General features: G+C 68.1%; 51 protein-coding genes (1 of these 51 running past the window's edge). 38 read left to right on the top strand and 13 right to left on the bottom strand.

What is annotated here, in order from left to right:
• The 3 genes in view from ACL9RL_RS19615 to ACL9RL_RS19605 are tightly spaced (at most 32 nt apart) and all read left to right on the top strand, a layout consistent with a single transcriptional unit that may run on beyond the window.
• Positions 1-823, top strand: the 3' portion of a protein-coding gene (locus ACL9RL_RS19615; protein ID WP_422781973.1) for an ABC transporter permease. 59 nt of this gene lie to the left of the window's left edge; only the last 823 of its 882 coding nucleotides appear in the window; the start codon falls outside the window, past its left edge; its stop codon occupies positions 821-823.
• A 32-nt stretch (positions 824-855) separates the two neighbouring features.
• Positions 856-1,755, top strand: coding sequence for an ABC transporter ATP-binding protein (locus ACL9RL_RS19610; RefSeq protein WP_422781972.1), 900 nt, complete (start codon positions 856-858; stop codon positions 1,753-1,755).
• Complete coding sequence (locus ACL9RL_RS19605) at positions 1,752-2,528, top strand: ABC transporter ATP-binding protein (RefSeq protein WP_422781971.1); 777 nt, start codon at positions 1,752-1,754, stop codon at positions 2,526-2,528. Before ACL9RL_RS19610 ends, ACL9RL_RS19605 begins: the two co-directional genes overlap by 4 nt.
• A gap of 169 nt (positions 2,529-2,697) precedes the next feature.
• Here the strand turns inward: ACL9RL_RS19605 and ACL9RL_RS19600 are convergent, their stop codons facing one another.
• Positions 2,698-3,474 carry a DUF1353 domain-containing protein gene (locus ACL9RL_RS19600; protein ID WP_422781970.1) on the bottom strand — a complete coding sequence of 259 codons (777 nt, stop codon included), beginning with the start codon at positions 3,472-3,474 and terminating at the stop codon, positions 2,698-2,700.
• A gap of 229 nt (positions 3,475-3,703) precedes the next feature.
• A complete protein-coding gene (locus ACL9RL_RS19595) occupies positions 3,704-4,192 on the bottom strand; it encodes a glutathione peroxidase (protein WP_422781969.1) in 489 nt (162 codons plus the stop codon).
• 231 nt (positions 4,193-4,423) lie between these two features.
• Here ACL9RL_RS19595 and ACL9RL_RS19590 point away from each other — a divergent pair, with 231 nt between their 5' ends.
• Entirely contained in the window at positions 4,424-5,350 is a 927-nt protein-coding gene (locus ACL9RL_RS19590; RefSeq protein ID WP_422781979.1) for a phosphodiesterase, read from the top strand.
• A 256-nt stretch (positions 5,351-5,606) separates the two neighbouring features.
• Here the strand turns inward: ACL9RL_RS19590 and ACL9RL_RS19585 are convergent, their stop codons facing one another.
• A complete protein-coding gene (locus tag ACL9RL_RS19585) occupies positions 5,607-7,427 on the bottom strand; it encodes a stealth family protein (protein WP_422781968.1) in 1,821 nt (606 codons plus the stop codon).
• A 183-nt stretch (positions 7,428-7,610) separates the two neighbouring features.
• On the opposite strand from ACL9RL_RS19585, the gene ACL9RL_RS19580 reads away from it, so the two are divergent.
• Complete coding sequence (locus ACL9RL_RS19580) at positions 7,611-9,053, top strand: CCA tRNA nucleotidyltransferase (RefSeq protein ID WP_422781967.1); 1,443 nt, start codon at positions 7,611-7,613, stop codon at positions 9,051-9,053.
• Between the two features lie 109 nt (positions 9,054-9,162).
• Here ACL9RL_RS19580 and ACL9RL_RS19575 read toward each other — a convergent pair whose 3' ends face one another.
• From ACL9RL_RS19575 to ACL9RL_RS19560, 4 genes are all read right to left on the bottom strand, one after another.
• The gene (locus ACL9RL_RS19575; RefSeq protein ID WP_422781966.1) at positions 9,163-9,636 is read right to left on the bottom strand and encodes a hypothetical protein; all 474 of its coding nucleotides are present in this window, start codon (positions 9,634-9,636) and stop codon (positions 9,163-9,165) included.
• Positions 9,637-9,734: 98 nt separating this feature from the next.
• Entirely contained in the window at positions 9,735-11,546 is a 1,812-nt protein-coding gene (locus ACL9RL_RS19570; protein ID WP_422781965.1) for an alpha/beta hydrolase, read from the bottom strand.
• On the bottom strand, positions 11,543-11,833 hold the full coding sequence (locus ACL9RL_RS19565; RefSeq protein ID WP_422781964.1) for a hypothetical protein: 291 nt from the start codon (positions 11,831-11,833) through the stop codon (positions 11,543-11,545). Before ACL9RL_RS19565 ends, ACL9RL_RS19570 begins: the two co-directional genes overlap by 4 nt.
• Positions 11,834-11,905: 72 nt before the next feature.
• On the bottom strand, positions 11,906-13,468 hold the full coding sequence (locus ACL9RL_RS19560) for a carboxylesterase/lipase family protein (protein WP_422781963.1): 1,563 nt from the start codon (positions 13,466-13,468) through the stop codon (positions 11,906-11,908).
• 251 nt (positions 13,469-13,719) lie between these two features.
• On the opposite strand from ACL9RL_RS19560, the gene ACL9RL_RS19555 reads away from it, so the two are divergent.
• The 8 genes from ACL9RL_RS19555 (at position 13,720) to ACL9RL_RS19520 (ending at position 25,302) form a co-directional block, all read left to right on the top strand.
• Positions 13,720-15,036: an ABC transporter substrate-binding protein gene (locus ACL9RL_RS19555; protein ID WP_422781962.1), complete on the top strand. Its 1,317-nt coding sequence runs from the start codon at positions 13,720-13,722 to the stop codon at positions 15,034-15,036.
• A gap of 572 nt (positions 15,037-15,608) precedes the next feature.
• Positions 15,609-17,237: an ABC transporter substrate-binding protein gene (locus tag ACL9RL_RS19550; RefSeq protein WP_422781961.1), complete on the top strand. Its 1,629-nt coding sequence runs from the start codon at positions 15,609-15,611 to the stop codon at positions 17,235-17,237.
• A gap of 132 nt (positions 17,238-17,369) precedes the next feature.
• The gene (locus ACL9RL_RS19545) at positions 17,370-18,446 is read left to right on the top strand and encodes an ABC transporter permease (RefSeq protein WP_422781960.1); all 1,077 of its coding nucleotides are present in this window, start codon (positions 17,370-17,372) and stop codon (positions 18,444-18,446) included.
• 1 nt (position 18,447) lies between these two features.
• Entirely contained in the window at positions 18,448-19,587 is a 1,140-nt protein-coding gene (locus tag ACL9RL_RS19540; RefSeq protein WP_422781959.1) for an ABC transporter permease, read from the top strand.
• On the top strand, positions 19,584-21,365 hold the full coding sequence (locus tag ACL9RL_RS19535) for a dipeptide ABC transporter ATP-binding protein (protein ID WP_422781958.1): 1,782 nt from the start codon (positions 19,584-19,586) through the stop codon (positions 21,363-21,365). The genes ACL9RL_RS19540 and ACL9RL_RS19535 overlap by 4 nt, the downstream gene beginning before the upstream one ends.
• A gap of 167 nt (positions 21,366-21,532) precedes the next feature.
• Positions 21,533-23,347, top strand: a complete 1,815-nt coding sequence (locus ACL9RL_RS19530; RefSeq protein WP_422781957.1) for a bifunctional 3'-5' exonuclease/DNA polymerase — start codon at positions 21,533-21,535, stop codon at positions 23,345-23,347.
• Between the two features lie 196 nt (positions 23,348-23,543).
• On the top strand, positions 23,544-23,966 hold the full coding sequence (locus ACL9RL_RS19525; RefSeq protein WP_422781956.1) for a YciI family protein: 423 nt from the start codon (positions 23,544-23,546) through the stop codon (positions 23,964-23,966).
• Positions 23,967-24,051: 85 nt separating this feature from the next.
• A complete protein-coding gene (locus tag ACL9RL_RS19520) occupies positions 24,052-25,302 on the top strand; it encodes an RNA polymerase sigma factor (protein ID WP_422781978.1) in 1,251 nt (416 codons plus the stop codon).
• A 41-nt stretch (positions 25,303-25,343) separates the two neighbouring features.
• On the opposite strand, the gene ACL9RL_RS19515 is transcribed toward ACL9RL_RS19520, so the two are convergent.
• Positions 25,344-26,720, bottom strand: coding sequence for a heparan-alpha-glucosaminide N-acetyltransferase domain-containing protein (locus tag ACL9RL_RS19515; RefSeq protein ID WP_422781955.1), 1,377 nt, complete (start codon positions 26,718-26,720; stop codon positions 25,344-25,346).
• Positions 26,721-26,831: 111 nt separating this feature from the next.
• Between ACL9RL_RS19515 and ACL9RL_RS19510 the strand changes: the two genes are divergently transcribed.
• Together ACL9RL_RS19510 and ACL9RL_RS19505 are read left to right on the top strand one after the other, a co-directional pair.
• Complete coding sequence (locus tag ACL9RL_RS19510) at positions 26,832-28,523, top strand: FGGY family carbohydrate kinase (RefSeq protein WP_422781954.1); 1,692 nt, start codon at positions 26,832-26,834, stop codon at positions 28,521-28,523.
• Positions 28,524-28,608: 85 nt separating this feature from the next.
• A complete protein-coding gene (locus ACL9RL_RS19505) occupies positions 28,609-29,625 on the top strand; it encodes an NAD(P)-dependent oxidoreductase (protein ID WP_422781953.1) in 1,017 nt (338 codons plus the stop codon).
• Positions 29,626-29,715: 90 nt separating this feature from the next.
• Here the strand turns inward: ACL9RL_RS19505 and ACL9RL_RS19500 are convergent, their stop codons facing one another.
• On the bottom strand, positions 29,716-30,627 hold the full coding sequence (locus ACL9RL_RS19500) for a sugar-binding transcriptional regulator (RefSeq protein WP_422781952.1): 912 nt from the start codon (positions 30,625-30,627) through the stop codon (positions 29,716-29,718).
• A 234-nt stretch (positions 30,628-30,861) separates the two neighbouring features.
• Between ACL9RL_RS19500 and ACL9RL_RS19495 the strand changes: the two genes are divergently transcribed.
• From ACL9RL_RS19495 to ACL9RL_RS19450, 10 genes are all read left to right on the top strand, one after another.
• Entirely contained in the window at positions 30,862-32,163 is a 1,302-nt protein-coding gene (locus tag ACL9RL_RS19495; protein WP_422781951.1) for an MFS transporter, read from the top strand.
• A gap of 88 nt (positions 32,164-32,251) precedes the next feature.
• Entirely contained in the window at positions 32,252-32,881 is a 630-nt protein-coding gene (locus ACL9RL_RS19490) for a class II aldolase/adducin family protein (RefSeq protein ID WP_422781950.1), read from the top strand.
• A 61-nt stretch (positions 32,882-32,942) separates the two neighbouring features.
• Entirely contained in the window at positions 32,943-34,487 is a 1,545-nt protein-coding gene (locus ACL9RL_RS19485) for an aldehyde dehydrogenase family protein (protein ID WP_422781949.1), read from the top strand.
• Positions 34,488-34,564: 77 nt separating this feature from the next.
• Entirely contained in the window at positions 34,565-35,836 is a 1,272-nt protein-coding gene (locus ACL9RL_RS19480) for an MFS transporter (RefSeq protein ID WP_422781948.1), read from the top strand.
• Between the two features lie 126 nt (positions 35,837-35,962).
• Entirely contained in the window at positions 35,963-36,385 is a 423-nt protein-coding gene (gene rpsF, locus ACL9RL_RS19475; RefSeq protein WP_422781977.1) for a 30S ribosomal protein S6, read from the top strand.
• Between the two features lie 5 nt (positions 36,386-36,390).
• Complete coding sequence (locus ACL9RL_RS19470; protein WP_422781947.1) at positions 36,391-36,927, top strand: single-stranded DNA-binding protein; 537 nt, start codon at positions 36,391-36,393, stop codon at positions 36,925-36,927.
• 78 nt (positions 36,928-37,005) lie between these two features.
• Complete coding sequence (gene rpsR / locus ACL9RL_RS19465) at positions 37,006-37,269, top strand: 30S ribosomal protein S18 (protein WP_056010351.1); 264 nt, start codon at positions 37,006-37,008, stop codon at positions 37,267-37,269.
• An 11-nt stretch (positions 37,270-37,280) separates the two neighbouring features.
• Positions 37,281-37,736, top strand: coding sequence for a 50S ribosomal protein L9 (gene rplI / locus ACL9RL_RS19460; protein WP_422781946.1), 456 nt, complete (start codon positions 37,281-37,283; stop codon positions 37,734-37,736).
• A 620-nt stretch (positions 37,737-38,356) separates the two neighbouring features.
• Positions 38,357-39,733, top strand: a complete 1,377-nt coding sequence (gene dnaB, locus ACL9RL_RS19455) for a replicative DNA helicase (protein WP_422781945.1) — start codon at positions 38,357-38,359, stop codon at positions 39,731-39,733.
• Between the two features lie 99 nt (positions 39,734-39,832).
• Positions 39,833-40,060 (top strand): RNA-binding S4 domain-containing protein, encoded by a 228-nt coding sequence (locus ACL9RL_RS19450; RefSeq protein ID WP_422781944.1) that lies wholly within the window; start codon positions 39,833-39,835, stop codon positions 40,058-40,060.
• 120 nt (positions 40,061-40,180) lie between these two features.
• On the opposite strand, the gene ACL9RL_RS19445 is transcribed toward ACL9RL_RS19450, so the two are convergent.
• Entirely contained in the window at positions 40,181-41,164 is a 984-nt protein-coding gene (locus ACL9RL_RS19445; protein ID WP_422781943.1) for an endo alpha-1,4 polygalactosaminidase, read from the bottom strand.
• Between the two features lie 390 nt (positions 41,165-41,554).
• Between ACL9RL_RS19445 and ACL9RL_RS19440 the strand changes: the two genes are divergently transcribed.
• Positions 41,555-42,196, top strand: a complete 642-nt coding sequence (locus tag ACL9RL_RS19440) for a DUF308 domain-containing protein (RefSeq protein ID WP_422781942.1) — start codon at positions 41,555-41,557, stop codon at positions 42,194-42,196.
• Positions 42,193-42,468: a hypothetical protein gene (locus ACL9RL_RS19435; RefSeq protein WP_422781941.1), complete on the top strand. Its 276-nt coding sequence runs from the start codon at positions 42,193-42,195 to the stop codon at positions 42,466-42,468. The genes ACL9RL_RS19440 and ACL9RL_RS19435 overlap by 4 nt, the downstream gene beginning before the upstream one ends.
• Before the next feature lie 245 nt (positions 42,469-42,713).
• Here the strand turns inward: ACL9RL_RS19435 and purB are convergent, their stop codons facing one another.
• The 3 genes from purB to ACL9RL_RS19420 form a co-directional block, all read right to left on the bottom strand.
• Entirely contained in the window at positions 42,714-44,096 is a 1,383-nt protein-coding gene (gene purB, locus ACL9RL_RS19430) for an adenylosuccinate lyase (RefSeq protein ID WP_422781940.1), read from the bottom strand.
• Entirely contained in the window at positions 44,093-44,623 is a 531-nt protein-coding gene (locus ACL9RL_RS19425; protein ID WP_422781939.1) for a low molecular weight protein-tyrosine-phosphatase, read from the bottom strand. The genes purB and ACL9RL_RS19425 overlap by 4 nt, the downstream gene beginning before the upstream one ends.
• A gap of 70 nt (positions 44,624-44,693) precedes the next feature.
• On the bottom strand, positions 44,694-45,086 hold the full coding sequence (locus ACL9RL_RS19420; protein WP_422781938.1) for a phage holin family protein: 393 nt from the start codon (positions 45,084-45,086) through the stop codon (positions 44,694-44,696).
• A gap of 292 nt (positions 45,087-45,378) precedes the next feature.
• Between ACL9RL_RS19420 and ACL9RL_RS19415 the strand changes: the two genes are divergently transcribed.
• The 11 genes from ACL9RL_RS19415 to ACL9RL_RS19365 all read left to right on the top strand — a co-directional run bounded on the left by ACL9RL_RS19415 (position 45,379) and on the right by ACL9RL_RS19365 (position 57,136).
• Positions 45,379-46,464, top strand: a complete 1,086-nt coding sequence (locus ACL9RL_RS19415) for a histidinol-phosphate transaminase (protein WP_422781976.1) — start codon at positions 45,379-45,381, stop codon at positions 46,462-46,464.
• Between the two features lie 4 nt (positions 46,465-46,468).
• A complete protein-coding gene (locus ACL9RL_RS19410; RefSeq protein WP_422781937.1) occupies positions 46,469-47,608 on the top strand; it encodes a thiamine pyrophosphate-dependent dehydrogenase E1 component subunit alpha in 1,140 nt (379 codons plus the stop codon).
• Positions 47,605-48,585 carry an alpha-ketoacid dehydrogenase subunit beta gene (locus tag ACL9RL_RS19405; protein WP_422781936.1) on the top strand — a complete coding sequence of 327 codons (981 nt, stop codon included), beginning with the start codon at positions 47,605-47,607 and terminating at the stop codon, positions 48,583-48,585. Before ACL9RL_RS19410 ends, ACL9RL_RS19405 begins: the two co-directional genes overlap by 4 nt.
• 69 nt (positions 48,586-48,654) lie before the next feature.
• Complete coding sequence (locus ACL9RL_RS19400; RefSeq protein WP_422781935.1) at positions 48,655-50,088, top strand: dihydrolipoamide acetyltransferase family protein; 1,434 nt, start codon at positions 48,655-48,657, stop codon at positions 50,086-50,088.
• 246 nt (positions 50,089-50,334) lie between these two features.
• On the top strand, positions 50,335-51,252 hold the full coding sequence (locus ACL9RL_RS19395; protein ID WP_422781934.1) for a metal ABC transporter solute-binding protein, Zn/Mn family: 918 nt from the start codon (positions 50,335-50,337) through the stop codon (positions 51,250-51,252).
• Between the two features lie 23 nt (positions 51,253-51,275).
• Positions 51,276-52,163, top strand: a complete 888-nt coding sequence (locus ACL9RL_RS19390; RefSeq protein WP_422781975.1) for a metal ABC transporter ATP-binding protein — start codon at positions 51,276-51,278, stop codon at positions 52,161-52,163.
• Positions 52,160-53,182, top strand: a complete 1,023-nt coding sequence (locus tag ACL9RL_RS19385) for a metal ABC transporter permease (RefSeq protein WP_422781933.1) — start codon at positions 52,160-52,162, stop codon at positions 53,180-53,182. The genes ACL9RL_RS19390 and ACL9RL_RS19385 overlap by 4 nt, the downstream gene beginning before the upstream one ends.
• A gap of 53 nt (positions 53,183-53,235) precedes the next feature.
• Complete coding sequence (locus tag ACL9RL_RS19380) at positions 53,236-53,721, top strand: Fur family transcriptional regulator (RefSeq protein ID WP_422781932.1); 486 nt, start codon at positions 53,236-53,238, stop codon at positions 53,719-53,721.
• A 152-nt stretch (positions 53,722-53,873) separates the two neighbouring features.
• Positions 53,874-54,788 (top strand): permease, encoded by a 915-nt coding sequence (locus ACL9RL_RS19375; protein WP_422781974.1) that lies wholly within the window; start codon positions 53,874-53,876, stop codon positions 54,786-54,788.
• On the top strand, positions 54,781-55,617 hold the full coding sequence (locus ACL9RL_RS19370; RefSeq protein ID WP_422781931.1) for a TIGR03943 family putative permease subunit: 837 nt from the start codon (positions 54,781-54,783) through the stop codon (positions 55,615-55,617). Before ACL9RL_RS19375 ends, ACL9RL_RS19370 begins: the two co-directional genes overlap by 8 nt.
• Positions 55,607-57,136 carry a hypothetical protein gene (locus tag ACL9RL_RS19365; protein WP_422781930.1) on the top strand — a complete coding sequence of 510 codons (1,530 nt, stop codon included), beginning with the start codon at positions 55,607-55,609 and terminating at the stop codon, positions 57,134-57,136. The genes ACL9RL_RS19370 and ACL9RL_RS19365 overlap by 11 nt, the downstream gene beginning before the upstream one ends.
• Positions 57,137-57,485 lie beyond the last annotated feature (349 nt).

The following is a 57,485-nucleotide window of genomic DNA, read 5'->3' as shown; positions in this document are numbered from 1 at the left end:
GCTCCGTTCCCCGCTCGCGATCGCTGGCGGCGTCATCGTCGTGTTCTGGCTGCTCGTCGCCGTCCTGGCGCCGTGGATCCGTCCGTTCGATCCGCTCGCCCAGGACTTCCAGCGCCTCCAGGCGCCGAGCGCCGAGCACTGGTTCGGCACCGACCAGGTGGGCCGCGACGTCCTGTCGCGCGTCATCAGCGGCGCGCAGGTCTCCATCCCGCTCGCCCTGATGCTCGTGATCTTCGCGATGCTCATCGGCTCGGTCCTCGGGGCGATCGCCGGCTACTTCGGCAAGGCGCTCGACGAGACGATCATGCGCATCGCGGACCTCGTGTTCGCGTTCCCGACGATCATCCTCGCGATGGTCATCGCCGCGTCCCTCGGCCCCAGCCTGACGAACGCGGTCATCGCGATGCTCATCGTCACGTGGCCGGCGTACGCCCGTGTCACGCGGTCGCTCGTCATCGGCGCCCGCAACCAGGAGTACGTCGTCGCCGGGCGTCTGCTCGGCAACGGACCGTTCACCTCGCTCGGCAAGGACATCCTGCCGAACGTCGTCTCGCCCGTCGTCGTCCTCGCGACGCTCGACGTCGGAACGGCGGTCCTGCTCCTCTCAGGCCTCTCGTTCCTCGGCCTCGGTGCAGTGCCGCCGACGCCGGACTGGGGTGCGATGGTCTCCGACGGCGTCCAGAACTTCTCGTCCTGGTGGATCGCGGTCTTCCCGGGCCTCGCCATCCTGACGGTCGTCCTCGCGTTCAACTTCCTGGGCGACGCGTTGCGCGACGCCCTCGACCCGCGGTCGCAGGAAGCCGTCCAGGGGAGGGCGATGTGAACGCCACCACAACCGTGAACGGAACCGATCCCGTGTCAGAACGCACCGGCATCACGATCAGCGGACTCACGCTCAGCTTCGGCCGAGGCGCCGCCACCAAGGAGATCCTGCGCGGCATCGACCTCGATGTCCCGGCCGGGCAGATCACCGGCCTGGCGGGGGAGTCGGGCTCGGGCAAGACCATGACGGGCCTCGCGATCTGCGGGCTCCTGCCGGCCGGCGCGAACCTCGGCGGTAGCATCCGCTTCGAGGGCATAGAGCTCATCGGTCTCAAGCAGCGTGCGATGAACCAGTACCGCGGTTCCCGCATCGCGATGATCTTCCAGGACCCGACCGCGAGCCTCCACCCGATGCTCACGATCGAAGCGCAGCTGATCGACCACTACCGCCACCACACCGGTGCGTCGAAGGCTGCCGGGCGTGCCCGCGCGCTCGAGATGCTCGGACTCGTGGCGGTGCCCAACCCGGAGGCGGCGCTCAAGAAGTACCCGCACCAGTTCTCCGGCGGCCAGCTGCAGCGCATCGCGATCGCCTCGGCGCTTATGTGCGAACCGTCGGTGCTCATCGCCGACGAACCCACCACGGCGCTCGATGTCACGGTGCAGGCCGGCATCCTCCGCCTCCTCCGGAAGCTGTGCGACGAGCTCGGCATCGCGATCATCCTCGTCACGCACGACCTCGGGGTCATGTCGGCGCTCGCCGACACCATCGCGGTCATGCGGATGGGCGAGATCGTGGAGCACGGCGACCGCTTCCAGGTCATCACCGCGCCCAAGCACCCGTACACGAAGGCGCTCATCGACGCGCTGCCGGGGGAGCACGATGCGGCCGCGCCTGCGGTTGCGCCGACCGCGGTTGCTGCTGCTGTGCCGGCTGCCGCATCCGCTTCGGCTGCTCCCGTCTCGGGCGAGAACACGGAGGACGCATCATGACGCTCCTGAACCTCAGCGACGTCCACGTCACCTACAAGCTCCCCGGCCGCGGGCAGCTGCGTGCGGTGGACGGTGTGAGCTTCGACCTCGAGCCCAAGCAGGTCCTCGGCCTCGTCGGGGAGTCCGGCTGCGGCAAGTCGACGCTGGCCCGTGCGGTCTGTGGTCTGGAAGCAGTCTCCGACGGCTCGATCACGTTCAAGGGGAAGCCCATCGGCAAGCTCGGGCTGCGCAAGCGCGACCCGGAGCTCATGCGCATCCAGATGGTGTTCCAGAACCCGTACGCCTCCCTCAACCCGAGGCGGACGGTCGGCAGCCAGATCGAGGACGGGCTGCGGGTCAACCCGGTCAGCGACGCCTGGAACGTCGGCGACCTGCTCGAACACGTCGAGCTCGATGCTGCCAGCCGCACCCGCTACCCGCACCAGTTCTCGGGTGGGCAGCGTCAGCGGATCGCGATCGCGCGTGCCATCGCGGCCGGTCCTGAGCTGCTCATCGGTGACGAGCCGATCGCATCGCTCGACGCCTCGTTGCAGGCGCGGGTCGCGAAGCTCATGCGGAAGCTCGCCGTCGAGACGGGCGCGGCGATGCTGTTCATCAGTCACGACCTGTCCGTCGTGCGGGTGATCGCCGACGACGTCGCGGTCATGAGCGCGGGCAAGATCGTGGAGCACGGCCCGGTCGATGACGTGTGGACGAATCCGCAGGATCCGTACACGCAGCGTCTGTTGGCGGCCATCCCACTCGTCGACGGTCTGGGCAACCTCCCCGGCTGATCCTCGCTCACTGAGCTCGTCGAAGTGTCCGTCACCCGGCCACTGAGCCTCCGCCCCGGTCACTGAGCTTGTCGAAGTGCGCCCTTCGACGAGCTCAGGGACCGGGCGCTGCCGCCAGCCCCTCACCCCCGGTCACTGAGCCTGTCGAAGTGACGAAGCGCAACACCCCTCACCCCCGCGGCTGCCCCGACCTCCGCGGGTCGAACCGCAGCGGCGTGATGACCGGTCCCGGTTCGTGATCGACGAACGGCCGGTCGATGGTCTCCCGCACCAGGAGTTCGATCAGCCGGAACACCCCGACGGCGGCGAATTGCACCGCGATCACGGGCGCGAGCAGCGCGCCGGAGTACGCGAGCCAGATCATCAGCCGCCGCTCGCGCCTCCAGAGCAGCGCGGCGACGGCCGGCACAAGAGCGAGCAGCAACCACAGCGGATGCGCGACGATCCCCAGGATCACGGCGGCGACGATCATCGCGATCCCGATGGCGGACTGGATCACGAGCATCGTGAACCGCCCCGGCGCGTGACGGAAGTATCGTTCGACCGAGACGAACGCCCACATCAGCCAGCTTCGGAACAGCGGCATCTTCTGTTGGCGGAGCCCTACCCGGAACACCCGGTCGTCCTCGAACCGCTGTTCGAGCGCCTGGTCGCGGGGGAGGGCGAGGGCGAGTTCGCAGCGGTGGTCGTGCACGATCGCCGGTGCGCTCTGCCGGCCGAAACTCCCGATGAAGCTCCAGAAGATCCACGGCACGGACGCGAGGTCAGTCCGGTTCCCTGGCTGTGGATCATCGGACGGGATGTGCGGAGGAGCCCAGTAGATCGGTGCGCCGGCATGCTCCTGGAAGCCGATGCGGCGGTTCAGCTGAAAGAATCGGCCGTCGGCGGGCGCCTGGGTGATCGGGATGACCCTGAGCGGGCCGCCATCGTCGTCGAGGTAGGGCATGCCGCCATTCTGGCCCCTGCCCCCGACGCCCCCATCCGGTTGCCCGGCGTGCCTGCCCCGACGTCCCCATCCGGCTGCCCGGCGTGCCTGCCCCGACTCCCTCGCCACCCGCCGTCCCCACACGCGCATAACTCCTTCAATTCGGCGCCGTCCAGGAACCGACCCCCGGAATTCCGGGGCCCGCTCGCGGCGACCGTCCAAATTGAAGGAGTTATGCGCGATCGCGCAGCTACTCGGCGGGGAGCGCGGCCTCGATCGCGGCGATGACCTCTGGCGCGTCGGGCTCGGTGGTCGGGCGGAAGCGGCTGACCTGACCGTCCGGGCTGATCACGAACTTCTCGAAGTTCCACTTGACCCGGCCGGCCTTGCCCGATCCATCGGCGGTCTTGGTCAGCTCGGCGTAGAGCGGGTGCGCGCCGCGGCCGTTGACCTTGACCTTGTCCATCAGCGGGAAGGTGACGCCGTAGGTCGTGGAGCAGAACTCCTGGATCTTCTCGGTGCTGCCCGGCTCCTGCCCGGCGAACTGGTTGCACGGGAATCCGAGGACCGTGAAGCCGCGGTCCGCGTACTGGCGCTGCAGTTCTTCGAGCTTCGTGTACTGGGGCGTGAGGCCGCACTTGGATGCGACGTTCACCACGAGGACTGCCTTGCCGGCGTACTCGTCGAGGGTGGTCGACGTGCCGTCGATCGTGGTCAGTGGAATGTCTCGGATGCTCATATCGCCACTGTACGCTCGCCCGGCATCGCTGGAACACCTTTTTTGCACGATCTCTCGCAGAACTCGGAAACTCTCAGGAAAGCGCATGCCATCACGATGTGCGCCGTCGCCTTTCAGGAGCGAGTCGCGTGGCGTTCGCGCATCGTTCAGATTCGTCTGCTCTGATGGTCCTGAACCGCGGTGTGGTTTGGTGCACATCGCCCGAACGAAAGATGTCTCGTGACTCTTCGCATGGCCGAGTACCCGCGGCCAGACCACTTCCTGGTCCACATCAGCGACACTCACCTGCTGGCCGGGGGAGGCAGTCTCTACGGTTCGGTGAACAGCGAGCAGTACCTGCGCCGCCTGTTCGACGAGTTCGAAGCGTCCGGTGGGCGTCCGGAGGCGATCATCTTCACGGGTGACCTCGCCGACAAGGGTGAACCCGATGCGTACGACCGGCTCAGGGGCATCGTCGAACCCGTCGCGGAACGGCTCGGCGCGCAGGTCATCTGGGTCATGGGCAACCACGACGATCGTTCGGCCTTCCGATCGAGTCTGTTCGGCGAGGTGCCGACATCGCGTCCCGTCGATCGCGTCTACGACGTCAACGGACTAAGGATCATCACCCTTGACTCTTCCGTCCCCGGGCATCATTTCGGTGAGGTGACGGGTGCGCAGCTCGACTGGCTCGCCGAGGAACTCTCGAGCACAGCCCCGCACGGCACGATCCTGGCGATGCACCACCCGCCCGTCCCGAGCGTCCTCGATCTCGCGGTGAGCGTCGAACTGCGCAATCAGGCGCCGCTCGCCGAGGTGCTCGAGGGCACCGATGTGCGCAGCATCCTCGCTGGGCACCTCCACTACTCGTCCACGGCGACGTTCGCCGGGATCCCCGTGTCGGTCGCATCGGCCACCTGTTACACGCAGGATCTCAACGTGCCGGTCGGCGGGACACGCGGTCGTGACGGTGCCAGGGCGTTCAACCTGGTGCACGTCTACGAGCAGACGGTCCTGCACTCGGTGGTCCCGCTCGGTGAGACGCCGCCGCTCGACTACATCGACGCGCAGGAGAGCGCGAGGCGGCTCGCGCTCGACGGCATCAGGCTGCCGGAGTCTCGCACGGTGCCCGTGCAGCCGGAGCCGCCCCTGACGATGCCGATCTCCGTCCTGACCTGACCGGTTCCCCGGTCCCTGAGCCTGTCGAGCCCTGGTCCCTGAGCCTGTCGAAGGGCGCACTTCGACAAGCTTCAGTGACCGGTCCCGCGCAGCATCCGTCCCCGGTCCCGCTCAGGAACGTCGTGCTCACATCGCGCATAACTCCTTCAATTCGGAGGCCGCCGGAATCCGATCCCCGTGATTCCGGGGCGCCGCGCGGATAGGGCGTCAGATCGAAGGAGTTGTGCGCGAAGAAGTCAGGGACTGACCGGACCGCTCAGCGCATCGCTGACTGACCGGCGTCGGCGGCACCGGCACCACCCGCGGCCTGCGCGCGCTCGCCGACCTCGCGCTCCCACGGCGCCGGGAACGGGAAGTACCGATCCAGGAAGTCGATGACCGCGGTCGTGCGCTCCTCGACGGAGATCTCGGGGCGGCTGCCGTCGTTGAGGCAGAACATGTCCTGATCGCGTCGCTTGAGCAGTCGGTCCATCTGGCTGAGCGACTGCTTGAGCGTCGTCTCGATGTAGCGGACCTTCGCCTGCGTCTGCTGCACTGCCCGCCCGGTCATGAGCGCGTAGTAGTGGTACAGCGAGTTCGTCACCGAGATGTTGTCCGCGGCGCGGAAGGCGCTCGCCGCAGTGCGCGCGAATTCATCGTGGAACTCCTGCTCCATCTCGCCCATGATGCTGCGACGGAGCGGGGCGGCGCAGTGCTCGAGGTGGCGCGTCGTCACACGGCCGAACCGCTCGCGCAGCAGCCGACGGTTGACGCGCGCGGCGTTCTCGAAGCCGCTGCGGGTCGGGTCGTTCGCCCCCAGCCCGATGCGGGTCGACGCCTCCACGAACTTGCTCACACCGCCGGGGGAGAAGAACAGCTCCGGGGTCACCGGGCGCCCGATGAACATGTCGTCGTTGGAGTAGAGGAAGTGTTCCGACAGGCCCTCGATGTGGTGCAGCTGGCTCTCCACCGCCATCGAGTTGTGTGTGGGGAGGGCGTCCTGGTCGGCGAAGAACGCCTCGCTCGGCACGATCGTGACCTTGGGGTGCTCGGCCAGCCATTCCGGTGTGGGGGAGTCGGTCGCGATGTAGATGTGCCGGATCCAGGGGGCGAAGGTGTGGACGCTGCGGAGCGCGTACTTGAGTTCGTTGATCTGCCGGAAGCGGGCATCGGAGTCGTCACCCTCGCCGACGACGTAGCTCTGCATGCGTTTGGCGCGCGCTCGCTGGAACTCTTCCGAGGAGCCGTCGACCCAGGAGAAGACGAGGTCGATGTCGAAGGTGATGTCGCTCGCGAGCGGGTCGAACATGTGCTCGAGGGTGCGCCAGCTGCGTCCGTATCGGTCGACCGTCGCTTCGATCGCCTCGCCGCGGGGGAGGGTCGTGCGCATCAGCACGTTCTCCACGGGGGCGACGATCTCTTCCTCGCCGAAGTGCCAGAACTCCAGTTGGGGAGCGGTTTCTTGTCCGTAGCGGAGTCTGCCGATGGGTTCGATCCGCGGGCGGAACAGCCGGAAGACGGATCCCTTGTGGCGGCCGCCGAACGGCTCGTCGGCGAGGAGCGACGGTTCGTCCGCCGGTTTGCCTCCGGACGAGGGGACCTTCACCTGGACGGCGTAGAACGGTTCGTCGGCGAACGCCGTCGAGAGGGCGCGCTTGACCCGTTTGCGCAGCGATCGGTCCACCACGATCACGGGGCGGTCGTGATCGCCGCGGATGAGGAGGTATTCGATGTCGGCCGCATCGAACGCGGCAGCGACCGCGAGCAGGTCCTCCGTCATCGATGCCTGAGGCGTGAGGTGCCCGTTGATGAGCGTGTACACGCCCTTGCGTTGCACGACGTCCGGCCGATCGAAGCGGTTGGTCCGTGAGCCCTGTGTGACGAGGACGAGCTCAGGGGGTGTGCTGAACACGAGTTCCGGCGGGTTCGGGTCCTTCTCCGACCTGGTGAAGGCTGTCGGCGTGTGCGTCGCGCCGTTCCGCTGGTTGTCGAGTTCGTTCGTAATCGTGTCCGCCTCTGGATGAGAGCAGTTCCGCTTGTGGCGGCCGCTGCAGTGTGTGGTGGTTGATCCGACGGTGTGTTCGCGTCGGATGGTCATCCGTATTCTACGGAGTGATCCGGGGATTCGGCGTGGGCTTGACCTGCTGCGGATTCGGCTGCAGGGCATTCGATGCGCGTTCCGCGTCGGGATGGGAGCTGGGCGGGCGAGGGCCATCGGTTCGTTGGTTGGCCAACAGGTGTCCGATCTGGCGGCTCGGCCGCGCCAGCTACGATTGATCCCATGGTGAGCATGGCGGAATCGTTGGTACGCCTGCAGGACCTGGCTTCCTCGCCGGTCGTCGCACGGGTGGCACGGGCGTTCGCCGAAGCTGGATTCGAGCTCGCGCTCGTCGGCGGCCCGGTGCGTGATGCGATGCTCGGTCGACACGTGAGCGACCTCGATTTCACGTCGAATGCGACGCCAGATCAGATCCTGTCCGTCCTGAAGCCCATGGCCGACGCCTGGTGGGATGTCGGACGCGAGTTCGGGACGATCGGCGCGAAGGTGTCGGCCGGTGATGTCGCCGACACGGTCGAGATCACGACCTACCGGGCCGACGCGTACGACGGCGTGACCAGAAAGCCGGTCGTCGCGTTCGGGGATTCGCTCGAAGGCGACCTCCGCCGTCGCGATTTCACCGTCAACTCGATGGCGTTGCGGGTGCCCGAGATCGCGCTCGTCGACCCGTCCGGCGGTGTCGAAGACTTGATCTCGGGTGTGCTGCGGACGCCGAGTTCGCCGGAGACCTCGTTCGGCGACGACCCGTTGCGGATGCTGCGCGGTGCACGCTTCGCCTCACAGCTCGGGTTCCACCCGACGGACGATGTCGTATCGGCGATGATCCAGATGCGCGACACGATCGGCATCGTGAGTGCCGAGCGCATCCAGGCCGAGCTCAGCAAACTGCTGTTGACCGACTCGCCGCGGGAGGGCATCGAGCTCCTCGTGGACACCGGTCTGGCGGACATCGTGTTGCCGGAGGTTCCCGCGTTGCGCCTTGAACCGGACGAGCACCACCACCACAAGGACGTCTACCAGCACTCGTTGACCGTGCTGGAGCAGGCCATCGGCTACGAGAAGTCGCGGCATCCGGGGGAGGCTCCGGACCTCGTCCTGCGTTGGGCGGCGCTCCTGCACGACATCGGCAAGCCGGCGACGAAGCGCACCGGCCCAGGCGCAGCCGTCACGTTCTATCACCATGACATGGTGGGCGCGAAGCTCGCGAAGAAGCGACTGACGGCCCTGCGCTACGACGGTGACACGATCAAGAGCGTCGCGCGTCTGGTCGAGTTACACATGAGGTTCTTCGGGTACTCGGAGGGTGTGTGGGCGGATTCGGCCGTGCGTCGGTACGTTCGTGATGCCGGGCCGCTCCTCGAACGCCTCCACATGCTGGTCCGGGCCGACGTCACGACGCGCAACCGCCGCAAGGCCGATCGTCTGGGTTTCGCGTACGACGACCTCGAGACGCGCATCGCCGAGTTGCAGGAGCAGGAGGAGTTGGGGGCGGTCAGACCCGACCTCGACGGCAACCGCATCCAGGAGGTGCTGGGGATCGCCCCCGGCCGTGAGGTCGGTGAGGCGTATCGCTGGCTCCTGGAGCTGCGGCTCGATGAGGGTCCCCTCGGCGAGGAAGAGGCCGAGCGTCGCCTGCGCGCCTGGTGGGAGTCGCGCGGCGCCTGAGTCATCGATCTGGCTCGAGATGCGGCAACCTATCGTTCGGCGGAGCCTTGGACGGCTACTTGCTGCCCGTCGACGACGACAATGACACGCCGATGCCTGGCGACGGGCGCTACGGAGTCGGTGAAGGGGTCTGCGTTGCGAGGAGGGCTTTGCCTTCCTCCTTCCGGATCTCCACCCAGTTCCCGGGGTAGCAGACAGTCTCAGCGGTGAGCCACACACGTCCTTCGCTGGTCTTGAAATAGATGTGGTCGCCCCAGGGCATGACGGCGTCGAGGACGCGATGCGTCTCGTAGTACCCGACCTCGGAGACAACGATGTCTTGGTCTTCCCAGAATTTCTTCAGCGATGCAGTGGATCCGAGGTAGTCGTCTGTGGGTTCATTTCGGTATCGCGCGCTCATGTAGCTGAAGTGGGTGTCGTCATTGACGTCGCCGCAGCCGTCGGCGAGCTGGGCATCCTTCGGATCCCACGTTCCCCCCAGTACATTCTGGGCATCGTCGAGGGCCCCTGCGAGCCGTGATTTCACGTCTGCGGGGTCTGTCTGCGTATTTGTCGTCGCCACTGGGCCAACGAGGTCATTCACGGATGAGCATCCTGCCTGCGTGAGTGCGACCGAGACGAGGGCGGTCGCAATGAGTGTGAGAGATCTGAGATGGCGCTCGCCGGAACGATGATTTGGTTTCATTCTGAGGGCCGGCTTCCGGGCGTGAGGAGTTCGAGTCGGTCGGAGAGGATGTTCAGCACGTTCGCGAGGCTCTCTGTATTCGGTCCGATGTACTTGTTGGCGTCGCCCGCCTCGCTGCCGCCGATGAGGTTGTGGCCATCGACGGCGTCGAGCACGGTGCCGTCGGGGAGGACGGTGCCATCGGAGCCGAAGACCTCTGCACCCCAGGATTTGAGCTCGGGGTTATCTCGACGCGGCACAAATCCGTCTCCGAGATTGCCGTTTGGCCAGGGTTTGGTCCAGTCGTACTCAAGACCCCGGCCGATGTCGGCGAGGTGATCCGCATCGGCCTCGGTCACGAACACACTGTGCTCCGGAAGATGGAAGTCCTTCAGACGGATGGACTTCGGAATGCCGGCGGAGCCGAGGAATGTGACGCTGTCGATCCCGCGGACGCCGCCCGCGAGCGCATATGCACTTGCAGTTGTGCCGTAGGAGTGCGCGAGGAGGTTGAACCGGGCGTTCTTGCCAGAGGCGGTGTTGCGCGCGTCGAAGCCGTTCAACGCGTCGCGCAATTGACGGCCACCCGCTTGCGCCTTGTCGTCATCGAGTACCTCGGTGACGGGGCTGTGTCCGTCCTTCAGGAGCTTCGGGCTGTTGTATCCGAACCAGAGCACGACTGCAGAGTTCGCGATGTCGCCTTGTATGCGGCGAACACTGCGAATGTGGTCTTTCAACTCGTTGACGCCGCTGTTCATCCCGGGCACGAGGAACGTCGCGTTCAACGAGGTGTCGAGGTTGCCGACCGAGACCGCCGCGAGTGGCTCCCCTGGACCTGTCGTGTCGAGACTGATCAAGAACTCTGGTGGATCCGCGGCGGCTGCGGACCCGTCTGCATACCGTTTCGCAAGTACCCGCAACGCGTCCCGCTTCGCAAGCGCTTCGCCGAGCGCCCGCGCGAAGAGTGCCCCGGGCCCCTGAGCTGCGTGCGCCACGAGCTGCTCGTACTCATCCTCCGCACCGGCCAGCAGCCCGTCGAGCCGTGACACGTTCGCGAGACTCCTGTCGGTGTACGCGACTCCCTCGAGGTTGCCGATCGATTCCGGATGCTTCGCGATGAGCGAGTCGACGACGGTACGCGGCAGCAGGGCCCACAGGGCGGCGACCTGCGCAGGCGACATGCCGTTCAGCGAGTCCAGGACCGCATCTGTCCCAGCCAGTTCCGCCCAGTTCGCAAACCCCTGCGGGGTCATCTGCGCCGGATCGGTGATCCCGATCGTGATCGCCGCGGCGCGTGCGTTCGTCCACCTCGCGGGGGTCGCTGCGCACACCTCGTTCACGAGCCTGGTCTCGGCGGCCAACCTCCGCTGGCCGAGTTCATCGAGGAACCGCCTTGCGAGGTCACGGTCGTCCTCGTAGTCGGCGCGTCGTCGATCCCACAGCCCGGTCAGTTCAGGACCGGGCGGGCCGATGAACGCGGCCGCCGCCCGGTCCAACTGTTCGAGTTCCGCAATGGCCGAGCGATGCCTGAACCGCCAGGAGCGGGCGCTGTCGCGGATCTCGGAGAACTCCCCGGCGTACCGGTTGTATGCGGCATGCAGCGCATCGGCGGTGTTGTACGCGCCGCGGAGCTCCTGCTTGAGCGACTCGATCCTCGCCCGCCAGGCGTCTCCGCCGTCGCCCTGCCACGCCCACAGGGTCGCGCTGATGATGAAGTCGAACTGATACAACGCCGTCCCGGCAGCATCGCGGCGCTCGGCCAGGGCGTATGCCATCCGGTACGCGCCGTCGGCGTCGCCTTCGCTCGGGTCCTCCAGCGTCCAGTTCATAGGCGGAAGGGGGAGATCGTCGCGCGAGCCTTCGCGGCCGCCCGCACGCCCTCATCGGAGACGACGTACGCCTCCAGTGCCGCCCGGCCGTTCACCGACATGTCCAGGAACGCATCGTTGAGGGTGGCTCCGGTCGTCGCCCACCACGCGGCAGTGTCGGATCCGGATTGTTCGATCACGCTGCTCGCGCCGTCCCACAGCTCGGGCAGCGCACCCTGCGGCACTGAATCCATCAGGACGCCGACGGACTGCAGCACGCCCGTCATCGCATCCACATCGATCTCCACGGCACCCCCTAGCCCATAAAACATATCAGGTGGGCGCGCGCTCGCAAAGGCGAGCTCGCGAGGGGACGCGATTCAGCGGAGGAAGCGCGCCGAGAAGTCGCCCTCGAACCGGAACGGGCCGGGCACCTCGGCCGTGGCGCGATCGAACCGCATCCCGACGGGGCGATCGAGTGTGTCGCGCGTCCACCCCGGGTCACCATCGCGGATGAACCGAACCCAGGCGCCATGCGCCGCGTCGGCGATCTCCTGCGGCGGGTTCGCGCCCGTGTTCCGCTCCACGACGTGCTCGCCGCCGAGCACGTCCCAGACGAACGGCAACTCGATGCAGTGCTGCGCCAAGCCGGTCTCGGCCGACGGATACGCGAAATCGTACGCCCACGTGCCCGAGACGACGCGATGGCCGGGGCCGCCGGCATCGTCGGCACCCGGGACGCTCGCCCCACGCCCGGCCTTCGCCGCGAACGCCCCGCGCTTCCGCAGGACCTTCGCGACCCCGAACCGGAACACGGCGTCGGTCATGAGCTGCCCGATCGTCTCTGCCGTGTCGAGTTTCGGCCTGGCCGTCGCATAGACGCGCGCGGCGGCAGCGTTCAGCCCGGTGAACCGCAGCGCGAGCCGTCTGGGGACGCGCCCGAGTCCGCGTGAGAACTGGGCGAGCATCGCCGTCACCTCGTTCGCCGTCGCCCCGATGAGCAGCGGCTTGTCCGAGCCGATGCCGCGTGCGAACGCCTCCGCGAGCGGGTGCGGGATGAGGTCGCCGTCGACCACGGGCCCCCACTGCATCGTGGAGTCGACGCCGTGCACCAGGCGCCGGACGCCCGCCGGGGTGAGTTTGAGAGCCTGCTTCCCGAGCCTGGTCTGCGCCTCGAACACGCGTCGCTCCGGGACAGCCCGGAAGGCCTCGACGCCCGCGCCGGCCGGCAGACCGAGCTGTGCGGTCATCGCTGCGGTCCAACGTTCGGCGACGGTGGGGGAGATCTCCGCTGCGGCGGGGGATTCCGCGATCGCGGCATGGAAGAGCGGCTGCGCCACCGGCATCGAGAGCAGGGTGAGGACGGCGGTCCCGCCCGCGCTCTGCCCCGCGACCGTGACGCGGTCGGGGTCGCCGCCGAATCCTCGGATGTTGTCCCGCACCCACTCGAGGGCGAGCAGCCAGTCGCGGACGGCCCGGTTGCCCGGCGTCCCGGGAATGCGGGCGAAGCCGTCGAACCCGAGCCGATACGACACCGACACGACGACGACCCCGTCACGTGGGAACGCACCGCCCGCATACCAGGAGGACGACGGGGACCCCGTCGTGAACCCGCCGCCGTGGATCCAGACCAGCACGGGCAGCTCGGCCGTCGCATCCCCAGGCGCCGGGGTGAACACGTTGACGCGAAGCGTGTCGTCTCCGGGATGCGATGGCTCCGGGATGGCCGTGATGCCGGTCATGTAGTCGCGAAGCGGCGTGGCGCCGTATGCGTCGGCCTGTCGGACGCCGGCCCACGGAGCCCGGGTGACGGGCGCCGCGAATCGCAGTGCTCCCACGGGCGGCTCGGCGTACGGGATGCCGAGGAACGCGGCCTGCGATCGCCCCGTCCACACGCCTCGGACGGCTCCGGCTGACGTCTTCACGGTCGGGGTCTCGCGCATCGCTTCAGACTATGGGGGTTGTCTGGAAACGTCACCCGCCGCTAACCGACGAGCGTTGTTCAGAATCTGCTGCTAGCCTCCCAAGTCAGAACAACGGCGCCCGGACGCCGACGGTCCCCCACCCCAGAGCGGAGGCCGCCACGCTCCCGGTCGTGCCCCGCGTCGACCGGAGCATGCTCCCAGACGCGGACACCGGATCCCTCCGGCCGCCTCCACGGCCGTCCGAGCCGTTTCGAGTAGAAGGACCTCAATTGCGCAAGCGCCTCCTCCCCATCGCCGTCGCAGCGGCAGCAGCCATCGCCCTCAGCGGGTGTTCGGCGGGCGCTGCGGACAAGACCACGGTGACGGTCCGACTGTGGGACAGCGGGGTCGCGAAGGCGTACAAGACGTCGTTCGCGGCGTTCGAGAAGCAGAACCCGGACATCCACGTCAACGTCGACGTCGTGCCGTGGGCCGACTACTGGAACACACTCCGCACCGACGTCGCCGACAAGAAGGCACCGGACGTCTTCTGGGTGAACAATTCCTACCTCGGGCCGTACGCCGACAGCGGCAGCCTCCTCGACATCGGCAAGACCCTCGGCTCCGACGCCAAGAAGGACTGGTCGCCGACCGTCGTCGACCAGTTCACGAGGGACGGCAAGCTCTGGGGCGTCCCGCAGCTGTCGGATGCCGGCACCGCCGTGTACTACAACACCGCACTTCTGACCGCCGCCGGCGTCACGCCGAAGCAGTTGGACGAGCTCACCTGGTCGCCCGATGCGGCGAAGGACACGTTCCTGCCCGTCGCGAAGAAGCTCACCAAGGATGCGGCGGGCGTCGCAGCGGACCAGCCCGGCTTCGACGGTGGGACGGTAACGCAGTTCGGCACCAATATCGCCTACGACCTCCAGTCCATCCTGCTGCCGTACATCGGCTCAAACGGCGGGCAGTTCCAGGACGGCGACAACTTCGCCTTCTCGCAGCCGAAGACGGAGCAGGCAGTCACCTACCTCGTGAACGCGATCAACACCGCGAAGGTGGCGCCGCCGGCATCGGACACGAACACGAACGGCGACTTCAGCCGCGACGCGTTCCTCCAGGGCAAGATCGCGATGTTCCAGTCGGGGCTCTTCAACCTCAAGGCCGTGTCCGACGGCGCGAAGTTCGAGTGGGGCGTCGCCCGCATCCCGGCCGGCCCGGCCGGTGCAGTCAGCGTGACCAACGGCATCGCGGCCGCCGGGAACGCGGCGACGACGCATCCCGACGCGGTGAAGAAGCTCCTCGCCTGGATGGGCAGCAAGGCCGGGAACGCGCCGGTCGGCGCCAGCGGTGCGGCCGTCCCGGCGGTCAAGTCCGCCCAGCAGGGCTACTTCGACTACTGGAAGCGCGAGCAGGTCGACGTGCAGCCGTTCTTCGACGTCATCGGCAAGGGCGCGAAGACGATCCCGGCTCCGCAGGGCGCGAACTTCGCGAAGGGTCAGGCGGCCTACGACCCGATCCTGCAGCAGGTCTTCTCCGGGGCGACCCCGGTGCCGGAGGGTCTCAAGAAGGCCCAGGACCTCGGGAACGCCGCGCTCAACGACTGATCGCCTCGTCGGCATCGGCATCGGCAGCGGCTCGGCATCGTGCAGTGTCGGTTTGGGCATCGTGCGGCATCGGCATCGTCGTCGGCACCGTGAGGGCTCGGCATCGGCGTCCGGATCGCGCATAACTCCTTCAATTTCGACGGCCGATCGACGGCAGCCGCGTCATTCCGCGGCTGCCGTTTTGTGCGCGGACGAATCGAAGGAGTTATGCGCGATGGTGGGGTCGGCGATGCGCGGACCGACCGGCAGCTGACGCGGACCGGCCGACAGCCGAAGCAGACTCGTGGCCGGATGGCGCGGACTGGCCGACAGATGGCGCGACCGACCCGACGCCCCACTCAGGCGGCTGACCGACTACCGAATTTGTTGTGTCGGCCAGGCGATTCCCCGCCGATCGAGCCACGCCGCATGACCGGCGGTTTCCTCCGTCGATGTTTCCCGCTGGTAACGAATCCGCACCGGATCCCCCCAGCCATTGATGAATATGTATGGACCGTGCTGTAATCCTCTACAAGCTCGCGCCGGACCCTGGACGCGCGCTTTTCGATGACACAGAAACGAGGTCGACATTTATGTCATCCCCACGTAGCGGCTTCCGGAAGGGCGCACTCGCGCTCGCCGGCGTATCCGTCACCGCGCTCGTCCTGGCCGGCTGCTCCGCCGGTGGAGGCGGCGGCAGCTCCTCCGGTTCGAGCGGCACGATCACGATCGGCACGACCGACAAGGTCACCACGCTCGACCCGGCAGGTTCGTACGACAACGGTTCGTTCGCCGTGATGAACCAGGTCTTCCCGTTCCTCATGAACACGCCGTACGGCAGCCCGGACGTCGCTCCGGACATCGCAGAATCCGCCTCCTTCACCTCGCCGACCGAGTACACGGTCAAGCTCAAGAAGGACCTCAAGTTCGCGAACGGTCACGACCTCACGTCGTCCGACGTCAAGTTCTCCTTCGACCGCCAGCTCGCCATCGCAGCCGACAACGGACCGTCGAGCCTGCTCCAGAACCTCGAGAAGACCGACGCGCCCGACGACCTGACCGTCGTCTTCACGCTCAAGTCGGAGAACGACCAGACGTTCCCGCAGGTCCTCTCCAGCCCGGCCGGCCCCATCGTCGACGAAGAAGTCTTCTCCGCCACCGCGCTCACGTCCGACCAGGACATCGTCAAGGGCAAGGCGTTCGCCGGCCAGTACGAGATCTCGAGCTACAAGTTCAACGACCTCATCGGCTACAAGAAGTTCGACGGCTACAAGGGCCTCCTCGAACCGGCGAAGACCGCATCGGTCAACGTGAAGTACTACACGGACGAGTCGAACCTCAAGCTCGACGTGCAGAAGGGCAACATCGACGTCGCCTTCCGCAGCCTGTCCGCAACCGACATCGCGGACCTGAAGAAGGACGACAAGGTCAAGATCGTCGACGGCCCCGGCGGCGAGATCCGCTACATCGTCTTCAACTTCAACACGATGCCGTACGGCGCAACGACGCCTGAGGCGGACGCGGCGAAGTCGCTCGCGGTGCGCCAGGCGGCTGCCGACCTCGTCGACCGCGACGCGATCGCCAAGGACGTCTACAAGGAGACGTACACCCCGCTGTACTCCTACGTCCCGGCAGGCCTGACCGGCGCCACCGAGTCCCTCAAGGGCCTCTACGGCGACGGCAAGGGCGGCCCGGACCAGGCGAAGGCGAAGGCGACCCTCGAGGCGGCCGGCGTGACCACCCCGGTCAAGCTCAAGCTGCAGTACAACGGCGACCACTACGGCTCTGGCTCCGGCGACGAGTACGCGGCGGTCAAGAGCCAGCTCGAGGAGGGTGGGCTCTTCGAGGTCGACCTGCAGCAGACGGAGTGGGTCCAGTACTCCAAGGACCGCACCGCCGACGTCTACCCCGCGTACCAGCTCGGCTGGTACCCGGACTACTCGGACGCCGACAACTACCTGACCCCGTTCTTCCTCGAAGGCGGCTTCCTCAAGAACCACTACAACAACGAGGACGTCAACTCGCTCATCCGCGAGCAGGTCTCGACGGTCGACACCACCCAGCGCACCAAGCTCATCGAGGAGATCCAGGACAAGGTCGCAGCCGACCTGTCCACGCTCCCGCTGCTGCAGGGCTCGCAGGTGGCGGTCGTGGGCAAGGACGTGCAGGGCACCACCCTCGACGCCTCGTTCAAGTTCCGTTACGCACCCATCAGCAAGTAGCGCACCGCTGATCGAGCGCCACTGATCGATCAGACGATGTGCAACGCACCTTCGGCCGGGGCGGCCAGCAATGACCGCCCCGGCCGAACTGTCTGACATCATGGCTCTCGTGCATCGAGGAGGATTCACCGTATGACGACTGCTGTCGCGTCACCACCGCCGAAAACCGCTCGGAAACGGTCGTCTGGAGGTGGTCTCTGGCGCTACCTGGTGATTCGTTTCCTGCTGATCATCCCCACGATCTTCATCCTCGTGACGCTTGTGTTTGTCCTCATGCGGCTCACGGGCGATCCGATCACCGCGGCCCTCGGCGGCCGCCTCCCACCCGAGCAGCTCGCGGAACGCATCCATGCCGCCGGGTACGACCGGCCAATCATCGTGCAGTACCTCGAGTACGTCGGTCAGATCTTCACCGGCAACTTCGGCACCACGCTCTCCGACAACCGTCCGGTCACGGAGATCCTCCTGACCTACGGGGCGGCGACGCTCGAACTCGCCTTCTATGCGCTCATCGTCGCGTTCATCGTCGGCATCCCCCTCGGCATGGTCGCCGCGTACCGCCGCGACAAGTGGCAGGACGCCGGCCTCCGCGTCTTCGCGATCCTCGCGTATGCGACGCCCGTCTTCTTCGCAGGACTCCTGCTCAAGCTCATCTTCTCGGTCTGGTTGGGGGTGCTCCCGGTGGCCGGCCGGGCCTCGACGGGCACGGACCTGAATCTGCAGACCCTGGAGAATCCATCCGGGATCTATCTGATCGATGCCATCAGACTGGGCGATCCGGATGCGATCGGCGACGTCCTCTCGCACGCCGTCCTGCCGGCGATCGCGCTCGGCCTGCTCACGGCCGGCGTCTTCCTGCGGCTGGTCCGCACGAACGTCATCGGCACGCTCGGATCCGGGTACGTCGATGCCGCCCGCTCACGCGGTGTGAGCGAGTACCGGCTGGTCGCGAAGCACGCGTACCGTCCGGCGCTCATCCCGATCATCACGGTCATCGGCCTGCAGATCGCGCTGCTCCTCGGCGGTGCGGTCCTGACCGAGACGACCTTCGAGTGGAAGGGTCTCGGCTTTATGTTGAGCGAGTACTTGAAGGCTCGCGACTTCGTCGCCGTGCAGGGGATCGTCGCACTGTTGGCGGTGATCGTGGCGTTGACGAACTTCATCGTCGACATCATCGCGGCGATCATCGACCCGAGGGTGAGGTACTGAGATGACGAATTCGACGCTCAGCGGCCCGGCCTCCCCGCCGCCTCCATCCTCAGCCCCCACGAAGCGCCCGCTGCGTGAGCGCCTCCCTGTCGTCAAGCAGTTCCGCCAGTCGGTCGGTCTGCAGCGCGGCATGCTCGTCGTCGGCCTCGTCGTCACGGGCGTCTTCATCCTCATCGCGATCTTCGCGCCGCTCGTCGCGCCGTACAGCTTCAACCAGCTGCGCGGCCCGGACGGCACCTTCGGGACGCAACAGCCGCCGGGGCCGGTCAACCTCCTGGGGACGACGGTCGGCGGATACGACGTGCTGTCCCGTGTGCTGTGGGGTGCGCAGACGGCGTTCTTCGTCATCGTGGCCGCGCTCGTCCTGTCGCTCTTCATCGGTGTGCTGCTCGGCCTCGTCTCCGGCTATTTCGGCGGCTGGGTCGACCGCATCCTCGTGGTCGTCTGCGACTCGATCTACGCGTTCCCGTCGCTCCTGCTCGCGATCGTGATGTCGATCGTGATCAGCCGCGGCCAGTCGAGCCTGTGGGGCGGCATCCTCGCGGCGGCCATCTCGATCACCGTCGTGTTCATCCCGCAGTACTTCCGGGTGATCCGCTCCGAGGTCGTGCGGATCAAGGGCGACGCATTCGTCGAATCCGCGAAGGTCATCGGGGCTTCGAACTCGCGCATCATGTTCCGGCACATCCTGCGGAACGCGACCAGGACGCTCCCGCTCATCATCACGCTCAACGCGTCCGAAGCGGTGCTCACGCTCGCCGGCCTCGGCTTCCTCGGGTTCGGCATCGAGCCGACCGCCGCGGCCGAGTGGGGCTACGACCTCAACCGCTCCGTGTCCGACGTGACGAGTGGGATCTGGTGGACCGCAGTGTTCCCGGGTGTCGCCATCGTGCTCGTCGTCCTCGGCATCACGCTCGTCGGCGAGGGGCTCAACGACCTGTCCGACCCGCGGTTGCGCGGCCGTCGCCGGGTCGGGGCATCATCCGGTGTCGTCTCGGCGACGTCGAGCATCTCGACCATCGGCGGCACCCCGGACAGCCCGGGCGGAGCCGGATTGATCGATGCCGAAGCGCTCGGTGCCGTGACCGAGGCGGCGGCCGAGAGCGATGCAGAAGCCAGACGAGAGGACGAGCGATCATGAGCGACCGCAGCCCAGAACAGCTCGGCGGGGCAGCCGTCGGCGGCGGTCGTGCCGCTAGTGCAGGTCCCGCCGCAGCCCGCGTCGCTGACCGTGCCACCGACATCGTCACCGTCACGGATCTCGGCGTCTCCTTCTCCACTGACGCCGGCGCCGTGAAGGCCATCAACGACATCTCCTTCTCCGTCGGTGCGCGGGAGATCGTTGCGATCGTCGGCGAATCCGGCTCGGGGAAGACGGTCACGGCGAAGACGATCCTGGGCCTGCTGCCGGAGACGGCTACGGCGAGCGGCGCGGTCATCCTGCGCAGCCGGGACGGCGCGTCTGAGCAGGACGTCATCTCCGCCGACGCCGAGCAGTTGCGGCACATCCGCGGCAGCGATGCGGCGATGGTGTTCCAGGAGCCCTCGACGGCGCTCAACCCCGTGTACAAGGTGGGGTGGCAGATCGCCGAGGGACTCCGCGCGCACGGGAAGTACTCGAAGTCCGAGGCCCGCGCGAAGGCGATCGACATCATGCGTCGGGTGGGCATCCCGGATCCGGAGCAGCGCGTCGACTACTACCCGCACCAGTTCTCCGGCGGACAGAAGCAGCGCATCGTCATCGCGATGGCGCTGGTGCTCGACCCAGGGCTGATCGTCGCCGATGAACCGACCACCGCACTCGATGTGACCGTGCAGGCCGAGATCCTCGACCTCCTGCGCCGATGCCGCGACGAGTTCGGCACGGCGATCGTGCTCATCACCCACAACATGGGCGTCGTCGCGGACCTCGCCGACCGCGTCGTGGTGATGTACCAGGGCGACATTGTGGAGGAGGCGCCGGTGCAGGAGCTGTTCTCCGCGCCGAAGGCCGACTACACGAAGCGGCTGCTCGAAGCTGTTCCGCACGTCGGGCGCGGCAAGAGCGCCGTGGTGGCCGAGGCGAGCCGGGTCGCCGAGCTCGTGCAGGCGGCGCCGGTCGTCGTCGCATCGGGGCTGGAGATCGAATACGCGGGACGCTTCGGACGGCCGGGCTTCCGAGCGGTCAACGGGGTCGACTTCACGATCCACTCTGGCGAAGTGCTCGGGTTGGTGGGGGAGTCCGGGTCGGGCAAGACGACGATCGGGCGCGCCATCGCGGGGCTCACGAAGGTCACCGGCGGTTCGTTGTCTGTGCTCGGGGTCGAGATGAACCGGGTGAAGGAGCGGCAGTTCGCGCCCAAGCGGCGGGAGATCGGGTTCGTGTTCCAGGACCCGGCGACGAGCTTCAACCCGCTGTTCACCATCGCGGAGTGCGTTGCGGAACCGCTTGTGGTGCACGGACGATTCGGGGACACGCGGGCTGCGCGACGCCGGGTCGATGAGCTGCTGGAGGCCGTGCAACTGCCGAAGGCGTACGGCGACCGCTACCCGCACGAGCTGTCGGGTGGACAACGGCAGCGGGCGTCGCTCGCCAGGGCGCTCGCGCTCGAGCCGGCGCTGCTCATCGCCGACGAGCCGACATCGGCGCTCGACGTATCGGTGCAGGCGCGGGTGTTGGAGCTCTTCGCGGAGTTGCAGCGCGAGTTCGGGTTCGCATCGCTGTTCATCAGCCACGATCTCGCGGTCGTCGACATCCTCGCCGACCGCATCATGGTGCTGTACCGGGGCGACATCGTCGAGGAGGGCTCTGGAGCCGAGGTGCTCGGCGCCCCGGTGGATCCGTACACGCGCCGTCTGCTGGCATCGCTCCCGGTCCCCGATCCCGTGGCCCAGGCCACGCGTCGCGAGGACCTGCGTCGTCTGACCCGCACTCCCTAGCCCGTCCTAGCCCGCGAGCTGGCACTTGTGGCGGCTTTGACGGCGTCCAGACCAGCCACAACCGACAGCTCGCGAGCTGGCACTTGTGGTCGGTCTGACGGTGTCAGAACCGCCACGACTGACAGCTCGCGGGCTGGGACGTCGGGGGTGGGGTGCAGACTGGGGGGATGCATCTCGCCGTCCATCAACTGCCGGGTGGACGGATCCGCATCGTGGACGTCGGAGACGACGAGCCCGCAGTGCGCCCGCTCGCCGGAACGCCTGCTCCGGCGCCTGACGTCTCGGCTCCGGCCCCTGGCGGCTCGAAACCGGTCCCTGGCGGCTCGAAACCGGCGTCTGGCGTCGCGGAACCGGTCCCTGAGCTTGTCGAAGGGCCCATCGACCTCACCCTCACCCCCGCAGAGTTCCCCGATGCCGTCAGGCGGCTCGAACAGCACAGCCCACGCTGGGTGTGGGACGACTCCGCCACCTGGTACCCGAAGCTCCTCGCGGCCCGAGTCCGCGTCTCTCGCTGTGTCGACCTCCGCCTCTGCCACCTCATCCTCCGCAACTCCGTGCTCACCGCGGCCTCGGCGCTCGCCGCAGCGCCGAGCGGCCCGTGGGACGAATCCATCGATCCCCGCATCGCCCAACGCGCAGAGGTCACCGGAGCGCTCTTCGACCTCGACGCCCCGACGGGCGAGCGCGACCCGATCGCCGAATTCGCCCTCCAGCGCGCGGCGATCGCCGGAGCCACGCCCCAGGGCAGATCCCAGCTCGGCCTGCTGCTCGCAGCGGAGTCGGCCGGGGCGCTCATCGCCGCCGAGATGACCTTCGCGGGGCTGCCGTGGGACGCAGCGGTCCACGATCGTCTGCTCGAAGAGATCCTCGGCCCGAAGCCGGCACCCGGGATGCGGCCGGCGCTCCTCACCGCGGTCCTCGATGAGGTCAAGACGGCGCTCGGCGTCGACGAGCTCTATCCGGAGTCGCCAGGCGAACTCCTCAAGGCGCTGCAGCGCGCGGGTCTGCCCGTCACCTCGACCCGCTCGTGGGAGCTGAAGGAGATCGAACACCCGGTCATCGCGCCGCTCCTGCGGTACAAGAAGCTCTCGCGTCTGATGACCGCGAACGGCTGGAACTGGGTGGAGACGTGGGTGAAGGACGGCAGATTCCGGCCGACCTATGTCCCGGGCGGTGTTGTGACCGGCCGGTGGGCGTCGGACGGCGGCGGCGCCTTGCAGTTGCCGCATCAGATCCGGCGGGCGGTCATCGCGGATCCGGGGTGGATGTTCGTCGTCGCCGATGCGGCGCAGCTCGAGCCGCGCATCCTGACGGCCATGTCAGGTGACCGTCGGATGGCAGATGCCGGCCGGGGCGTCGACCTGTATCAGGGCATGGTCGATGTCGGTGCTGTCGACACCCGCCCGCACGCGAAGATCGCGATGCTCGGGGCGATGTACGGCGCGACGACGGGGGAGAGCGGGCGCCTCCTGCCGCGGCTCACGAGGACGTTCCCGCATGCGATCCAGTTCGTGGAGGATGCGGCGCGGGTCGGTGAGCGCGGCGAGCGGGTGCACACGCGCCTGGGTCGGACATCGCCGGTTCCGGGGGATGCCTGGCACGAGCTGCAATCGGTTGCGTCCACGGAGTCGGCGACGGAGGCCATCACGCGTCGTGCCCGGACGGAGGCGCGCAGTTGGGGCAGGTTCACCCGCAACTTCGTGGTGCAGGGGACGGCCGCCGAGTGGGCGCTGTGCTGGATGGCCGGCCTCCGCACGCGCCTCCAGACGCTGGCGGGGGATGCGTTCCTGACCGACTCGGCGCACCTCGTCTTCTTCCTCCATGACGAGATCGTCGTCCACTGCCCTACTGCCCAGGCCGAGGAGGTCGCCGCGCTGGTCCGTGCCTCAGCAGCCGAGGCAGGCCGCCTCATCTTCGGCGCAGCCCCCGTCGACTTCCCGGTCACCACCGCCATAGTCCGCACCTACGCCGAAGCCAAGTAACCTCTCTCCTAAACCCGCGAGGGGTCGCAAATGGCGGGTGTTGACCCCCTCGCACCCGCCATTTGCGACCCCTCGGCAGAAAAAGTTCGGGGAAAGTGGGTGGCGATGTCGATCTGGGACGGTCAGGATCGACGTATGAGTGAGGCGGCGGATTCGGATGGCGAACCGCGCTGAAACTCAGAGAGAGGCAATTGCCATGAAGTACATGCTCATCATGCGATCCACCCCCGAAGCCGACGCGGCAGCGGCCGAGATCCCCTTCGACGAGATCATCGAGGCCATGGGGAAGTACAACGAATCCCTCATCGAGGCGGGCGTGCTCCTGTCCGCCGAGGGCCTTGCCCCGGTCGAGGAGGGCTTCGTCGTGGACTTCGATTCCACGCCGCCCGTCGTCTCCGACGGCCCGTACGCCGAAGCGAAGGAGCTGTTCAACGGGTTCTGGATCATCGAGACCGCCACGAAGGAAGAGGCGGCGGAGTGGGCGAGCCGATGCCCGCTCGGCGCAGGCGTGAAGCTCGAAGTGCGCCGCATCCAGAGCCTCGACGAGTTCGATCAGGACAACGAGTACATCCAGCGTGAAGCGGAATGGCGCGCCGAGAACGACGTCGCCAAGAACTGACGCGAACGACGACGCCAGCCGTGACGTGCATCGTGGGCGGCACACCATGAGTGCGACATCGGAACCGGGCGGTCCAGCAGCGGCGATGGACCGCCCGGCCAGCGCGCGCCGCGCGGTCGAGGCCGTGTGGCGCATCGAATCGGCGAGGATCGTCGCGACGCTCACCCGGACGGTCGGCGATTTCGGTCTCGCCGAGGAACTCGCGCAGGAGGCGCTCGCCGACGCGCTCGTGCAGTGGCCGGAGTCCGGGACGCCGCAGAACCCGGGCGCCTGGTTGACGACGGTGGCCAGGCGGAAGGCGATCGACGGCTGGCGCAGACGCGACCGACTCGACGAACGGTACGCGGCGATGGCGCACGAACTGCGGGAGGAGACGGACCCGGACGCGCTCCCGTGGGACCCGGACGACATCGCCGATGACGTCCTCCGGCTCGTCTTCATCTCCTGTCACCCAGTGCTCTCGCGTGAGGCGCAGGTCGCGCTGACGCTGCGGGTCGTCGGCGGGTTGACGAGCGAGGAGGTCGCGCGCGCGTTCCTCGTGCCGACGGCGACCGTGCAGCAGCGCATCGTCCGGGCCAAGAAGACGTTGGCGGCGGCCAAGGTTCCGTTCGAGGTGCCGGACCGGTCTGCGTATCCCGAGCGGCTGGCATCGGTGCTCGGCGTCCTCTATCTGGTGTTCAACGAGGGGTACGCGGCCACCTCCGGCGAGAACTGGATGCGGCCGGAGCTGTGCCGGGAGGCGTTGCGCCTCGCGCGCCTGCTCGTCGGGCTGGTGCCGAAGGAGCCCGAGGCGCACGCACTCGTCGCGTTGATGGAGTTCCAGTCGTCGCGGTTCGGGGCGAGGACCACACGCGATGGCGAGCCGATCCTCCTCCTGGAGCAGGATCGGACGAGGTGGGATCGTGCGCAGATCGTGCGGGGGGCCGCCGCGCTGGCCCGCGCCGATGCGATCGGGCGGGGCCGAGGCGCGTACGGACTGCAGGCGGCGCTCGCCGAGTGCCACGCGACCGCGCGGACCGCTGCGGAAACGGATTGGGACCGCATCGTCGTCCTGTACGAGGCCCTCGGGCGCTTGGCGCCGTCTCCTGTCGTCGAGCTGAATCGGGCCGCGGCCGTGTCGATGGCGACGGGTCCGGCATCGGCGCTCCGCATCATCGACGCGTTGGTCGCTTCCGGGCAGCTCGCCGGTTCGCATCTGCTGCCCTCGGTGCGCGCTGAACTCCTCGTCCGCCTGGGCCGTCTCGACGAGGCCAGGGCCGACTTCGAGCGTGCAGCCTCCCTCACCGCCAACCTGCGGGAGCAATCCCACCTCCGCGCCCGCTCCGCCGCCCTCTAACCCGTCCCCCTCCTCTGCCGAGGTGTCGCAAAGTGCGGGTGTCAGCGTCGCGCACCCGCACTTTGCGACACCTCGGCAGAGGCAACGGAGGCGAGGGACTGGCCGGCGGCGTGGACGAAGGTCTCCAGGGGACCCCGGCGGTGGGTCGATGCGATGAGCCAGCCGAGGAGGAGCGCGCCCGCGACATGGATGCCCCACAACTGCGGGCTGGAGTCGAGCCAGCCGCCGTCGGGGCCGGCGAACCATGCAAGACCCGAACCGATCGCCGCCAAGAGCACATGCGTCGCGTAGATCGTCAGCGGAGCGGCGCCAGCCCCGGTCACGGGCCGAAGGATCATCCGCCAACGCGGCCCGATGACGAGCCCGAGCGCGAGGCAGAGTCCGATGACGGCGGCCGCGATCCCGGCGGTGAACAGCAGATCGAGCGTCGTACCGCTGTGCGGCGCCCGCCCGGCCAGCCACCACGGCGAGTCCGTCGGCGACGTCCCGTACATCCCTGATCCGAGCACGGATTCGATGTCGCGGATCGCGTCAGGATCGGCGCTCCCCGCGAGGGCTTCCAGCCCGCCGAACGGTCCCAGCAGCAGCGCACTCGACCGGTCGGCGGCCAGCGCGACCGCGGCGCCGATGCCGGCGGTGACCAGTGCGAACCGACGCAGCCCTCCGGCGGCCCGCGCGGCGAGCATCGCCCGTCCGATTGCCATGCCGATGAGCACATAGACGATCCACGTCAGCGCCGGATAGACGCCCGTGAGCAGGATCCCGCGGCCGAACGCGCCAGGGTCGGCGAGGTCGAACCAGGAGGCGCTGCCGATCTCCGGCGTCGCGACGTCCCCCAGTCCGCTCCGCCAGAGGAAGGAGAGGGCGGGCCAGACGAACGCCCAGACCCCGGCGGCGATCAGGAGGCTCCGTGCCCGCCAGCGCAGCATCGGGATCGCCAGCCAGAACGTCACCCCGTAGTAGACGATGATGACGTACACGGAACCGGGGATGAGTCCGAGGCACAGTCCGAGCAGCACGAGGGCGAGCCCGCGCCCGAACACCGTGAGGCGTGCGGCGGCAGCGTCGCCGGCACTGAGCGCCCGGCGCGTGGTGAGGACGATGCCGACCCCCGCGAGCACGGCGAACAGCGCAGCCGCCTTGCCGGACAGCACTTCGGTGATCGCGGTCTCGCCGCCGCCGGCCGGGTCGTACGTCCAGAGGTGGGTGGCCATCATCCCCGCGAGGGCGAGGAAGCGCGCGATGTCGAGGCCGACGAGGCGGTCGGCGGATCGGCGGCGCCGTTCGCCATCGGCCAGCCGAACCCGCTGAATCCGCTGAACGGGCTGAGCCCCCAGCCCCCGATCGCCATCACCGCTCTGCGCGGACGGCACGGAGCCTGCCACAGGCTCATCGTGCGAGGGAGTCGCCCGGGTCATCGCTCCTCCTCTGCTCCGCGTGCGAACAGGCTACCCGCTGGTTGCATCCGGATGATCGGGAGCTATACTGAACATCTGATCAAGATGACGCACCAATGTTCGGAGATCACAGTGCAGAGACGCACCCGCATCATTCTGGGAATCGACGCCGGAACGACATCGGTCAAGACGGTGGCGTTCACCCTCGACGGCCGGATCCACGGCGTCGCCCGGTCCACCGTCCACCTCAGCCGCGGCGAGGACGGCCGAGCCGAGGCGGACATGGATCACGTCTGGGACGCTGCGGCATCGACCGTGACCGCCGTTGTGGATCAGCTCGCGGAGCTCGACGACCCGGCCGAGATCGTCGCCATCGGCATCACCGGTCAGGGCGATGGCGCCTGGTTCGTCGACGAGCGCGGACGACCGGTCGGGCAGGCGGCGCTCTGGCTCGACGGCCGCGCCAACGACCGCCTCGAAGACTGGCTGAATGACGATCGTGCGGCTGCGGTCCACCGGACGACCGGCTCGCCGCTCTTCGCCGGCGCGCTCCCGCTCCTCGTCGACGAGCTCGCAGCAGCGGATCCGACGCTGCGCGATCGTGTCGCGCACCACCTCAACTGCAAGGACTGGCTGCGCTACAAGCTGACCGGGCAGATGGCGACCGACCCGAGCGAGGCATCGCGCACCTACCTCGACACCGCGACAGGCGCCTACTCGGATGATCTCCTCGCCGCCCTCGGCCAGGAGGACGTGCGTGCGCTGCTGCCCGAGGTCCGCGACCCGCAGAGCATCGCCGGCGTCATCGACCAGCACGTCGCCGACCATCTCGGTCTCGAACACGGCATCCCGGTCATCGTCGGCCTCGTCGACACCGCAGCTGCCGGCGTCGGTCTCGGTGCGATCGGCGACGACCAGGGCTACGCGATCCTCGGCACGACCGGGTTCGTCGGCCTCAACCACCCGACCCGCGCCGGCGTGCGTCGTGACGAGAGCATCGTGCTCGCGACGGGCCGCGGCACGCAGGTCCTCGAATCCCTCGCACCGATGACGGGCACCCCGAACCTCGACTGGGTGCGCGAGTGCCTGGGCCTCACGGACCAGCACTGGTCTGACGTCGAGCGGCAGGCGGCGACCGTCCCGCCGGGCAGCGGCGGCATCGTCTACCTGCCGTACGGCTCGCCGAGCGGGGAGCGCGCGCCGTTCTTCGACGCCGTCGCCTCGGCGTCCTGGCTGGGCATGAGCATCACAACGACGTCCGCGGAACTTCTGCGGAGCGTCTACGAGGGCCTCGCGTACTCGCTCACCGAGTGCCTCGATGCGCTCGGGCTGCACGGGAGGCTGCTCATCTGCGGCGGCGGCTCCGACTCCAATCTGCTGTGCTCGATCCTGGCCGATGTCTCCGGTCGCGAGATCGTGCGGCAGGAGGAACCGGAGGTGGGCGCCAGGGGTGTTGCGACGCTCGCGCTCGCCGCCGTCGGGCTGGCTCCGGACCTCGCGGCAGCGGTGGCGCAGCTCGCTCCCCGGTCGAGCACCTTCACACCGGACGCCGTGCGGCACGAGCTGTACGAGGAGGCGTACGCCGCGTTCCTCGCCACGCGTGACGCGATGAAGCCGCACTGGTCCGCGCTCAGGCGGCTGCGGACGCACTCGGGGCAGACGCCCGTCGGTTCCGGCGACCCGCAGCCGACGGTGAACCGGACCGTTGCGCCGCAGGGTGAGTCGCGCGCGGCGGCCGTGTCCGACGCCGCATCCGTGCCCGCATCGCCCGCGCTCGCGCCTGCGCGCGCCCCCGCGCCCGTACACGCGACGGCATCACGATGACCGCACGCCCCGTGCCGCACCAGATGCACCCCGCCCGACGACCCATCAGCCCCACCCCAGACCAGCGACCCACCAGGAGGAAGCCATGACCGACCAGCACCGTACGAGCGTGCTCGTGACCGCGCCATTCGACGAGAGCGTCGCTGCGGCGCTCGCCGACGAGTTCGAGGTGACGCTCGTGGAGCCGTCGTCGGCCGGCGCCTCGCTCGCTGACCGTCCCGAGCTCGCCGCGGCGCTCGCCGAAGCGGAGATCGTCGTCGCGGAGCTGGACGTCGTCGACGAGGCGACGCTCGCCCTTGCGCCAAACCTCCGCGCGGTCGTCTCGTGCCGCGCGAAGCCCGTCAACGTGGATCTCGACGCGTGCAGCGCCCGCGGCATCCCCGTGCTCACGACGCCCGGCCGGAACGCCGAGGTGACGGCGGACCTCAGCTTCGCCCTCCTACTCGCGACCGTGCGTCAGGTGAGCGCCTCGGAGCGTTGGCTGCGCGAGGGCAACTGGACGAGCGATGACGTGTTCGAGCCGTACGAACGCTTCCGCAGCATCGGTCTCGGCGGTCGCACGCTCGGCATCCTCGGCGGTGGCGCCGTCGGGAAGCGGATGCTGCGCCGCGCCCTCGGATTCGGCATGACCGTGAAGGTCTACGACCCGTTCCTCCCCGCTGACGCCTTCGGTGCTGACGCGACCGTCGCCCCGCTCGACGAGGTCCTCTCGACGTCCGACATCGTGACCGTCCACGTCCCGCTCATGCCGGAGACGGAGGGCCTCCTGGGTGCGAGGGAGCTCGCGCTCCTGAAGCCCGACGCGTTCCTCATCAACGCCGGGCGCGCGGCGATCATCGACGAGACGGCGCTTCTGGACGTCCTGCGGAACCATCGCATCGCCGGTGCGGGCTTCGACGTCTTCTACCAGGAGCCGCTGCCGGCCGACTCCGAGCTGTTCTCCTTCGACAACGTGACGATGACCCCGCACATCGCGGGTGCGTCGAACGACGTGATCGCAGAGCACTCACGGATCGCGGCTTCCTCGATGCGCCTGTGGGCGAAGGGCGAGCGGGTTCCGGGGGTCGCGAACGCCGGTGCGCTCGCCGCGGCCGTGAGCTGAGTCGTGAGCTGATCCCGACGGCTGTGGGCTGAGCCGGTGGGGGAGGGCTGAGCCGCGCAGCTCCCTGAGCCGCCGCCTCGGCCCGCTCCCTCAGGCGAGCAGGGCTCCGGCCGTCTCCGCGTCCGTCACGAGCATGTTCACGAGGCCGTTCTCGAGGGCGACGCGCAGCGCGTCGACCTTCGAGGCGCCGCGGGCGATGACGAGGCGATGCGGGATCTGCTGCATCTGCGTGAGGGTGAGCCCGACGACGCGTTCGTCGAGTTCGCCCGTCACGGCGCGCCCCTCAGCGTCGAAGAAGCGGCCGGCGAGGTCGCCGACGGCTCCGAGCGCCCCGAGTTCCGTGTGCTGGCGTTCGTCGAGCGAGCCGAGGAGGAGTCCCTGGCCGGCTTCGGATCCACCGAGCCCTGCGACGAGCAGGTCGGCTTTCGCGGCGAGCCCGAGGACGTCGGCGACCCCGGGGTCTGCCGTGGCTGTGCGTGCGGCTTCCGCGGAGACGGCGAGGAGCGGTGCCGGCAGGTAGAACGCCTGGCCGCCGGTCTTCGCGGCGAGGGACAGGGCGATCTCATGCGGGTTGGCGCCGTTCACGAGGCCGCTCGCGCCGCCGGCGAGTGGGACGAAGCGTGCGCCGAGCTGCCGCTGAGGCACCTCCTGGACGACGAGCGCGACGGCGGTCGAGAGCCCGAGGGCGACGACGGCGTCCTTCTCGATGACGGAGCCGAGGGCATCGGCGCCGACGGTCGCGAACGCGCGGTCGGCCTTCGCGCTGTCGGGGACGCTCGGGGCCACCCAGGCCTGGAGGAGGCCGTATCGGGCGGAGAGGTCGCGCTCCTCGTCGGCGAAGAGCGATTCCTCGACGTGCACGATGATCTCGACGAGCCCCTTGTCGCGGGCTTCCGCGAGCAGGCGGGTCACGCGGATGCGGGAGAGCCCGAGCGCGTTCGCGATCTCCTGGTGGGTGAGCCCGTGTTCGTAGTACATGCGCGCGACGCGTCCCAGTAGCATGCGGCAATCCTTCCATGGCGCGGTCGTCGATCGTGGTCGGGAGTCGATGTTCGTCACGATGCGGCTTGACATCGCCCGATCCGTGATCCACTCTGTAGTTCATAAGTTCATTCTGATGAACATTTGTTCAGTCTACCCCGATCACCCGATCGGGCACCAGCCGGCCCCCATGCCGACGCCAGGCACCACTTCTCCACCCACCCCCAACTGTCCCGCTCAATGAGGAGTCTCGTTATGGTCAGCACCACGCCAGCGACGGAAGGCCGGTTCGCCCGCCTCCTGCGCACCCAGGGAATCGCCCGCCCCATCGCCTGGGGCTTCGTCGCCCTCACGATCTTTATGGTCGGCGACGGCATCGAGGCCGGCTTCCTCTCCCCGTACCTCGACTCCCTCGGCTTCAACGAGGGCAACGTCGCCACCCTCTGGGCCACCTACGGCATCGTCGTTGCAGCCGCGGCCTGGTTGAGCGGCGCGCTCGCAGAGGCCTGGGGCCCCAAGCGGGTCATGATGCTCGGCTTCGCCATCTGGGTCGTCTTCGAGATCGTGTTCCTCGTCTTCGGCGTGATGCAGCAGAACTTCACGGTTATGCTCATCGCCTTCGGCATCCGCGGCCTCGGCTACCCGATGTTCGCCTACGGCTTCCTCGTGTGGATCACGATGGGCACGCCGGAGAACGTCATGGGCCGTGCGGTCGGCTGGTACTGGTTCTTCTCCACGCTGGGTCTCGGCGTCATCAGCTCCTACTTCGCCGGCGCCGTCATCCCCGTCATCGGTGAGCTCGCGACCCTCTGGCTGGCGCTCGCGTTCGTCGCGGTCGGCGGCATCATGGTCCTCGTCCTCCTCCGGAACCCCGTCACGAAGCCCGTCACGCTCAGCAACAGCATCAAGGGCGTCGTCAGCAGCATCACGATCGTCGGCACGAACCCGAAGGTCGGCATCGGCGGCATCGTCCGTCTCATCAACACGCTCTCGTTCTACGCGTTCGTCGTCTTCCTGACCACGTACATGGTCCGTGACATCGGTTTCGGCCTCGCGGAGTGGCAGGTCATCTGGGGCACGATGCTCGCAGCCAACGTCGCCGCGAACCTGATCTCCGGCTACCTGTCCGACTGGATCGGCCGCGTCAACGTCGTGGCGTGGGCGGGCGGCATCGGCTGCTTCGTGACCGTCCTCGCGCTCTACTACGTGCCGACGCTCATCGGCCCGAACTTCGGCGTCACGATCACGATCGCGATCCTCTACGGCCTCGCGCTCGGCATGTTCGTGCCGCTGTCGGCGATCGTCCCGCTCCTCGCCCCCATGAACAAGGCCGCAGCGGTCGCGATCCTCAACCTCGGCGCCGGCCTCAGCCAGTTCATCGGTCCGGTCATCGCCGGGCTCGTGACGCCCATCGGCATCGAGGGCACGATCTGGGTGATCGCGGCGATGTACATCGTCGGCTTCGTCCTGACCTTCGCGCTGCGCACCCCGAAGGCGGATGCTGGCCCCGCGATGCCGGTCGCCGTGGGCGTCCGCAACCCGCAGGTCGCCGGCTGAGTCCTGCGGGCCGGCGCGTGCGTCGGCCCGCAACCGGCCCCCGCCCGTCCCATCCCGCATCCGATCCCACTCACCACCAGGAGACATCGTGACCGAGCAGACCACCCTCGCACCCCGCATCGCCGAGCTGAGCGACGTCGGCCGTAGTGCCGTCAACCACGGCCTGGCCCTCGCGAGCGGCGGCAACCTGTCCGCCCGCCTCGACGACGGAACCTTCGTCGTCACGGGCTCCGGCACCTGGCTCGACCGGTTGACCCCGGACGACTTCTCCGTCATGACCCTCGGCGGCGAGGTCGTCTCCGGACCCTCGCCGTCGAGTGAGTGGAAGCTGCACCAGCGCGCCTACCAGGAGCGGTCAGACGTCAACGCGGTCGTGCACGTGCACCCGCAGCACGCCGTGCTCCTCGACGCGCTCGGCCACTCGGTCCGGCTCATCACGCTCGACCACGCGTACTACGTGCGCTCGGTGGGGACGACGCCGTACTACCCGAACGGGTCGGACGAACTGGCGGACTCCGCGGCGGAGCAGGCGCGCGAGCACAACTGCATCATCATGGGCAACCACGGCTGCTCCGCCCTCGGCGACACCGTGCAGATGGCCTACCGCCGGGCGCTCAACCTGGAGGAGGCGGCGACCGCGACCTACCGCGCGCTGCTCCTCGGCGACACGACGACGACCATGCCGGCCGACGCGTTCGCGGCGCTCCACCACGCCTGAGCGCCCGCACCCACCAGCACCGCCCACTCGATCCCTCACGGACCAGGAGCCCCAGGACACCATGACTTCGACCAGCGCACCCACCGGCACCCCGAACCCCGACATCGCCCTCGACCCGGACATCAGCGCCGCGACGAAGGCGTTCCTCGCCCAGCCGCCCCGTCTCCTCATCGACGGCCGGATGGTCGAGGCGAACTCCGGTCGGACGATCGAGGTCGTCGATCCGGGGACCGGCCGCATCATCGGCCTGGCCGCGGCGGCGGACGCGAGCGATGCGGATGCAGCCGTGCAGGCGGCCCGTCGCGCGTTCGCGCCGTCGGCTCCGTGGCGGCGGATGAGCGGCCTCGACCGCGGCCGGATCATCGAGCGGCTGGCGCGGCTCCTCGAGCAGCACGCGGAGGAGTTCGTCGAGCTCGAGGTCCTCGACGGCGGCAAGCTCAAGGGCGCCGCGACGGCCGTCGACCTGCCGCTCGCCATCAAGCACTTCGAGTACTTCGCGGGGTGGGCGTCGAAGATCGAGGGCAACACGATCCCCGTCTCGGTGCCGGACACGATGGTGCGCACGGAGCGTGAGCCCGTCGGCGTCGTGGCGCAGATCGTCCCGTGGAACTATCCGCTGCTCATGGCCGTGTGGAAGCTCGCCCCGGCGCTCGCCGCTGGCTGCACGATCATCCTGAAGCCCGCCGAGAACACACCGCTGTCCGTGCTCCGCCTCGGCCAGCTCGCGCTCGAAGCCGGGCTGCCGGCGGGTGTGCTCAACATACTCACGGGCTACGGCGCGGAGGCCGGGGAGGCGCTCGTCGACCACCCCGGCGTCGACAAGATCGCGTTCACCGGGTCCACGGCCGTCGGCACCCGCATCGCCGCTCGCGCCGCGTCGCAGGTGAAGCGCGTCACGCTCGAACTCGGCGGCAAGAGCCCCAACATCGTCTTCGCGGACAGCCCGGTGGCGGAGGCCGCCGCCGGCGCCGCGAGCGCCATCTTCTTCAACGCCGGGCAGGCGTGTGCTGCGGGCTCGCGTCTGTACGTGGAGTCCCGGGTGTTCGACGATGTCGTCGGCCGGCTGAGCGACATCGCCTCCGGCATGCGCATCGGTCACGGCTTCGACAGCGCAGCCGTCATCGGCCCCGTGATCAGCGCGAGGCAGCACGAGCGGGTGCTCGGCTACATCGACGGCGCGCTCGAACAGGGCGCGACTGTGGCGACGGGCGGCTCCGGATTCCCCGAGGCGGTCGATCCCGGCGGGTTCTACATCCGCCCGACCGTGCTCACCGACGTGAACGACTCGATGGACGCGGTGCGCGAGGAGATCTTCGGTCCCGTCGTCGTCGCCCAGCCGTTCGACGACATCGAGGACATCGCCCGCCGTGCGAACGACTCCCCGTACGGGCTCGCGGCCGGCATCTGGACCCGCGACATCGGCCGCGCGAACCGCCTCGCGAACCTCCTGCAGGCCGGCACCGTCTACATCAACATGTACGGGGCGACCGATGCCGCGGCGCCGTTCGGCGGCTACAAGATGTCCGGCTACGGCCGCGACATGGGGCACGCGAACCTCGAGTCCTACCTGGAGACGAAGACGGTGTGGACGAGCCTCGCGCACTGAGCGCGGGTGCGTCGTGAACCGGGCCGGTCACCCCGGACGATGCATAACTCCGGCCGCCTCGTGAGGCGGGCAGCCCTGTGACCCGGGCCGTCTCGCAGATCGCGGTCGGGGTCCTCGTCCAGGTCCTCGCGATCTCCTGCTGGTTCGCGACGGCGGCCGCGGTCCCGTCGCTCACGGTCGCATTCGGTCTCGGCCCGATCGGCCGGGTCCTCCTCGTCGTCGCCGTGCAGGCCGGGTTCGCCGTCGGCGCGGTCGTCGTGGGGCTCACGCGGCTGTGCGATCGGCTGCCGCCGGCTCTGCTCGTCTCGCTGGGCTCCGCCGCGACCGCCGCGATGACGGTCCTCCCACTCGTCGACGACTCGTCCTTCGAGCTGCTCCTCGCATCGCGGGTGGGCGTTGGGCTCCTGCTCGCGACCGTCTATCCGGCGGGCATGCGGGCGACCGTCTCCTGGGCCTCTCCGCGATGGCGGGGGCTCGCGGTGGCCGGGGTCGTCGCCGCGCTCACGCTCGGGACGGCGGCGCCCTGGCTGCTCGACGCGTCGCCCGTGGAGGACTGGCGGCAGGTGCTCGTCGTGTGCGCCCTCGCCGCCGGTGCGTCGGCGCTCCTGGCCCTGACCCTGCGGAGCGGGCCGTACGTGACGACCGGGCGCCAGGGCGATGACGCGGCACGTACCGACGGCCCGCACTCAGCTGGTTCCGGCGCCGTGGACTCGCGTATCGCCCGGTCTCGCATCGCCGGCTCCCGCAACCCGCTCCGTCGGCCAGGCCAGCGGCGAATCACGCTCGCCTACGTCGGGCACATGTGGGAGGTCTACGGGCTGTGGGTGTGGCTGCCGGCGCTGCTCCTCGCGATCCCGTCCCTCGCGCCGCGCGACGCAGGCGGCTCCACGGGCCTCCTCGCCTTCGTCCTGATCGGTGTCGTCGGCGCGCTCGGCTGCCTCGCCGGCGGCGTCCTGGCGAGTCGATACGGGAAACGCGTCGTCGCGCGCTGGTCGGTCGTGATCTCAACCGCCTGCGCGGCATCGACCCCGCTCCTCCCCGAGGCGCCCGCGGTCCTCGCCGTGCTGCTGCTCGCCCTGTGGAGCGCATCGGCCATCGCGGATTCACCCCTCTACTCCGCGCTCACGGGCGACGAGGCGGATCCGGACCAGGTGGGCAGCGCCATCGCGCTGCAGATGGGGATCGGCTACCTCGCGAGCATCGGGGCCATCTCAGGGGTCCTCGCCCTCGCCGAATTGGTGGGGTGGCGGTACGCGTTCCTGCCCCTCGCGATCGGCCCGCTCATCGCCGCAATCGCGCTCCGACCAGGACCCTGGTGGCGCATGAGCGCCCAGTCCGGTACGCTGTGAAGGTTGCCCGGGCGGGTTCAATCTGTCCACGCCCGATCGCAACGATGCTTACACCCTCCTGTCACAGAAAGTCTGTGGCCGTTCGAGTCCGAAGGAGGTGGGTTAGTGACGCATCAGTACGAACTCATGGTCATCCTCGACCCGGAAATTGACGAGCGCACGGTTGCACCGAGCCTCGACAAGTTCCTCAACGTCATCCGCAACGATGGTGGAACCATCGACAAGGTTGACATCTGGGGCCGTCGTCGCCTGGCTTACGAGATCAACAAGAAGACCGAGGGCATCTACGCCGTCGTCGACTTCACCGCTACCAGCGCTGCAACGCAGGAGCTCGACCGTCAGCTGAAGCTGTCCGAAGCCGTTATGCGCACCAAGGTGCTGCGTGCGGAAGAGGCCATCGCCCAGGTCGCCGTCGAGACCAAGCGCGTCGAGGAGAAGGCCGCCCGCAAGGCTGCCGCTCCCAAGGCCAAGCCCGCTGCTGAAGCTGCACCCGCAGCCGAGGCGCCCGCCGCCGACGCCGCTCCCGCAGCCGAGTCCACGGAAGCCTAGAGCTCATGGCTGGCGAGACCGTCATCACCGTGGTGGGCAACCTGACCAGCGATCCCGAGCTGCGTTTCACGCAGAACGGGCTGGCAGTTGCCAACTTCACCATCGCTTCCACGCCGCGCAACTTCGATCGTGCGGCGAACGAATGGAAGGATGGCGAAGCGCTGTTCCTGCGCGCGAGCGTCTGGCGTGAATTCGCCGAGCACGTTGCGGGATCGCTCACCAAGGGAAGCCGTGTCATCGCGACCGGGCGTCTCAAGCAGCGTTCCTACGAGACGAAGGAAGGCGAGAAGCGGACCACCATCGAACTCGAGGTGGACGAGATCGGCCCTTCGCTCCGGTACGCGACCGCAACCATCAGCCGTGCTCCGTCCTCGGGCGGCGGCAACGGCGGCGGAGGCAACTTCGGAGGCCGCGGTGGGGGAGCCCCCGCCGTGCAGCAGGAAGAGCCCTGGGCTCAGAGCGCTCCCGCCTCCTCCGGCCCCGCCGGTGGCGCAGATGCCTGGAACACTCCCGGCAGCTACGGCGACGAGACCCCCTTCTAAACACAGGATTCGATCGGGTGTCGGCCGTGAGAGCGGCCAGCACCGACCGATCACCATTTCATACGCAAAGGAACAACCATGGCTGGAAAGTCGAGCGGCGACCGCCGCAAGCCCGCCCGCGGTGCTAAGGGCGGCAAGAACGTCGCTCCCGCGAAGGCGATCCGGGTTGGTGTCATCGATTACAAGGATGTCGCCACCCTTCGCAAGTTCATCTCCGAGCGCGGCAAGATCCGTGCACGCCGCATCACCGGCGTCAACGTCCAGGAGCAGCGACTCATCGCACGCGCAGTGAAGAACGCGCGTGAGATGGCTCTGCTGCCATACGCCGGCTCTGGCCGCTAGGAGGCACGCACATGTCGAAAGTGATTCTGACGCACGAGGTCTCCGGCCTCGGCTCCGCTGGTGACGTCGTCGACGTCAAGAACGGCTACGCACGCAACTACCTCGTCCCGCAGGGCTTCGCCACGCCGTGGACGCGTGGTGGCGAGAAGCAGGTCGAGCAGATCAAGGCAGCCCGCGCAGCGCGCGAGCACGCCACGATCGAAGAGGCCCAGGACCTGAAGGCTCGCCTCCAGGCCACGAAGGTCAAGCTCACGGTCAAGACGGGTGGCGAAGGCCGCCTGTTCGGTTCGATCAAGCCTGCTGACATCGCGACGGCTGTTGCCGCTGCCGGTCTCGGCGAGGTCGACAAGCGCAAGATCGAGATCGCAACGCCGATCAAGTACGTCGGCGAGCACGAGGCCACGATCAGCCTCCGCGACGAGATCGTCGCGACGATCGCCCTCCAGGTGGTCGCTGCAAAGAAGTAACAACGTTCCCTGCACGCCTTCCGGGCGTGTGTGAGCGGATGATGGCGGTGGGCTTCGGCCCGCCGCCATCGTCGTTTTCCGGGGGGTGTTCTGCGCGCGTTTCAGGTGCGCGTTCCCGCTGATTCGGCGGCGCGCGAAACGCGGGTCCGACAGCCCCTCGATGCCCCAATCACACAAGTGTTGGAGCAGGTTTACACCCCTTTCCGGCTCCGCGTCAAGAACAGTTGTGCACAGGGCGTCACGGATATCCACACGTTTTACCCCCATTTGGGAACTGATTTGTTCACAGCACCTGTGCAGTGTGAAAACCCAGGTCAGGCGGCGTTTCTAGGCCCAAAATAGTTTTCTATCCACAGGGTTCCCCACAGGTTGTGCACACAATCCACGGAGTTTCGCTCAAGTTGTGCACAGAGTTATCCACAGGCTGAGTTGTCCTGTGGGGAAAGTGCTCTTAGGGTGAGTCATCGGCCTCTCGAACGCCCGGACGAAGCATCGTCGGGGCGATCCGTGCGGCCATGACAGTTCCACCGACAAGCCGTGTCGGAGGGTGCTGCGATGCTGTGCCCAGTTGACGTTCTGCGGGAGACCGCCCGGCGTCACGTCTGCGAGAGGAAGTTGCGTTGTCGATCGCTCATCTGGGGACCGGTGAATCACGTTCATATGATGAACCGCGCAGCACCGAGCGCACGCCGCCCCACGACCTCCTCGCGGAGCAGAGCGCCCTCGGCGGCATGCTGCTCAGCAAGGACGCGGTCGCCGACGTCGTCGAGATCCTCCGCGGGGTCGACTTCTACATCCCCAAGCACGAGGTCATCTACGACGCCCTGCTGACGCTGTACTCGCACGGTGAGCCCACCGACGTCATCACGGTCACCGACGAGCTCGTCAAGACCGGTGAGCTCTCCCGTGCCGGCGGCGCGGACTACCTGCACACGCTCACGAGCCTCGTGCCTACTGCGGCCAACGCCGGGTACTACGCCCGCATCGTCTCCGAGCGCGCCCTGCTGCGTCGTCTTGTCGAGGCCGGCACGCGCATCGTCCAGATGGGGTATGCGGCCGAGGGCGAGGCCGTGGAGCTCGTCAACACGGCTCAGGCCGAGATCTATGCCGTCTCAGGCACCCAGGAGGTCGAGGATTACGTCCCCCTGACCGAGGCCGTGAGTGCCGCCATCGACGAGATCGAGGCTGCGAAGCACACCGATGGCTCCATGACGGGTGTGCCAACGGGGTTCAAGGAGCTCGACGAGCTCACGAACGGCCTGCACCCGGGCCAGCTCATCATCGTCGCGGCCCGACCCGCCATCGGAAAGTCGACGCTCGCGCTCGATTTCGCCCGTGCGGCATCGGTCCACTACAACCAGCCGTCGATCTTCTTCTCGCTCGAAATGGGTCGTAGTGAGATCGCCATGCGTCTGATGAGTGCCGAGGCGTCCGTGCCGCTGCAGCTCATGCGCAAGGGCACGGTCGACTCGCAGGACTGGACGAAGATCGCCCAGGTCCGCGGCCGCATCAATGATGCCCCGCTCTACATCGACGACAGCCCGAACATGACGCTCGTCGAGATCCGGGCGAAGTGCCGTCGACTCAAGCAGAAGGTCGGCCTGAAGATGGTCGTCATCGACTACCTGCAGCTCCTGACCTCCGGCAAGCGTGTCGAGAGCCGTCAGCAGGAGGTCTCGGAGTTCTCCCGTGCACTGAAGCTCATGGCGAAGGAGCTCCAGGTCCCCGTCATCGCCCTGTCGCAGCTGAACCGTGGCGCTGAGCAGCGTGCCGACAAGATGCCGGCCCTCTCCGACCTCCGTGAATCGGGCTCGATCGAGCAGGACGCCGACATGGTGGTGCTCCTGCACCGTGAGTCCGCCTACGAGAAGGACAGCCCCCGAGCCGGCGAGGCCGACCTCATCATCGCCAAGCACCGCAACGGCCCCACCCGCACCATCACCGTCGGCTTCCACGGCCACTTCTCGCGCTTCGCGGATATGGCGCCGGGGATTTAGGCCGCCACCTGTTCCTCCCTCGGGGAGTCGCCTCGTGCTCGACGATGATGTCGAGGCGCGAGCGGCCCTCGTGCATAGGCCGTCGGCTACCATTCAGACATGACAACTCCGGACCCGATCGACGACGTCTCGATCGGCGGCGAAAGCATCCGCCTCGGCCAGTTCCTGAAGTTCGCCGGGGCGCTCGACTCCGGTGGAACGGTCAAGGAAGCCATCCTCGACGGATATGTCTCCGTGAACGGCGAGGTCGATCGCCGTCGCGGACGGCAGCTCCAGCTCGGCGACATCGTGAGTTTCAGCGGTCGCAGCGTGCGCGTCTGCGCGTGACTGGCTGATTTGCGGGCCCAGCGCCGGTACGTCTAGTCCGCCCCACCTCAGCCCGCGAGGGGTCGCATATGGCTAGTCCAGGCCCCGTCCAACTAGCCGTTTGCGACCCCTCGCGGGCTGTCAGCAGGTTTCGTAGCGATAGGCGGGGGACGACGCAGGGGCGACGCCCCGATCTCGAAGGAGGACGGAGATCGATGCGCCGCGCGCGGCACATGCGGCCGTGAACGCGGCCCGGGGCGTGTCGGCGTACTCGATTTCGATGACGTGGGTGCCGTAGACGTCGGTGTAGGCGCCGCACTCGTTGTAGACCTGGCATTCCTCGGCGACGGCGACGGCGAAGTCGAATCCGATCGTGTCCGCCGCGGCGGATCCTAGATCGGGCGTGTTCTTCTGAGCGATGGCAAGACCCGACTCGTGCGCGTGACGGACGAGCTGGGTGGCGAGCGCGATGTTGTCAGCCTGGGTGAGGGCGCCGTGCGATCGACTGTACGAGTCGAGATTGTCCGGCTCCACGGCCTGGAACCCCTTCGCCGCGCACTCGTCGATCCAGCCGTTCACGATCGCCGCGATCGCTGCGCGCTTGCTTCCTGATGAGGTGTCGAGGAGGTACTCGTCGGGCCATTCCGGATCGACGAGCGGACCTCCATCAGCGCTCTGCAAGACGAGATCAGGATGCTGGCCGGTCCAGAACTCGGCGTCGCCCGGCTGCGTCTGGAACGCGTTCACGTAACAGATGTTGTAGACACCGGACACGGGGGAGGAGCTGCTGTCCCGGACGACGATCTCCACTGACGGCTCCGGCGGATAGGACCCGCCGAGTTGGTAGTCGGCGCGCCCGTGCGCGGGCGGCAGGGTGACCACGGCGTTCCCGGTCGTGGTGCTGCGGGAACCCGCGGGCGTCGGCGTGGGACTCGATGTCGACATCCCAGCGGAGGCGCCATCGTGAGCAGGCCGGGTGCCCGCGCCGGTCCGAGCGCCGCCACCGATACCGACCCCGATGCCGAGCGCAACGATGGCCACGACGGCGGCAATTCCGACCACGACGGCGGCACTTCCGACCACGAGCGCTGTCGTCGCGGTACGTCTGGCGGGGAAGGATCGCATGACCGTTCCAGTCTGTGGATGCCCCGCCTCGAGCTGATCTCTGGCGTCACGGTCCGGGTCGGTTCACTGATGAACGCGCCGGCTGGGTACTCCACGCTGCCCCAAGCCTACGAGACATCGGCATTATGGTCCTCAGGGTCCAGGAGGAGGATCAGGGGATGAAGCTGCTCCTGGGGAGAAGCGGCCCGCCGCACGGCAGCGCACGGCAGAAGGGGAACCGCGCGAGAGAAGGACGTTTCCGGCGGATTTGTCCTTCTGTGGGGCGGATCTCCTCCTGCCGTGCGGCGGCTGGAGCACGCGCGGCCACGGGCATCCAGGCACCCGGCAGATTCGGAGCCGCCGAACGCGTAAGCTGGTATGGACTTCCTGCAAGAGATTGAGACGTTCACCGTGGCCAGAAACCCGATCGACGGCGCCCGGCACGACCGGTACTGGATGGTGCCGATCCTGCGCGCTGTGGTTGCGCTCGCCACGGCCGGTGTCATCACGTTCACCGCCGGACACTCGTCGCACTTCGGCCTCAACGTGTTCGGCGCATTCGCGCTGGCCTCCGGCCTCGTCGTCGGAATCGCCAGCATCCGTCTGGTGAGCGAGCCCGTGACGCGTGCGTTCTTCGTCGGCCAGGGCGTCATCGGCGTCGTCACCGGTGTGCTGGCGCTCGTGCTGAGCGGCGGCGGCCTCGGCATGCTCCTCTACGTCGTGTCCGTGTGGGCTGCGCTCACCGGCTTCCTCGAGCTCTACAGCGGTCTGCGCAACCGCGGACGCCACCCCGGCGCGAAGGACTGGACCGCCGTCGGCGCGTTCACCGTCCTCCTCGCCATCGCGACGCTCCTCGTCCCGCCGGGCCTCGAGCAGCGATTCGCCGCTCCTGGCGGCATCGAAGGCATCCTGCGCGCCGACATCGTCGTCGTCGGACTCGTCGGCGCCTACGCGGCGATCATCGGGGTCTTCCTGGTCATCGGCGGTCTTTCCCTGAAATGGGCTGCAGCGAAGCAGATCTCCCCGTCGAACGAGCCGGAGGCGGCGCTGTGACCAAGCCCAACCGAGACGACGTGCTGCGGCCAGTCGAGCTGCTCATCCTCTCCGGAGTGATGGGTGTGTTCACCGGCCTCGTTGTGCTGATGTCCACCCGCGACCTCATGTTCGGCGTCATCGGGCTGGGCGTCGCGTTCATCGTGTCGCTCATCGTGCTCGCGATGCTGGCCCTCGCGGTCAAGCCCGACCTCGAGGAGAAGCGCGACCTCGACGAGCAGGACCGCGGTACCGACGAGCCGCCGGCGCCGCGGCCGCCGTCCGGTCACTGACGGAACGCTTGTTCGCGCCTGCGCTAGTCAGCGCTTGCACGCCTCCAGCCGGTTTGCAGAATTCAGGACGCTCCACTGAATTCAGGACGATTTCGTCGCGTTGAGTCCTGAATCTTCCTGAATTCTGCAGAAGTTCCTGAATTGCGGAAGTACACGAAGCACACGAGGCGGGCACAACGGCGAATGCCACGCGCAGGCACTGCGGCGCAAGGGCGACGGCCGCAGAGCGACCGCCGCCGCGGACGCTACGGCAGGTAGTCGACGAGCGAGTCCGACAGGCCGATGTACGTGGACGGCGTGAGCGCGAGCAGACGCTCCTTGGCGGCGTCGCCGATGTCGAGACCGTTGAGGAACTCGACGAGGTCGGCCTGGCCGATGCGCTTGCCTCGCGTCAGCTCCTTGAGCACGGCGTACGGGTCCTCGATCGTGGACCGGCCGGCGGTGACCTCTGCGCGGATGACCGTCTGGATCGCCTCGCCGAGGACCTCCCAGTTGGTGTCGAGGTCGGCGGCGAGCACGTCCTCGGCCAGGTCGATCTGGCCAAGGCCGCCCAGGATGTTGTCGAGCGCGAGCAGCGAGTGTCCGAACCCGACGCCGATGTTGCGCTGCGCGCTGGAGTCGGTCAGGTCGCGCTGCAGACGCGAGGTGACGAGGGTCGCTGCGAGGGAGTCGAGGATCGCGCTCGAGAGTTCGAGGTTCGCCTCGGCGTTCTCGAAGCGGATCGGGTTGACCTTGTGCGGCATCGTCGAGGAACCGGTCGCACCGGCGACGGGGATCTGACGGAAGTAGCCGATGGAGATGTACGTCCAGATGTCGGTCGCGAGGTTGTGCAGCACGCGGTTGGCGTGGGAGATCTTGCCGTAGAGCTCTGCCTGCCAGTCGTGCGACTCGATCTGCGTGGTGAGCGGGTTCCAGTCGAGGCCGAGCCCCTGCACGAACTCGCGTGAGATCGTCGGCCAGTCGGCCTCGGGGTCCGCGACGAGGTGGGCGGCGAAGGTGCCGGTCGCACCGGAGAACTTGCCGAGGTACTCGTTGGCCTCGATCTGCAGGGCGATCCGCTCCAGGCGGTACACCGTGACGGCGAGTTCGCGGCCCATCGTGGTGGGCGTCGCGGGCTGGCCGTGCGTGCGGGCGAGCATCGGAACGGCGCGGAAGTCGACGGCCTTCGTGCGCAGCGCGTCGAGCACGAGGCGCAGCTTGGGCAGCCAGATCGACTGCACGGCCGCGGAGACGGTGAGCGCGTAGGCGAGGTTGTTGATGTCCTCGCTCGTGCACGCGATGTGGGTGAGCTCGGCGATGCGGTCGAGACCGAGCGCCGACAGCCGGTCGCGGACGAGGTACTCGACGGCCTTCACATCGTGACGGGTGACGGCCTCCTTCTCGGCGAGCCAGTCGATGTCGGCCTGGCCGAACTCGAGGTAGAGCGCGCGCAGGCTCTCGATCTCGTCGACGCTCAGCGGAGACGAGCCGAACATCGACCGGTCCGTGAGCGTGATGAGCCACTCGACTTCGACCTGCACACGGGCGCGGTTGAGGCCGGCCTCGGAGAGGTACTCGCCGAGCTCCGTGACGGCTGCGCGGTAGCGGCCGTCGAGGGGGCTGATCGGCTGGGCGGGGAAACGAGTCATGGGGTGGCTCCCTGTTGTAGTGCTGGTTCGAGTTGGCGGAACAGTGCGCGGCAGGCGTGGTCGATCATGTCGAGGACGGTGTCGAACATCTGCGCGTCGGAGTAATAGGGGTCTGGGACGTCGAGTTTGCCCGCCTGGCTGCGGTCGAAGCCCAGCAGCAGGTGGATCTTCGAGCGGTCGGCCTCCGTGGTGGCCCAGGTGCGGAGGATGCGGTCGTGGCTGCGGTCCAGGGCGACGACGAGGTCGTACTCGGGGAACCGATCGGCGTCGAACTGCTTCGCCCGATGCGATGACGCGTCGAAGCCGCGCAGCTGGAGGGCCGTCACGGTGCGGTGATCGGCGTGCTCTCCGACGTGCCAGTCGCCCGTGCCGGCCGAGGTCACCTCGACCCGGTCGCTCAGGCCTGCAGCGTCGACGAGCCCGGCGAAGACCACGGCGGCCATCGGTGAACGGCAGATGTTGCCCGCGCAGACGAAGCACACGCGGAACGGGGTGATGCCGGGGTCGGCCTCCCCGATGCTGTTCATGGTTCCATTCTGGGGGACAGGGGGTCCCGGCGGGAACACGGATTCGTGGTCGCGTCCGGCACCGGAACCGCTACCGCCTCGGCTGCGGGCGCGTGATGATGCCGATGAGCCAGTTCACGATGGAGATCACGATGGCGCCCAGCACGCCCCACCAGAAGCCGTCGACCGTGAGCCCGAAGCCGAACCAGCTGCTCACCCACGCGGTGAGGAGGAGCAGGAGTCCGTTGATGATGGGGGCGATGAGGCCGAGGGTGAGGATGTAGAGGGGGAACGCGAGGACCTTGATGATGGATCCGACGATCGTGTTGACGACGGCGAAGATGAACGCGACGAGCGCGAAGGTCAGGATGGTCGCGAGGGTGTCGCCCGGCGTGTAGGCGGTCATGTGGATGCCGGCGACGAGCAGGGTGGTGACCCAGATGGCGAAGCCGTTGGCGAGCAGGTTCAGCAGGAAACGTCCCATGCGGCCATTGTCCCATCCCGTCCCGCGCAGCCCAAGGGTCGTGTGCCACCGTCGTCGGTCGCCTGGGGGAGCTCGACTGTTCACAACTCAGGAGCGCTCTCGGCGTGTCGCCCCAGATGGCATGATGCGGGGCCGACACACCGGGGCGCTCCTGAATTGCGAACAGGCGTGGGAAGGCTGGAAGTCCATGCCGCTCCGGGAATCAAGCGGGCCATAGACTCGACGGGTGAGTGCGCAGAACCAGCAAGCAGGAACCCCGGCACCAGCTGAGACGGCCGACAACGTGTCCCCCGTGAAGCTCCGCCCAGAGATCGCGGCCCTTCCGCCGTACAAACAGGGAAAGCCTGCCGCGGCCGACGCCTTCAAGCTGTCGAGCAACGAGACCCCGTTCCCCCCGCTGCCGGCGGTGCACGAGGCGATCGTCGCAGCCGCCGCCGACGTCAACCGGTACCCGGACGGCGGTGCCCTCCGCCTGCGTCAGACCATCGCGGACTGGCAGGGCGTCAGCGTCGACCGGATCCACGTGGGCTCCGGTTCGCTCGCGATCCTCAGCCAGTTCATCAACGCCGCTGCCGGCCCTGGCGATGAGATCCTCTACGCCTGGCGCTCCTTCGAGGCCTACCCGGGTCTCGTGACGGTCGCCGGTGCGACGAGCGTGCAGATTGCCAACCGTCCGGACGGCTCCCACGACCTCGATGCGATGGCCGCTGCCGTCACGGACCGCACCCGCCTCATCATCGTGTGCACCCCGAACAACCCGACGAGCACGATCGTGACGAAGGACGCCTTCGCCGCGTTCGTCGCCGCCGTCCCGTCCGACGTCCTCATCGTCCTCGACGAGGCGTACCGCGAGTTCGTGACCGACCCCGACGCCGTCAACGGCATCCCGTTGCTCGATGCGCACCCCAATGTGATCGTGCTCCGCACCTTCTCCAAGGCGTACGGTCTCGCCGGCCTCCGCATCGGTTGGGCCATCGGCCACCCTGCCATCCTCGAGGCGGCGCGCAACGCGGCCCTCGCCCTGTCGATCACGGCGGCGGCTCAGGACGCTGCGGCAGCAGCCATCGCCCACCTCCCGGAGATCGAGACCAGGTCCGCCGAGATCTCGACCCGCCGCGACCAGGTCGCCGGCGCCCTCCGCGAGCAGGGCTGGTTCATCCCGGAGGCCAACGGCAACTTCGTGTGGCTCGCCCTCGGGGCGGAGTCGGTCGCCGCCAACGACGTGTTCGTCGCCAACGGGATCGTCGGACGCCTCTTCCCGGGCGACGGCCTCCGCATCTCCATCGGCGAGGAGGAATCTGTGGAGAACCTCCTCACAGCCGCCGCGGAGATTGTGGCGACACTTCCGGACGGCCACCCGGCCAGGCGGGTAGCGTAGAACGATGCCTCGAACAGGAGAAGACGACCGCATGACACCCGTGCAGTTCCTCGATGCGTCGGGGACGTTCACCCCCTCGGCGACGTCCGAGCAGTACCAGCCCTTCCTCGACCGCCTCACTGAGACGGATCTGCAGCAGTTCTATCGCGACATGGCGAGCGTGCGCGCGTTCGACGAGGAGGCGACGAACCTGCAGCGTCAGGGGCAGATGGCCCTGTGGCCGCCGAGCCACGGCCAGGAGGCGGCCCAGGTAGGTTCCGCCCGTGCCGCTCGCGCTCAGGACAACATCTTCCCCTCGTACCGTGAGCACGTCGTCGGCATGATCCGCGGCATCGACCCGATCGACATCATCCGGCTGATGCGCGGCAACACGCACGGCGGATGGAACCCGTCGGACCCGAAGAACGGCAACTTCCACCTCTATACCCTCGTGCTCGGCGCACAGACGCTGCATGCGACCGGGTACGCGATGGGCCTGAACTTCGATGGCGCCGTCGGCACGGGCGACCCGGAGCGCGATGAGGCGGTGCTCGTCTACTTCGGCGACGGCTCCAGCTCAGAGGGCGACGTCAACGAGGCGATGGTCTTCGCGGCCAGCTACCAGACTCCGCAGGTCTTCTTCCTGCAGAACAACCAGTGGGCCATCTCCGTGCCCGTCGAGCGCCAGTCCCGCACGCCGCTCTACCAGCGCGCCGCCGGCTTCGGGCTCAACAGCGTGCAGATCGACGGCAACGACGTCCTCGCCAGCTACGCGGTCTCCGCGAAGCACCTCGACGAGGCGCGCGCAGGTCAGGGTCCGAGCCTCATCGAGGCGATGACGTACCGCGTCGGCGCGCACACCACGAGCGACGACCCCACCAAGTACCGCAGCAATGAGGAGACGGAGTCGTGGATCGCCCGCGACCCCATCACCCGCTTCAAGACGTACCTGCAGGGCCTCGGCGCCTCGCAGGCGTTCTTCGACGAGGCGGATGCGGAGGCCGCGGCGCTCGCCGAGGACGTCCGCGTCCGGACGCTGGCGCTGGAAGCCCCCGATTCGTCGATCATCTTCGATCACGTGTACTCGGAACCGCACCCGGTCATCGCGGAGCAGAAGACCTGGCTGGAACAGTACGAAGCATCCTTCGAGGGGGGAGCGGCATGAGCGTCGAGACGATGCCGATGGCCAAGGCCCTGAACGCCGGCCTCCGCAAGGCGATGACGGAGGACGAGAAGGTCATCCTGATGGGTGAGGACATCGGCCCGCTCGGCGGCGTCTTCCGCATCACGGAGGGCCTGCACGCCGAGTTCGGCGACAAGCGCGTCCTTGACACCCCGCTCGCGGAGTCCGGCATCGTCGGCACTGCGATCGGCCTGGCGATGCGCGGCTACCGCCCGGTGTGCGAGATCCAGTTCGACGGGTTCGTGTTCCCCGCGTTCAACCAGATCACGACGCAGCTCGCGAAGCTCACGAACCGTCACGAGGGTTCGCTCTCGCTGCCGGTCGTCATCCGCATCCCGTACGGCGGGCACATCGGCGCGATCGAGCACCACCAGGAGAGCCCAGAGGCGTACTTCGCGCACACGGCCGGCCTCCGCGTGGTGGCGCCGTCCACGCCGAACGACGCGTACTGGATGATCCAGGAGGCGATCGCGTCCAACGACCCGGTCATCTTCTTCGAGCCGAAGAGCCGCTACTGGCCGAAGGGCGAGGTCGACCTGTCGGCGTCCGCGGCCCCTCTGCACGGCAGCCGCGTCGTCCGCACCGGGACGGACGTGACGCTCGTCGGCCACGGTGCCGTCATCAGCGTCCTGCTGCAGGCGGCGGAGCTGGCGCAGTCGGAGGGCACGAGCGTCGAGGTCGTCGACATCCGTTCGCTCTCGCCCATCGACTACACGCCGATCGTCGAGTCGGTCCGCCGGACGGGCCGCATGGTCTACGTCCAGGAGGCGCCCGGCTTCACGAGCATCGGTTCGGAGGTCGCCGCGACCGTCACGGAGCGCGCGTTCTACTCGCTGGAGGCGCCCGTCCTGCGGGTCTCCGGGTTCGACGCCCCGTTCCCACCCGCGAAGGTGGAGGGGCTGTACCTGCCCGACGCCGATCGGGTGCTCGAAGCCATCGATCGTTCGTTGGCCTACTGATGCGTACCATCGCTCGCGATGAGCGGGGGCGGGCCGTCAGCTCGGCCGCCCGGAGAAATGAGGGACACCATGAGTGATCTGCAGTTCGAACTGCCGGATGTCGGCGAGGGTCTGACCGAGGCGGAGATCGTCTCCTGGAAGGTCGCCCCTGGCGACGAGGTGTCGGTCAATCAGGTGCTCGTGGAGATCGAGACGGCCAAGTCGCTCGTCGAGCTGCCGTCGCCGTTCGCCGGCACAGTCGGCGCCCTGCTCGTGCAGGAGGGGCAGACGGTCGACGTCGGCACGCCCATCATCCAGGTGACGTCCGCTGATGCAGCAGGTGCTGCCGCAGCCGGGACCGATGCGAGCGCCGGGGTTTCGAGCGCGGCCGCGGAGGCTGCGTCCGAGGGTGCACAGATCGTGGCCGACGCAGCTGCCACCGTGTCGAACGAGGACGGTGGGGGAGCGGTGCTCGTCGGCTACGGGTCGGCCGGGCATGTGCAGAGCCGTCGTCGTGGGCGTGTCGGCGCCGGTGCGACCGCAGGCGCCGGCGCTGCTGCGGCAGCCGCTCCGGGCGTCGGCTCGTCGGCCGCATCCGCCGCGCAGGCTCCTGCCGCGCCGCAGAAGCGCGTCGTCCCGTCCAGCGTGCCGGCGGCATCGGCATCGCCCGTCATCGCGAAGCCGCCCATCCGCAAGCTCGCGAAGGACCTCGGTGTCGACCTCGCAACGGTCGAGGCCACCGGGCTCGCCGGTGAGATCACCCGAGACGACGTTGTGCGTGAGGCCAGCCAGGCGAGCGTCTTCCGCAACATCCAGACGCCGGACTGGGCCGACGAGCGCGAGGAGCGCATCCCGGTCAAGGGTGTCCGCAAGGCGATCGCCAACGCCATGGTCAAGAGTGCGTTCACCGCCCCGCACGTCTCGCTGTTCGTGGACGTCGATGCGACGCGCACGATGGAGTTCGTGAAGCGCCTCAAGGCGTCCACCGACTTCGCGGGCGTCAAGGTCTCGCCGCTGCTCATCATGGCGAAGGCGATGATCTGGGCCGTGCGCCGCAACCCGACGGTCAACAGCAGGTGGACGGATGAGGAGATCATCGTCCAGCACTACGTGAACTTCGGTGTGGCCGCCGCGACCCCTCGCGGTCTGCTCGTGCCGAACATCAAGGAGGCGCAGGCGATGAGCCTGCTCGAACTGGCTCAGGCGCTCGAGAAGCTCACGCTCACCGCTCGCGACGGCAAGACGACGCCCGCGGACCAGCAGGGCGGCACGATCACGGTCACGAACATCGGCGTCTTCGGCATGGACACCGGCACGCCCATCCTGAACGCGGGCGAAGCCGGCATCGTCGCGCTGGGCACGATCAAGCAGAAGCCGTGGGTCGTCGACGGCGAGGTGCGCGTGCGCTACGTCACGACGCTCGGCGCGTCCTTCGACCACCGCGTGGTGGACGGCGATGTGGCGAGCCGCTTCCTGGCGGACGTCGCGTCGATCATCGAGGAGCCGGCGCTGCTCCTGGAGTAGCCGAGCTGCTGCCGCTGCCGCTGCCGCTGCCGCTGCCGCTGCCGCGCCGCATGGCAGCAGGCAAACCGCCTGAGGGAAGGCCGATCCGCGAGGATCCGGCCTTCCCTCAGGCGGTTCTCCTCTTCTGGGGCATGCCCCGGGGTATGGCGCAAGCTGAGCGTCCGCCGCACGCACGCCGCTGAGTTTGAGAATCAGTATCAATAGGCGTACCGTGGGGTCATCCACCCCAACCTAGAAAGCCTGCCGATGCGCACACGCAGAACCACAGCCCTCCTCGCGATCCTCCCAGCGGCTGCCCTCCTCCTCGCAGGATGCTCCGCGACGTCCTCTGACGCGTCGACCGGCTCCGGCAAGGTCGACGTCGTCGCCTCCACCAACGTCTACGGCGACATCGCGACCAAGATCGGCGGCGACCACATCGCGGTCACCTCCCTCATCAGTTCCAGCGCCCAGGACCCGCACTCCTTCGAGGCGAGCGCCCAGGACCAGCTGGCGGTCAAGAAGGCGTCGGTCATCATCGAGAACGGTGGCGGGTACGACCCCTTCGTCGACACGCTCATCTCCTCAGCCGGCAACTCCGACCGGACCGTCATCAACGTCGTCAAGCTCTCGGGCCTCGACCCCGACGGCAAGACGGAGGGCTTCAACGAGCACGTCTTCTACGACCTGCCGACGATCTCGAAGCTCGCCGATGAACTCGCGAAGGAGTTCGGCAAGGCCGACTCCGCCAACGCGGCCGACTTCACGAAGAACGCGGAGACGTTCAAGTCGAGCCTGGCCAAGATCGAGGCGTCCGCAGCCGCGATCAAGGCCGCGCACAACGGTGAGGGCGCAGCCATCACGGAGCCCGTCCCGCTGTACCTCATGCAGAGCGCCGGCCTCGTCAACAAGACGCCGGCCGAGTTCAGCGAGGCCATCGAAGAGGGCACGGACGTCTCGCCGGCCGTCCTCAAGGAGACCCTCGACCTCTTCGGGTCAGGCACGGTCTCGATGCTTGCCTACAATGAGCAGACGAGCGGCGCAGAGACCGAACAGGTCCAGAACGCCGCGAAGGCAGCGGGCGTCCCGGTGGTGCCGTTCACCGAGACCCTGCCTGATGGCAAGGACTACCTCTCCTGGATGACCGACAACGTCGCAGCGATCGCGCAGGCGCTCCAGAAGTGACGGGAACCGCACCCGCAGCAGCAGTGGCTGATGCGCACGCCGAGCAGGGGGCCGGTCGCGAGGAGCGTCCGTCACCCGGCTCGACGCGCGAGCCAGTGCTCGAACTGCGCGGTGCGGAACTCGGGTTCGGCGGGCGGACCCTCTGGCACGGCCTCGATCTGACGGTCGCGCCGGGGGAGTTCCTGGCCGTCCTCGGCCCCAACGGCTCAGGCAAGACGAGCCTGCTCAAGACCATCCTCGGCCAGCAGCCGCTCGACGGCGGCAGCATCCGATTCGAGGGAGGTCCGGTCCGTCGCGGCGACCGCCGCATCGGCTACATCCCGCAGCAGAAGCTCATCCCGGCCGGAACACCGATGCGCGGACGCGACCTGGTGGCGCTCGGTGTCAACGGGCACCGGTTCGGCTTCCCTGTCCACGGCCGCGCCACGAGGGCTCGGGTCGATTCCCTGCTCGATGCCGTTGGCGCCTCGCGATACGCGGACAGCCCGGTCGGCAGCCTGTCGGGTGGCGAGCAGCAGCGGTTGCGTGTTGCCCAGGCCATCGCAGACGATCCGGCACTGCTCCTGTGCGACGAGCCGCTCCTGAGCCTTGACCTCCAGCACCAGCGCGGCGTGAGCGAGCTCATCGACCACCGCCGTCGTGAGCACAACGCCGCCGTCGTCTTCGTGACGCACGATGTGAACCCCGTGCTGCCCATGGTCGACCGCATCCTCTATCTCGCCGGTGGCCGCTTCCGTGAGGGGACGCCGGACGAGGTGCTGCGCAGCGAGGTCCTCTCCGACCTCTACGGCACACCCGTCGACGTCCTCCGCAGCCACGGCCGTGTCGTCGTCGTCGGCATCCCGGACAGCGAGACGCACCATCACCACCACGACGAGCACGGTCTCGTTCTCCCGGAGGCTGAGCGATGAGCGGAACGATCGCGATGTCGGCCCTCACCTCCCTGCACGGGTTGGTGAGCGCCGCTGCGGCCGCCCCCATCGCGACCCCGGCGGCGACGCCGGGTGACGACAGCATCTGGGGCAGGCTCTTCTCCTTCTCCGACTACGGCGACCTCCTCTCCCTCGTCCACAATTCGATCGTGGCCGCAGCGGTGCTCGGCATCGTGGGTGGACTGATCGGCGTCTTCGTGATGCAGCGGGACATGGCCTTCGCCGTGCACGGGATCAGCGAGCTCTCCTTCGCCGGTGCGGCCGGCGCCCTGCTCCTCGGGCTCAACGTGGTCGCGGGTTCGCTCGTCGGGTCGCTCATCGCGGCCATCATGATCGGGCTGCTCGGGGCCAAGGCCCGGGACCGGAACTCGATCATCGGCGTCCTGATGCCGTTCGGGCTGGGCCTCGGCATCCTGTTCCTCGCCCTGTATCCGGGCCGGAGCGCGAACAAGTTCGGCCTGTTGACCGGGCAGATCGTCTCGGTCGACGACCCGCAGCTCTTCTGGCTCATCGGCATCAGCATCGTGGTCCTCATCGGGCTGCTCCTCATGTGGCGTCCGCTCACCTTCGACAGCCTCGACCCGGATGTCGCCGCCGCCCGCGGTGTGCCCGGCCGGTTCGTGTCCCTCGCCTTTATGGTGCTGCTCGGGCTCATGGTGGCGGTGTCGGTGCAGATCATCGGTGCGCTGCTCGTGCTGGCCCTGCTCGTGACGCCGGCCGCCGCCGCGCTCCGGGTGTCGTCCTCGCCAGTGCTCGTTCCTGTGCTGAGCATGCTGTTCGGGTTCGTCTCCGCGGTGGGCGGCGTCCTGCTCGCGCTCGGCGGCTCCCTGCCGATCAGCCCGTACATCACGACCATCTCGTTCCTGATCTACCTCGTGTGCCGCATCATCGGCCCTCGTCAGCAGCGCAGGAGGACGGAACCCGGACGCGTTGGACGAGTCGGCCCGTCCGGCATCGGTTCCGCCGGCGCTGAGCGCCCCCTGGCAACCCGGCGATGACCGGCCCGCTCCGTGCGCCCCAACGGGTACCCTTGAGACGACGAGGAGGAGTCGTGGCGAAACGGAACACCTGGCAACGCGAAGCCGTTCGCGAAGCCCTCGGCGGCAACGACGGATTCATCAGCGCGCAGGGACTGCACGCCGAACTCCACGCGACCGGTTCTCCCATCGGCCTGGCGACGGTATACCGCGCGCTCGCGGACCTCTCGGTCGAGGGCGAAGCCGACTCGCTGCAGTCGCCGGAGGGCGAGAGCCTGTACCGCGCCTGCACACCGGGGAAGCACCACCACCACCTCATCTGCCGCAATTGCGGTCTGACCATCGAGATCGAGGCCGATGAGGTCGAGGCGTGGGCACGCCGGGTCGCATCACAGCAGGGCTTCACCCAGGCGCAGCACGTCGTCGACATCTTCGGGCTGTGCGCCGACTGCTCAGCGGCCGCCGCCGCATCGGACCAGGCTGGCGCGCTCACGGCGGACGACGCCCACGCCCACGCGGCCCCCGCCCGCCCGTCCACGCACCCCGCTCAGCAGCAGTGACCCCTCCCAGGGACAGCCTCCGGTCCGAATTGTGGCCTGAGACCGAGACCTGGAATCTCGAGGAGGAACGCGAGCCGCGGAACCTCAAGACGCCGCTCGCGCTCGCCGGAGCCGGGATCGTCATCGTCGGACTCTTCGTCCTCCGCGCCACGATGCCGATCAGCGCGGAGCTCACCCCGCCCAACGTGGTCAAGGACTTCTTCACGCTCACGCTCAGCGTCGTGGTGGAGTCCCTGCCGTTCGTGGTCCTCGGCATCGTGCTGTCGATCCTCGTGCAGGTGTGGCTGCCGGCCGGATGGCTCGAGCGGTGGCTGCCGCAGAACCAGATCCTCCGCCGCGCATGCATCTCCCTGCTCGGGATGTTCCTGCCGGTGTGCGAGTGCGGCAACGTCCCACTCGCCCGCGGGCTCATCCTCCGAGGGTTCACCGTGCCGGAGTCGATCACGTTCCTGCTCGCGGCGCCGATCCTGAACCCGATCGTCATCGTCACGACGCATCAGGCGTTCGGCTGGGACGGCGGGATCCTCGTCGCCAGGCTCGTCGGCGGGTTTGTGCTCGCGAACCTCATCGGCTGGCTGTTCAGTCGTCACCCCGATCCCGCATCGCTGCTGACGCCGAGGTTCCAGGCGTACTGCGAGATCACCGAGGAGCACGACCACGAGCACAGCCGCCTGGAACAGACGCTGCAGCAGTTCGTCGCGGAGGCCCGCGCTATCATGCCGGCGCTGCTGATCGGCTCCGCCGTCGCCGGGGCCGTCCAGGTGCTCGTGCCGCGAGAGGTCCTCGTCACGCTCGGCGCAAATCCGGTCTGGTCGGTGCTCGCGATGATGGCGCTCGCCCTGATCGTCTCGATCTGTTCCAACGTGGACGCGTTCTTCGTGCTGTCGTTCGGGTCCACGTTTATGCCGGGGTCGATCGTCGCGTTCCTCGTGCTCGGACCCGTGGTCGACGTCAAGATGCTGGCGCTCATGCGGACCACCTACACAACGAGGACGCTCGTGCAGATCACGGCGATCGCCATCCTCTTCTCCGCAGCGCTCGGATTCGGGGTGAACGCACTTGCCTGAGCACACGCGCGAGCAGGGTCACACCCACGAGCAGGGCCACACCCACGATCCCTCGCCCGCGGATCGGGTCGGCACCCGCCGCCGCTTCAGCCTCGACGGCCTGCGGCAGCGCTGGTGGGGCGTCCTGCTCCTCGTGACGGCGGCCGTCTGCATCGTGTGGCTCGCGATGACGGACCGGCTCGGTCTGTACGTGCACCCCCGCTACTTCGTGTTCACGGTCATCATGGCCGGCATCGCGGTGGTGCTCGGTCTGTTCAGCGTGCTCGTGAACGTCCCGGCGGAGACCGAACCGCCGCGCAGGGGACGCGCCGTCCTGGCCACCCTCTCCGTCATCGGCAGTCTTGCGATCGTGACCGCGATGGTGGTGCTCCCGCCCGCGACGCTGTCGGTCGCCACCGCGGACCAGCGTCAGGTCAACTCCGGCACGCTCTCCGGAACGGTCGACGGCAAGGACGCCCAGGCCGTGCTGACCGCCAACCCGGACTTCAGCACCTTCGGCATCAAGGACTGGGCGACGCTGCTGCGTCAGACCACGCGTCCTGCCGACCTCGTGGGCAAGCCGTTCTCCGGCACAGGGTTCATCATCAGCGATCCGGATGACGCCGACGTCTTCTTCATCTCACGCTTCGTCGTCAACTGCTGCGCGGTCGACGCCCAGCCCGTCGGCGTCCCCGTGCATCAGCCGGGGTGGGAGAAGCAGTTCGCCGCGGGGGCGTGGGTCCAGGTCACCGGAACGATCGCCGACGGAGCCGACTCCGCCCACACCCTCCAGGTGAACCAGCCGAAGGTCGACGGCATCCCGGAACCGAGCGATCCGTATGAGTACTGATGGTGTGATGCCCAGCCGGGGTGAGTCGGGGGCGACCAGCCAGGGGCCGACCGGTGGGCGTCGCCGCGATCGGGCCCGCGATGCCGCCGGCCGGTCGACGGGAGACGCCGGCGACCGCCGCTTCCGCCGGCTCGTCGCCATCGTCATCGTCTCCCTCCTGCTGCTCGCCGGCGTCGCGGCGCTCGCCGGATCCGTGCAGGGTCCGAAGCTCGTGCGGACGGACGTCGATCCCGCCGGTCTGGTGGAGTCCTCCGGGCAGCGGGTCGTGCTCTACGTCAACCAGCAACTCGGCAAGCTCGACGACGGCGCCGTCTCGATCTCACCGAAGGCGGACTTCGAGACCACGGCCTCCGGCAACATGATCACCGTGCAGTTCTCGCAACCGCTGAAGTACGCCACGGAGTACGCCATCGAGGTGGCCGGAGTGAAGGCCCCAGGCGGTGGTGTCGCGTCGACGCTCTCCACCGGGTTCACCACGACCAGCCCGCAGCTCTACTCCCTCATCCGCAATCCGGTGCCGGCCAAGGACCCGCAGGCGAAGAAGACCGATGACCGGATCGTCGCCCTCTCCCTCGACGGGAGCCCGGAGCGGACGGTCTACAGCGCACCCCGCATCCAGGAGTTCGCGGAGGTCGGAACGTCGTTGGCCGTTGCGACGCTGTCCCTCGGCGGGTTGAGCGAGTTGTCGATGGTGGACGTCGAGAGCGGGAAGGCGACGCCGGTCGAACTCCCCGTCGGGGGTTCCATCATGCAGTTGCAGAGTTCTCCGTCGCAGGGGATCATCGGCTTCCTCTTCACGGAGCAGTCGTTCAGCCGTGCCGGCGGGGACAACCTGACGCTCTATTCGCTCGATGTCCGGAAGCCGGGTTCGAAACTGCAGCGGGTGCCAGGCATCGACGGTGGCGCCGTGCACACCTCTGAGTGGCGGTTCGTTCCGAAGACGGCGTCGATGCTCGTGCGCACGCTCGACAGTTCGCTCGAGTTGCTGGACCCGACGGGTCAGGCGCAGCCGAGTCTGCTCGGGCGCTCCACCCTGTTGCAGAGTTTCATCCCGGGGACGACGAAGGTGGTCGTCGAGCAGCTCGACGGCGTCGTCGTCCTCGATCTCTCGAACGGCGATTCGAAGCCGTTGTCGCTGCCGTCGTTGCCGGCCAACGACATCCCGGGGCAGCTCGTCGCATTGAGTGAGCAGTTGTATGCGCGGATCTACTCGGCCTACGACGCCGCAACGCTCACGACCGACCAGCGGGTGATCGCCGTCAAGGACGGTGCGACCGCCGAGCTGTACCACCCGAAGGACGGCACCGTTCTCTGGGGAGTGTGCGCATCGCCGAACGCCGAGTACGTCGCCGTCGTCACGGTCCCCGGTTTCGCGTCCGCCGGCTTCGACGGGTACCCCAACCTGCCGATGCCGCGCGGCCCGGTCACCGAGATCGTCGAGTCCGCCACGGGAACCGTGAAAGCGACCGTTCCCGGCTTCGACCTGTCCTGGTGCCCTGCTGTGGCGAGCCCGAACTGAAACCGCGTGTTTCCGGGCGACACGCCCGGGCTGCGTGCGGGATTTGCGGGGTATGCGGGATCCACGTAAAGTAATCACTCGTCACCCCAAAGGTGCGGGAAGCGGAAGAGCTTCCCGGCCTCAAGTGGGACTGATACTCAGCCAAAAGTGAAGCGACTTTCGAGTCAGACTTCCTTCAAGTCTCGGTTGAAAAATCCAAGCTTAGTCGCTCAGATCCCGCCCGTATTCCAATGAGAATCGCGGCCACACGGATTTGACATACTGACTGAGTCTGGTAAGCTAGAGAAGTTGCCCTGCAGGGCGGTCGTGAGGCCAAAGGCAGGAGCATCCGATCCTTGAGAACTCAACA

The organism is Plantibacter sp. Mn2098 (genome assembly GCF_049319745.1).
In the GTDB taxonomy this organism is placed as follows: domain Bacteria; phylum Actinomycetota; class Actinomycetes; order Actinomycetales; family Microbacteriaceae; genus Plantibacter.
The sequence above is the reverse complement of the archived record's forward strand: the minus strand, read 5'-3'. Positions and strand labels throughout refer to the sequence as shown.

Coding starts and splice junctions, on each gene's coding strand:
- ACL9RL_RS19570 (WP_422781965.1), bottom strand. CDS start 11,546: ATGAACTGGACGCTGGAGGACCCGAGCGAAGGCGACGCCGACGGCGCG.
- ACL9RL_RS19365 (WP_422781930.1), top strand. CDS start 55,607: ATGAGTACTGATGGTGTGATGCCCAGCCGGGGTGAGTCGGGGGCGACC.
- ACL9RL_RS19470 (WP_422781947.1), top strand. CDS start 36,391: ATGGCTGGCGAGACCGTCATCACCGTGGTGGGCAACCTGACCAGCGAT.
- ACL9RL_RS19400 (WP_422781935.1), top strand. CDS start 48,655: ATGAGTGATCTGCAGTTCGAACTGCCGGATGTCGGCGAGGGTCTGACC.
- ACL9RL_RS19595 (WP_422781969.1), bottom strand. CDS start 4,192: ATGAGCATCCGAGACATTCCACTGACCACGATCGACGGCACGTCGACC.
- ACL9RL_RS19545 (WP_422781960.1), top strand. CDS start 17,370: ATGACGACTGCTGTCGCGTCACCACCGCCGAAAACCGCTCGGAAACGG.
- ACL9RL_RS19410 (WP_422781937.1), top strand. CDS start 46,469: ATGCCTCGAACAGGAGAAGACGACCGCATGACACCCGTGCAGTTCCTC.
- ACL9RL_RS19580 (WP_422781967.1), top strand. CDS start 7,611: ATGGTGAGCATGGCGGAATCGTTGGTACGCCTGCAGGACCTGGCTTCC.
- rpsF (WP_422781977.1), top strand. CDS start 35,963: ATGGTCATCCTCGACCCGGAAATTGACGAGCGCACGGTTGCACCGAGC.
- ACL9RL_RS19520 (WP_422781978.1), top strand. CDS start 24,052: ATGGACCGCCCGGCCAGCGCGCGCCGCGCGGTCGAGGCCGTGTGGCGC.
- ACL9RL_RS19405 (WP_422781936.1), top strand. CDS start 47,605: ATGAGCGTCGAGACGATGCCGATGGCCAAGGCCCTGAACGCCGGCCTC.
- ACL9RL_RS19395 (WP_422781934.1), top strand. CDS start 50,335: ATGCGCACACGCAGAACCACAGCCCTCCTCGCGATCCTCCCAGCGGCT.
- ACL9RL_RS19550 (WP_422781961.1), top strand. CDS start 15,609: ATGTCATCCCCACGTAGCGGCTTCCGGAAGGGCGCACTCGCGCTCGCC.
- ACL9RL_RS19485 (WP_422781949.1), top strand. CDS start 32,943: ATGACTTCGACCAGCGCACCCACCGGCACCCCGAACCCCGACATCGCC.
- ACL9RL_RS19525 (WP_422781956.1), top strand. CDS start 23,544: ATGAAGTACATGCTCATCATGCGATCCACCCCCGAAGCCGACGCGGCA.
- ACL9RL_RS19495 (WP_422781951.1), top strand. CDS start 30,862: ATGGTCAGCACCACGCCAGCGACGGAAGGCCGGTTCGCCCGCCTCCTG.
- ACL9RL_RS19375 (WP_422781974.1), top strand. CDS start 53,874: ATGCCGATCAGCGCGGAGCTCACCCCGCCCAACGTGGTCAAGGACTTC.
- ACL9RL_RS19605 (WP_422781971.1), top strand. CDS start 1,752: ATGACGCTCCTGAACCTCAGCGACGTCCACGTCACCTACAAGCTCCCC.
- ACL9RL_RS19500 (WP_422781952.1), bottom strand. CDS start 30,627: ATGCTACTGGGACGCGTCGCGCGCATGTACTACGAACACGGGCTCACC.
- rplI (WP_422781946.1), top strand. CDS start 37,281: ATGTCGAAAGTGATTCTGACGCACGAGGTCTCCGGCCTCGGCTCCGCT.
- purB (WP_422781940.1), bottom strand. CDS start 44,096: ATGACTCGTTTCCCCGCCCAGCCGATCAGCCCCCTCGACGGCCGCTAC.
- ACL9RL_RS19590 (WP_422781979.1), top strand. CDS start 4,424: ATGGCCGAGTACCCGCGGCCAGACCACTTCCTGGTCCACATCAGCGAC.
- ACL9RL_RS19515 (WP_422781955.1), bottom strand. CDS start 26,720: ATGACCCGGGCGACTCCCTCGCACGATGAGCCTGTGGCAGGCTCCGTG.
- ACL9RL_RS19530 (WP_422781957.1), top strand. CDS start 21,533: ATGCATCTCGCCGTCCATCAACTGCCGGGTGGACGGATCCGCATCGTG.
- ACL9RL_RS19420 (WP_422781938.1), bottom strand. CDS start 45,086: ATGGGACGTTTCCTGCTGAACCTGCTCGCCAACGGCTTCGCCATCTGG.
- ACL9RL_RS19560 (WP_422781963.1), bottom strand. CDS start 13,468: ATGCGCGAGACCCCGACCGTGAAGACGTCAGCCGGAGCCGTCCGAGGC.
- ACL9RL_RS19600 (WP_422781970.1), bottom strand. CDS start 3,474: ATGCCCTACCTCGACGACGATGGCGGCCCGCTCAGGGTCATCCCGATC.
- ACL9RL_RS19540 (WP_422781959.1), top strand. CDS start 18,448: ATGACGAATTCGACGCTCAGCGGCCCGGCCTCCCCGCCGCCTCCATCC.
- ACL9RL_RS19450 (WP_422781944.1), top strand. CDS start 39,833: ATGACAACTCCGGACCCGATCGACGACGTCTCGATCGGCGGCGAAAGC.
- ACL9RL_RS19445 (WP_422781943.1), bottom strand. CDS start 41,164: ATGCGATCCTTCCCCGCCAGACGTACCGCGACGACAGCGCTCGTGGTC.
- ACL9RL_RS19425 (WP_422781939.1), bottom strand. CDS start 44,623: ATGAACAGCATCGGGGAGGCCGACCCCGGCATCACCCCGTTCCGCGTG.
- rpsR (WP_056010351.1), top strand. CDS start 37,006: ATGGCTGGAAAGTCGAGCGGCGACCGCCGCAAGCCCGCCCGCGGTGCT.
- ACL9RL_RS19535 (WP_422781958.1), top strand. CDS start 19,584: ATGAGCGACCGCAGCCCAGAACAGCTCGGCGGGGCAGCCGTCGGCGGC.
- ACL9RL_RS19385 (WP_422781933.1), top strand. CDS start 52,160: ATGAGCGGAACGATCGCGATGTCGGCCCTCACCTCCCTGCACGGGTTG.
- ACL9RL_RS19585 (WP_422781968.1), bottom strand. CDS start 7,427: ATGACCATCCGACGCGAACACACCGTCGGATCAACCACCACACACTGC.
- ACL9RL_RS19505 (WP_422781953.1), top strand. CDS start 28,609: ATGACCGACCAGCACCGTACGAGCGTGCTCGTGACCGCGCCATTCGAC.